Origin of the sequence: Paraburkholderia bryophila, assembly GCF_003269035.1 — a bacterium.
GTDB lineage: Bacteria > Pseudomonadota > Gammaproteobacteria > Burkholderiales > Burkholderiaceae > Paraburkholderia > Paraburkholderia bryophila.
Genome location: NZ_QLTK01000027.1, coordinates 1 through 57671 on the forward strand (window position 1 = coordinate 1; position 57671 = coordinate 57671).

50 protein-coding genes and 1 tRNA gene are annotated in these 57671 nt (G+C 63.4%); 33 read left to right on the forward strand and 18 right to left on the reverse strand.

What is annotated here, in order from left to right; genetic code table 11:
* Positions 1–171 precede the first annotated feature (171 nt).
* From mtgA to mpl, 5 genes are all read right to left on the reverse strand, one after another.
* Positions 172–894, reverse strand: coding sequence for a monofunctional biosynthetic peptidoglycan transglycosylase (gene mtgA / locus BX591_RS28115; protein WP_111934603.1), 723 nt, complete (start codon positions 892–894; stop codon positions 172–174).
* A 48-nt stretch (positions 895–942) separates the two neighbouring features.
* Positions 943–1806, reverse strand: a complete 864-nt coding sequence (gene aroE / locus BX591_RS28120) for a shikimate dehydrogenase (protein ID WP_111934604.1) — start codon at positions 1804–1806, stop codon at positions 943–945.
* Positions 1803–3953, reverse strand: a complete 2151-nt coding sequence (locus BX591_RS28125; protein ID WP_111934605.1) for a ribonuclease catalytic domain-containing protein — start codon at positions 3951–3953, stop codon at positions 1803–1805. Before BX591_RS28125 ends, aroE begins: the two co-directional genes overlap by 4 nt.
* A gap of 305 nt (positions 3954–4258) precedes the next feature.
* Positions 4259–4861, reverse strand: a complete 603-nt coding sequence (locus BX591_RS28130) for a YqiA/YcfP family alpha/beta fold hydrolase (protein WP_111934606.1) — start codon at positions 4859–4861, stop codon at positions 4259–4261.
* A complete protein-coding gene (gene mpl, locus BX591_RS28135; protein WP_111934607.1) occupies positions 4858–6252 on the reverse strand; it encodes a UDP-N-acetylmuramate:L-alanyl-gamma-D-glutamyl-meso-diaminopimelate ligase in 1395 nt (464 codons plus the stop codon). Before mpl ends, BX591_RS28130 begins: the two co-directional genes overlap by 4 nt.
* A gap of 207 nt (positions 6253–6459) precedes the next feature.
* On the opposite strand from mpl, the gene BX591_RS28145 reads away from it, so the two are divergent.
* From BX591_RS28145 to BX591_RS28190, 10 genes are all read left to right on the forward strand, one after another.
* Positions 6460–7113, forward strand: a complete 654-nt coding sequence (locus BX591_RS28145) for a UDP-N-acetylmuramate--alanine ligase (protein ID WP_111934609.1) — start codon at positions 6460–6462, stop codon at positions 7111–7113.
* A 9-nt stretch (positions 7114–7122) separates the two neighbouring features.
* Entirely contained in the window at positions 7123–7671 is a 549-nt protein-coding gene (locus BX591_RS28150; protein ID WP_111934610.1) for a TlpA family protein disulfide reductase, read from the forward strand.
* Between the two features lie 194 nt (positions 7672–7865).
* Positions 7866–8321, forward strand: a complete 456-nt coding sequence (gene aroQ / locus BX591_RS28155; RefSeq protein WP_006051861.1) for a type II 3-dehydroquinate dehydratase — start codon at positions 7866–7868, stop codon at positions 8319–8321.
* Between the two features lie 69 nt (positions 8322–8390).
* Positions 8391–8867, forward strand: a complete 477-nt coding sequence (gene accB / locus BX591_RS28160; protein WP_111934611.1) for an acetyl-CoA carboxylase biotin carboxyl carrier protein — start codon at positions 8391–8393, stop codon at positions 8865–8867.
* A 127-nt stretch (positions 8868–8994) separates the two neighbouring features.
* Positions 8995–10362, forward strand: coding sequence for an acetyl-CoA carboxylase biotin carboxylase subunit (accC, locus tag BX591_RS28165; RefSeq protein WP_111934612.1), 1368 nt, complete (start codon positions 8995–8997; stop codon positions 10360–10362).
* Positions 10363–10365: 3 nt separating this feature from the next.
* Positions 10366–11268, forward strand: coding sequence for a 50S ribosomal protein L11 methyltransferase (prmA, locus tag BX591_RS28170; protein ID WP_111934613.1), 903 nt, complete (start codon positions 10366–10368; stop codon positions 11266–11268).
* A 48-nt stretch (positions 11269–11316) separates the two neighbouring features.
* Positions 11317–12657 (forward strand): zinc-ribbon and DUF3426 domain-containing protein, encoded by a 1341-nt coding sequence (locus BX591_RS28175; protein WP_111934614.1) that lies wholly within the window; start codon positions 11317–11319, stop codon positions 12655–12657.
* Between the two features lie 82 nt (positions 12658–12739).
* Positions 12740–13240, forward strand: a complete 501-nt coding sequence (tpx, locus tag BX591_RS28180) for a thiol peroxidase (RefSeq protein WP_035548722.1) — start codon at positions 12740–12742, stop codon at positions 13238–13240.
* Positions 13241–13332: 92 nt separating this feature from the next.
* Entirely contained in the window at positions 13333–14271 is a 939-nt protein-coding gene (locus BX591_RS28185; protein WP_111934615.1) for a carbohydrate kinase family protein, read from the forward strand.
* Positions 14272–14296: 25 nt separating this feature from the next.
* On the forward strand, positions 14297–14773 hold the full coding sequence (locus tag BX591_RS28190; protein ID WP_035548728.1) for an outer membrane lipoprotein: 477 nt from the start codon (positions 14297–14299) through the stop codon (positions 14771–14773).
* 320 nt (positions 14774–15093) lie between these two features.
* On the opposite strand, the gene BX591_RS28195 is transcribed toward BX591_RS28190, so the two are convergent.
* From BX591_RS28195 to BX591_RS28225, 7 genes are all read right to left on the reverse strand, one after another.
* Positions 15094–15777, reverse strand: coding sequence for a histone H1-like repetitive region-containing protein (locus BX591_RS28195; protein WP_111934616.1), 684 nt, complete (start codon positions 15775–15777; stop codon positions 15094–15096).
* Positions 15778–15807: 30 nt separating this feature from the next.
* Positions 15808–16134, reverse strand: coding sequence for a hypothetical protein (locus BX591_RS28200; protein ID WP_111934617.1), 327 nt, complete (start codon positions 16132–16134; stop codon positions 15808–15810).
* Positions 16135–16220: 86 nt separating this feature from the next.
* The gene (locus BX591_RS28205) at positions 16221–17453 is read right to left on the reverse strand and encodes a ribonucleotide-diphosphate reductase subunit beta (protein WP_111934618.1); all 1233 of its coding nucleotides are present in this window, start codon (positions 17451–17453) and stop codon (positions 16221–16223) included.
* Between the two features lie 786 nt (positions 17454–18239).
* On the reverse strand, positions 18240–21236 hold the full coding sequence (locus tag BX591_RS28210; RefSeq protein WP_111934619.1) for a ribonucleoside-diphosphate reductase subunit alpha: 2997 nt from the start codon (positions 21234–21236) through the stop codon (positions 18240–18242).
* Positions 21237–21764: 528 nt separating this feature from the next.
* Positions 21765–22361: a 1,6-anhydro-N-acetylmuramyl-L-alanine amidase AmpD gene (gene ampD / locus BX591_RS28215; protein ID WP_111934620.1), complete on the reverse strand. Its 597-nt coding sequence runs from the start codon at positions 22359–22361 to the stop codon at positions 21765–21767.
* Positions 22358–22693, reverse strand: a complete 336-nt coding sequence (locus BX591_RS28220; protein WP_111934621.1) for a PP0621 family protein — start codon at positions 22691–22693, stop codon at positions 22358–22360. The genes ampD and BX591_RS28220 overlap by 4 nt, the downstream gene beginning before the upstream one ends.
* Positions 22694–22702: 9 nt before the next feature.
* The gene (locus BX591_RS28225; protein WP_111934622.1) at positions 22703–23626 is read right to left on the reverse strand and encodes a cytochrome C assembly family protein; all 924 of its coding nucleotides are present in this window, start codon (positions 23624–23626) and stop codon (positions 22703–22705) included.
* Positions 23627–23707: 81 nt separating this feature from the next.
* Here BX591_RS28225 and ffh point away from each other — a divergent pair, with 81 nt between their 5' ends.
* Positions 23708–25075 carry a signal recognition particle protein gene (gene ffh / locus BX591_RS28230; RefSeq protein ID WP_111934623.1) on the forward strand — a complete coding sequence of 456 codons (1368 nt, stop codon included), beginning with the start codon at positions 23708–23710 and terminating at the stop codon, positions 25073–25075.
* 140 nt (positions 25076–25215) lie between these two features.
* Positions 25216–25767 (forward strand): hypoxanthine-guanine phosphoribosyltransferase, encoded by a 552-nt coding sequence (locus BX591_RS28235; RefSeq protein ID WP_035548752.1) that lies wholly within the window; start codon positions 25216–25218, stop codon positions 25765–25767.
* Between the two features lie 122 nt (positions 25768–25889).
* Here BX591_RS28235 and BX591_RS28240 read toward each other — a convergent pair whose 3' ends face one another.
* Positions 25890–26489 (reverse strand): MarC family protein, encoded by a 600-nt coding sequence (locus BX591_RS28240; protein WP_035548754.1) that lies wholly within the window; start codon positions 26487–26489, stop codon positions 25890–25892.
* Positions 26490–26500: 11 nt separating this feature from the next.
* Positions 26501–28237 carry a proline--tRNA ligase gene (locus BX591_RS28245; protein ID WP_111934624.1) on the reverse strand — a complete coding sequence of 579 codons (1737 nt, stop codon included), beginning with the start codon at positions 28235–28237 and terminating at the stop codon, positions 26501–26503.
* A 344-nt stretch (positions 28238–28581) separates the two neighbouring features.
* On the opposite strand from BX591_RS28245, the gene BX591_RS28250 reads away from it, so the two are divergent.
* Together BX591_RS28250 and BX591_RS28255 are read left to right on the forward strand one after the other, a co-directional pair.
* Positions 28582–29328, forward strand: coding sequence for an RNA pyrophosphohydrolase (locus tag BX591_RS28250; protein WP_111934625.1), 747 nt, complete (start codon positions 28582–28584; stop codon positions 29326–29328).
* 76 nt (positions 29329–29404) lie between these two features.
* Positions 29405–29962 (forward strand): CNP1-like family protein, encoded by a 558-nt coding sequence (locus tag BX591_RS28255; protein WP_111934626.1) that lies wholly within the window; start codon positions 29405–29407, stop codon positions 29960–29962.
* Between the two features lie 138 nt (positions 29963–30100).
* Here BX591_RS28255 and proB read toward each other — a convergent pair whose 3' ends face one another.
* From proB to rplU, 4 genes are all read right to left on the reverse strand, one after another.
* Positions 30101–31219, reverse strand: coding sequence for a glutamate 5-kinase (proB, locus tag BX591_RS28260; protein WP_111934627.1), 1119 nt, complete (start codon positions 31217–31219; stop codon positions 30101–30103).
* Positions 31220–31291: 72 nt separating this feature from the next.
* Complete coding sequence (gene cgtA, locus BX591_RS28265; RefSeq protein WP_111934628.1) at positions 31292–32413, reverse strand: Obg family GTPase CgtA; 1122 nt, start codon at positions 32411–32413, stop codon at positions 31292–31294.
* Positions 32414–32655: 242 nt separating this feature from the next.
* Complete coding sequence (rpmA, locus tag BX591_RS28270) at positions 32656–32919, reverse strand: 50S ribosomal protein L27 (protein ID WP_007180330.1); 264 nt, start codon at positions 32917–32919, stop codon at positions 32656–32658.
* 25 nt (positions 32920–32944) lie between these two features.
* On the reverse strand, positions 32945–33256 hold the full coding sequence (rplU, locus tag BX591_RS28275; protein ID WP_007747161.1) for a 50S ribosomal protein L21: 312 nt from the start codon (positions 33254–33256) through the stop codon (positions 32945–32947).
* Positions 33257–33493: 237 nt separating this feature from the next.
* On the opposite strand from rplU, the gene BX591_RS28280 reads away from it, so the two are divergent.
* The 19 genes from BX591_RS28280 (at position 33494) to BX591_RS28370 (ending at position 57584) form a co-directional block, all read left to right on the forward strand.
* Entirely contained in the window at positions 33494–34486 is a 993-nt protein-coding gene (locus tag BX591_RS28280; RefSeq protein WP_105509497.1) for a polyprenyl synthetase family protein, read from the forward strand.
* A 39-nt stretch (positions 34487–34525) separates the two neighbouring features.
* Positions 34526–34602: transfer RNA gene (locus BX591_RS28285), tRNA-Pro, on the forward strand.
* 744 nt (positions 34603–35346) lie between these two features.
* Complete coding sequence (gene tssA, locus BX591_RS28290) at positions 35347–36546, forward strand: type VI secretion system protein TssA (protein WP_111934629.1); 1200 nt, start codon at positions 35347–35349, stop codon at positions 36544–36546.
* A gap of 51 nt (positions 36547–36597) precedes the next feature.
* Entirely contained in the window at positions 36598–37143 is a 546-nt protein-coding gene (tssB, locus tag BX591_RS28295) for a type VI secretion system contractile sheath small subunit (protein WP_111934630.1), read from the forward strand.
* A 70-nt stretch (positions 37144–37213) separates the two neighbouring features.
* Positions 37214–38728 (forward strand): type VI secretion system contractile sheath large subunit, encoded by a 1515-nt coding sequence (tssC, locus tag BX591_RS28300; RefSeq protein ID WP_111934631.1) that lies wholly within the window; start codon positions 37214–37216, stop codon positions 38726–38728.
* Between the two features lie 43 nt (positions 38729–38771).
* Positions 38772–39254 carry an Hcp family type VI secretion system effector gene (locus tag BX591_RS28305; RefSeq protein WP_111934632.1) on the forward strand — a complete coding sequence of 161 codons (483 nt, stop codon included), beginning with the start codon at positions 38772–38774 and terminating at the stop codon, positions 39252–39254.
* An 83-nt stretch (positions 39255–39337) separates the two neighbouring features.
* A complete protein-coding gene (locus BX591_RS28310) occupies positions 39338–39901 on the forward strand; it encodes a type VI secretion system baseplate subunit TssE (RefSeq protein ID WP_167444633.1) in 564 nt (187 codons plus the stop codon).
* Positions 39901–41781: a type VI secretion system baseplate subunit TssF gene (tssF, locus tag BX591_RS28315; protein ID WP_111934634.1), complete on the forward strand. Its 1881-nt coding sequence runs from the start codon at positions 39901–39903 to the stop codon at positions 41779–41781. Before BX591_RS28310 ends, tssF begins: the two co-directional genes overlap by 1 nt.
* Positions 41778–42890 (forward strand): type VI secretion system baseplate subunit TssG, encoded by a 1113-nt coding sequence (gene tssG / locus BX591_RS28320; protein WP_111934673.1) that lies wholly within the window; start codon positions 41778–41780, stop codon positions 42888–42890. Before tssF ends, tssG begins: the two co-directional genes overlap by 4 nt.
* 61 nt (positions 42891–42951) lie before the next feature.
* Positions 42952–44865: a type VI secretion system Vgr family protein gene (locus BX591_RS28325; RefSeq protein ID WP_167444634.1), complete on the forward strand. Its 1914-nt coding sequence runs from the start codon at positions 42952–42954 to the stop codon at positions 44863–44865.
* A 25-nt stretch (positions 44866–44890) separates the two neighbouring features.
* Complete coding sequence (locus BX591_RS28330) at positions 44891–47479, forward strand: DUF2169 family type VI secretion system accessory protein (protein WP_111934636.1); 2589 nt, start codon at positions 44891–44893, stop codon at positions 47477–47479.
* Positions 47476–48645: a pentapeptide repeat-containing protein gene (locus BX591_RS28335; protein ID WP_111934637.1), complete on the forward strand. Its 1170-nt coding sequence runs from the start codon at positions 47476–47478 to the stop codon at positions 48643–48645. Before BX591_RS28330 ends, BX591_RS28335 begins: the two co-directional genes overlap by 4 nt.
* A complete protein-coding gene (locus BX591_RS28340; RefSeq protein WP_244147145.1) occupies positions 48642–49316 on the forward strand; it encodes a DUF3540 domain-containing protein in 675 nt (224 codons plus the stop codon). The genes BX591_RS28335 and BX591_RS28340 overlap by 4 nt, the downstream gene beginning before the upstream one ends.
* 8 nt (positions 49317–49324) lie before the next feature.
* Complete coding sequence (locus BX591_RS28345; protein ID WP_111934638.1) at positions 49325–49714, forward strand: DUF4150 domain-containing protein; 390 nt, start codon at positions 49325–49327, stop codon at positions 49712–49714.
* A 7-nt stretch (positions 49715–49721) separates the two neighbouring features.
* Complete coding sequence (gene tssJ / locus BX591_RS28350) at positions 49722–50309, forward strand: type VI secretion system lipoprotein TssJ (RefSeq protein ID WP_167444635.1); 588 nt, start codon at positions 49722–49724, stop codon at positions 50307–50309.
* Positions 50306–51685 (forward strand): type VI secretion system baseplate subunit TssK, encoded by a 1380-nt coding sequence (gene tssK, locus BX591_RS28355; protein ID WP_111934640.1) that lies wholly within the window; start codon positions 50306–50308, stop codon positions 51683–51685. Before tssJ ends, tssK begins: the two co-directional genes overlap by 4 nt.
* On the forward strand, positions 51664–52881 hold the full coding sequence (gene tssL, locus BX591_RS28360; RefSeq protein ID WP_111934641.1) for a type VI secretion system protein TssL, long form: 1218 nt from the start codon (positions 51664–51666) through the stop codon (positions 52879–52881). The genes tssK and tssL overlap by 22 nt, the downstream gene beginning before the upstream one ends.
* Positions 52878–56540 carry a type VI secretion system membrane subunit TssM gene (gene tssM / locus BX591_RS28365; RefSeq protein ID WP_111934642.1) on the forward strand — a complete coding sequence of 1221 codons (3663 nt, stop codon included), beginning with the start codon at positions 52878–52880 and terminating at the stop codon, positions 56538–56540. The genes tssL and tssM overlap by 4 nt, the downstream gene beginning before the upstream one ends.
* Before the next feature lie 33 nt (positions 56541–56573).
* Complete coding sequence (locus BX591_RS28370) at positions 56574–57584, forward strand: FHA domain-containing protein (RefSeq protein ID WP_111934643.1); 1011 nt, start codon at positions 56574–56576, stop codon at positions 57582–57584.
* The last annotated feature ends 87 nt before the right edge of the window (positions 57585–57671 follow it).

Sequence of the window (57671 nt, forward strand, 5' to 3'; positions counted from 1 at the left end):
AAAGCCAAACCGCACTTCCATCTCGCGTACAAACTCGCTTGATGCGGTGGGGCTTAGGCTTAAGTTGAGAGCATTGCCCCGCACAGGGGCAACGCTAATAGACCACCAAGAAAGCAAGGAAAGGCCAACCCCACAAAACCACCACCCAAGCGCCGCCAGGCACCACCCCGCCTAATCCGGCAACTCAGCCGCCCCCATCCGTCGCGCAATAACCCTCGACCTCTGCGCCAAATACCCCGACCCCCGATGCTCATCAAAATACTTAGGCTGCGGCAACATAACCGCCAACCTGGCCGACTGCCCAGCAGTCAACTTACTGGCTGAAGTTTTATAATAATAATGAGCCGCAGCTTCAGCCCCATAAACCCCATTCCCCCACTCAACGGAGTTGAGATAGATCTCAAATATGCGCTGCTTATCCATCAAGGTCTCGAGCATCCAGGTAATAATAAGCTCCTGCGCTTTCCGGATATAACTCTTCTCCCGCGACAAAAACAGATTTCGCGCTAACTGCTGGGTAATAGTAGAACCACCGCGAACAATCTTACCCTTGGCCTTATTCCGCTCCCAAGCCTGCAAAATCGCATCGGTTTCATACCCGTTATTATTAACAAAATTCGCATCTTCAGAAGCAATAATCGCCCGCTTCAGATTATGCGAAATCTGCTCATACGGCACCCACGTATGCTGCAATGCGAGATCCGGCCGATCCTGCGACAACCGCCACGCATCCGACCGCATAAAAGCCGTCGAGGAAGGATTAACCGAGTTCCACACCGCAATCTGTGCGAAATAAAACGCCTGCGTCGCGAGCCACGCAATCGCCACGACCGCGCCCAGATAAAACATCCATCGCACCGGACCTGGCCGGCCTACGCGCCGCGTCGCTGTCATCGTGTTCCGTCCTTGCATCGGTGAAATCGACAAGATGAAACGCCCGCCCTAGGCGTGCGAGGGCGCACTCAGCAGCGCCCGCAATTCGGCCAGCACCGGCGCGCCGTCTGGCCGCACACCGCGCCACACGTAAAACGATTCGGCCGCCTGCTCGACCAGCATGCCCAAGCCGTCCGCGCCGCGCGCGCCCAGCTTGCGCGCGTGCTCCATGAACACCGTCGGCTGCGCGCCGTACATCATGTCGTAAGCCAACGTGCTGCCGCCAAACGCGCGGTCGTCGCACTCCGGTAATGAGGCGTCCAGGCTGCCCGCCGTCGCGTTGACGATCACGTCGTAAGCACCCGCCTCGATCGCTCGCGCGCTGCCGCCACTCAGACCGCACGCGGCCTCGCGCGCGGCCTGCGCGAACTGGTCGACTAGCGCCTCAGCCTTGGCCGCCGTGCGGTTGACGATGGTCAGCGTATGCGGCGCGCGGTCCAGCATCGGCAGCACCACGCCGCGCGCGGCGCCGCCCGCGCCCAATAACAGAATGCGCGCGCCCTTCAACGGCACGCCGAGATTCACTTCGATATCACGCACGAGGCCGAAGCCGTCCGTGTTGTCGCCATACACGCCGTTTGCGTCGAAACGCAAGGTGTTCACCGCGCCCGCAGCGGCCGCGCGCGGCGACAACGTGTCGGCGAAGGCGTGCGCGTCGAGCTTGAACGGCACGGTCACGTTCAGACCGCGTCCGCCCGCTTCGACAAACGCGCGCACGTGCGGCACGAACGCGTCCACCGGCGCGAGCAGGTGACCGTACTCGACCGGCTCGCCGGTCTGCGCGGCAAAACGCCCGTGGATGAACGGCGACTTGCTGTGGCCGACCGGATTGCCGATCACCGCGTAACGATCGAGCGAATCTGTTGCGCTCATCGTCCCGGCTCCGCGATGTGCTGGTCGGCGGCGTCGGTTGCTGCGGTTGCGGCGGTTGAATCGGTCGTGCTGGCGCCGTCCGCGTCGCCTTTGCCCCCGGCGCTCGCCTCGGTGCCGTCGAACTCCGCTTCGGCCTGAGCCTCGGCTTCGCCTTCGGCGCTCTCGTCCGGCGCGTCGACGATCTCTTCTTCGCTCTCGTCGGCTTCCTCGGCTTCTTCAGCCTCGCTGCCGCTGGTCACGGCCGGCGCGTCGAGCACATGCAGCAGACGCACGGACGCTTCGACAGTCAGTTCGTCGAGCGACATGACTTCCATCTGCAGACGCGTGCCGCGTGCATGCACGCCGAGCCCCGGCACGTGCAGCAACAACGGAATCTCTTCGAGACGCACCAGATCGCCCTTCACCACCGACGCCACCACCTGCTTGCGATTCTCCTGCTTCAGCCAGCGCAGGCACCAGAAGTACTCCATGCGACGCTGGTAATCGGCGTACGCGCTGTAGGTGTCGTCGAAACCTTGCACGACGGCGAACAGATCGGCGTCTTTCGGCTTGAACGGCGCGGCCAGCTTGGCGGTCACGCCATGCTGCACACAGGCGATCAATTGCCACTGATTCACCAGGTCGACGTAACGGCGCAGCGGCGACGTGCTCCACGCGTATTGCGTGACGCCGAGACCCTCATGCGGTGCGGCGTTGGTCTGCATACGGGTGCGCTTCGGGCCGGTCGGCGCGCCGAACGCGCGCTGCGTGCGATAGATGCCCGGCACGCCGTGGTCGTGCAGGAACGCGCCCCACGACGAGTTGGCGAGAATCGCCAGCTCGGCGACGATCGTGTCGAGCGGCGAACCGCGCCGACGCGGCGTGATCGTGATGTGCTCGCCTTCCACGTAGAAGTTGAAGTCGGTATTGCGTTGCACCTCGCGACGCAGACCGTAACCGGCGCGCGCGGCTTGGCGCTTTTCGAATAAGGCCTGCGCGAACGGCCACAGCACGGCGATGTCTTCCTTGTGCGGATACTCGCCGGTGCCGGCGGCGAGCGCCTCTTCGGTAACGAGCTCGTCGAGCGTGTTGTGGCGCAAGTTGTTCTTGACGAACACGCGCTCGGCGCGCGTTTCGCTCGCGACGATTTCTTGCGTTTCGCGATTGACGATCACATACAGCGACAGCGCCGGACGCAGGCCGCCCTCGGCCAGCGTGAACGCTTCGACGACGCTGTCGGGCAGCATGGTGATCTTGTCGCCCGGCATATAGACGGTGGACAGGCGCGTGCGCGCGATCTCGTCGACCTCGTCGCCCCGCTGAATGCCGAGCGCCGGCGCGGCGATGTGCACGCCGATCCGCAAACGGCCGTCGCCCAGATGCTCGACCGAGAACGCGTCGTCGATTTCAGTGGTGGTGATGTCGTCGATCGAGAAGGCTTGCACGTCGGCTTCCGGCAGATCTTCCGGCAAGCTGCCGACCGTGACCGGCGGGAATCCCGTGCCGTGCGGGAAAAATTCCGACAGGAATTTCGCCTCGTGCAGCGCGCGCGCGGACGGAATCGCGCCATTGTCGAGCATCAGACGCGCCTGCGAAATACCGCGCGCCGCAGCGGCGGCTTCGAGCGCCTTGTATTCGATCGTGTTCTTGTCGGGCTTGGTGAGCAGCCCCAGCGCCTTGCTGCCGGTGAAACCTTCCGGCAGACGGCCAGCCTTCAGCTCGTCTTCGTAGCCCGCTTGCACCAGCGCCTGCTGGCGCTTGCGCTCGAGGCCGGCCAGCGCCATCTTCAGTTGTTCCTGCGGCGCGCGCTGATACATGCCGCGGCCCTTGCGCCGGAAGTACACCGGCGAACCATGCAGGCGCAGCACCAGGGCGGCACGCTCGGTCGCACCGAAGCCTTCGCCGAAGTATTCCGCGCCCAATGCGGCGAACGGGAATTCGTCTTCAGGCGCGCACTCCCACAGGAAGTCGAGATCGATCTCCTGCGCGGCCGTGTCGGCTTGCTGCATCAGCTCGGCTGCACCCGGTTTTTCGAATTCGATCAACACGTCTTTGGCGCGCACCTTGGCGCGCCGGCCGCCCGGCAGCTCGACCTGAAAAGCATCGCCCTGGCGCGACAGCACGCTGCCCGCCTTGAAACTGCCCGATTCCTCGAAGAAAACGTTCACTCAATACTCTCGTTCTGACTTGCATCTGCCGGCGCGTCCGACCCGGTTCGGCGATCGGTCACTTGCGTGCGCGGCACGGCAACGTGTTCGTGGTAGTGGATCCGCGGCGCGATGCGCGCGCCGGCGGGTTGAAGCTGGGTTGAATCCTGGTTGAAACTGTTTGTGCAACGCGGCAGGCGGCTTACTGTCGCACGCCGGTTCGCCGGTTCGCCGGTTCGCCGGTTCGCCGGTTCGCCGGTTCGCCGGTTCGCCGGTTCGCCGGTTCGCCGGTTCGCCGGTTCGCCGGTTCGCCGGACCGCCCAGACTCAGGCGGCCTCGCGCGGCGCCGGCGGTTCGACGTCTTCCGCGTCGCAAAAGGCCAGCACCTCGTCGACGTATTGCGCGAACTCGCTGATCGCGTGGTCGCTCCCTTCGATCAGCGTAGTGCGTGCGCCCGGATAGTGCGCGAGCATTTCGCGGTAGTCGAGCACTTCGTCGCCGGTGGCAGCCATCAAATAATAGCGTTCGGGCTGCGTGATCGACGCGACGCCAAGCGCGCGCAGTTCGTCCAGATGATGCGGCTCGACCACGATACTGCCGCCGCCGTGCCACAACGGCTGCTCGCCGAGATAAGCGCTCAGGTCGCGCTGCGGCACCACCGCCGGGTTCAACAATACCGCCGGCCAGCCGTGTTTTTCCGCCAGATACGTGGCGAAATAACCGCCAAGCGAACTGCCGATCACCGTGACGCGCTGCGTACCGGCCGCGGCCACCAGCGATTCGACCAGCGCCACCGTCTCGAACGGCGACACCGGCAGCATCGGGCAGCACCATTCCTCGCTGCGGCCCAGTTCGACCAGACGCGCCGCCAGCACGCGCGCCTTGAACGAATTGGGCGAGGAACGGAAACCGTGCAGATAAAGAATCACGAAGCGCCTCGCGCGGAAAGGGCGTCGAGCAGCTTCTGATGCACGCCGCCGAAGCCGCCGTTACTCATCACCAGAATCTGGTCGCCGGGGCGCGCGGCGTGAACCACGGCTTTGACCAGCGCGTCCAGATTGTCGAAAGCCTGCGCGTTGCCGCCGAGCGGCGCGAGCGCTTCGCCGAGGTTCCAGCCGAGCGCGTCGCGACCGGCGGCCGCGCCGTAGCCGAATACGAGGTCGGCGTCGGCGAGGCTGGCCGGCAATTGCGCCTTCATCACGCCCAGCTTCATGGTATTCGAGCGCGGCTCCAGCACGGCCAGAATCCGCGTGTTGGCGCGGCCGACGCGTGCGCGCAAGCCGGCCACGGTCGTGCCGATCGCGGTGGGATGATGCGCGAAGTCGTCGTACACGGTCACACCATCGACGCTGCCGCGCACTTCCATGCGCCGCTTCACATTGCGAAAGCTCGCCAGCGACCGCGCCGCCTGCGCCGGCGGCACGCCGACATGGCGCGCGGCGGCGATCGCGGCTAGCGCATTCATGCGGTTGTGTTCGCCCTGCACCTGCCACTCGACCTCGCCAACGCGTGCGCCGTTGTGATACACGGCGAAACGCTCGTCGACCGGTACGCCGTTTTCCGCCGGCAGCGTTTCCCAGCCGCCTTGCACACCGAAACGCTCCACCTCGCTCCAGCAACCGCGCGTCAGCACACGCTCCAACGCATCTTCACGGCCGTTCGTCACGACCCGGCCGATGCCGGGCACCGTGCGGATCAGGTGATGGAACTGGGTTTCGATCGCGGCGAGATCCGGGAAGATGTCGGCGTGATCGAATTCCAGGTTGTTCAGCACCGCAGTCTTGGGACGGTAATGGACGAACTTCGAGCGTTTGTCGAAGAAGGCAGTGTCGTACTCGTCGGCCTCGATCACGAAGAAGCTCGAATCGGTCAGCCGCGCCGACACGCCGAAATTCAACGGCACGCCGCCGATCAGGAAGCCCGGATTGAGGCTGGCATCTTCCAGCAGCCAGGTCAGCATGGAGCTGGTGGTGGTCTTGCCGTGCGTGCCGGCCACCGCCAGTACCCATTTGCCATTCAGCACGTGCTCGCCGAGCCACTGCGGACCGGAGACATACGCCAGGCCGCGGTCGAGAATCGCTTCCATCAGCGGGTTGCCGCGCGACACCACGTTGCCGATCACGAACAGGTCCGCGTTCAGGCCGTTCAATTGATCAGCGTCGTAACCCTCGATCAGGCCGATGCCCTGAGCCTCGAGCTGCGTGCTCATGGGCGGATAGACGCCGGCGTCGCAGCCCGTCACGGTATGACCCGCTCCGCGTGCGAGGACCGCGAGACCGCCCATGAACGTGCCGCAGATACCGAGGATGTGGATGTGCATAAGCCTGTCGTGCCGCGCGGGCGTTTTTTGCGTGGGATGGGAGTGCAGAAGAACGGCCGGAACGATGCCGAAGCGGCCGTCTGCGAAGGACGCTATTGTAACCGACGGCTCCCGATCGCCCTACGCGGGGCCGGCCGTTCGGCCAGCATCGCGGCGCGGCGCCCGGTGGCGGAAAGTCGCGCCATCAATCTCTAGTATGATTGCCGGATGGTCCGCAAATCACATTTCGATCCCCAGCGCGTGCGCGAAGAAATCGCAATCGCGGCTGCCCGGATGATCGCCGAAGACGGTCTCGACTACGCCACGGCCAAGCGCAAAGCGGCCCGGCAGGTAGTCGGCGAAAGCCGTGTTGCCGGCGAATGGCTACCCGATAACGACCAGATCGAAGAAGAAATCCGTGAATACCAGTCGCTCTTTCAGGGCGACAGCCAGCCGTTGCTGCTGCGGCGCCTGCGCCGTGTCGCGATCGACTGGATGGAGCGGCTCGCGCCGTTCAATCCGTATCTGACCGGCGCGGTGCTCGGCGGCACGGCAGGCGAGCATTCGGACGTTCACCTGCAGGTGTTCTGCGACAACCCGAAAGAAGTCGCGATCTACTTCCTGAACGCCAACATTCAGTACGACGTCTCCGAAACACGGCATTTCGCTGGACGCGACTATGTCGAAACGTTGAGCTTCCTGTGGCGCCCGGCAAATGAAGGGCGCGAGGCGGAGCCGGTCGGCATCCACGTCGCGCTCTACGAAACCGACGACCTGCGCGGCGCGGTACGCGCCGACGCGCGCGGCCGCACGGCCCGGGCGAATCTGCAGGCGGTTCAAACGCTGCTCGATAGCAGTGAAGCCACCCCTTCTACTAATTAGACTGACATTATGAATACGAGACGGATTCTGGCAGGTGCGCTTGTCGCGATCGTGGCCGCCTGCGGCGGCGTGCTGGCCAACCACTGGTTCAGCGGCGGCAGCGAAGTCGCCCACGCGGCACAAGCCGCGGCCGCGCCGAGTGCGGTTGAACAACTGTGGGCCGCGCCGGTCACCACCGTCGAAGGCAAGCCACAGTCGCTAAGTTTGCTGAAAGGGCACCCAATCGTCGTCAACTTCTGGGCGTCGTGGTGCGGCCCCTGCGTCGAGGAAATGCCGGCGCTGTCGCAACTTCAGCGCGATTACGCGAAGAAAGGGATCCAGTTCGTCGGACTTGGCGTCGATTCGGAGAAAAACGTCCAGGCCTTCCTGCAAAAGGTGAAGGTGGCGTATCCGATCTACATTACCGGCTTCGGCGGCGCCGACCTGGCGCGGGCCTTCGGCAACAATGCGGGCGGCCTGCCGTTCACCGTCGTGATCGACGCCAACGGCAACGTCCGCTCGACAAAATTAGGCCAAATCAACCCGGAAGCCCTCCGGCAGACCCTCGACGCGCTTTAAATTTCACATTCTTTTAACGCTCGATTCCTGCCGGTACGCGCAAAAATAGGCACAAATCGCGTGAATTTGAGAGAAGATGGGCGCCCAGCGTGTTGGCGAATTTACGTCAGCGTCGCTCTTTACGTGCGGGAAACTAGACAAGTTTCTCTAATCAGCGCTAAAGTGCGCCCAATTCCACGGAAAAAGAAGCGACCATGACGCGACTGCTGGTACTGCACGGACCCAACCTCAACCTTCTCGGTACCCGGGAACCCGAGGTCTACGGTCGCGTGACCTTGCCGCAGATCGATCAGGCGCTGGCGGACCGCGCTGCGGACGCAGGCGTCGAACTGGCGTCGTTCCAGAGCAACCATGAAGGCGCTCTGGTGGATCGCATCCAATCCGCCCGGACAGAAAAAACCGATTTCATACTGATCAATCCCGCCGCGTACACGCACACCAGCGTGGCTATTCGGGACGCACTGGCGGGGGTCGGCATCCCGTTCGTCGAGATTCATCTGTCGAACGTGCATCGTCGCGAACCGTTCCGGCATCACTCGTATTTCTCCGACCAGGCTGAAGGCGTGATTTGCGGCCTCGGCTGGAAGGGATATCTGTACGCGCTCGAATTCGCGCTCGACCGGCTCGCCGCCGGTTCGTCGCGCGGCTGATTCCATACACGTCTAATTTGCGCCGGCTGCGTATGCGCCGGCACTTTACGCATTGAAAGGGGCTTCCTGATGGATCTACGTAAACTGAAAACTCTGATCGACCTCGTCTCGGAGTCCGGTATCTCCGAACTCGAAGTGACCGAGGGCGAAGGCAAGGTGCGCATCGTCAAGAACGCGCCGCCGGTTTACGTGCAACCGTCCGCCTCGTATGCGCCGCAATACGCGCAGCCGGCTCCGGCTCAGGGCGGCGAAGCGCCGGCCGCGGCTGCAGCGGCGGGCGCCCCGGCTACGCCGGCGCCGGTCGTCCCGCAAGGTCACGTGGTGACGTCGCCGATGGTCGGCACGTTCTACCTCGCGCCGTCGCCGGGCGCCGAGCCGTTCGTTCAGGTGGGCGACACGGTCAAGGAAGGCCAGACGATCTGCATCATCGAAGCGATGAAGCTGCTCAACGAGATCGAGTCGGACAAAGCCGGCGTGGTGAAGGAAATCCTCGTCGATAACGGCCAGGCGGTCGAGTATGGCCAACCGCTGTTCGTGGTCGGCTAACGCGGCACGCTTTGCGCTTTTTGCGCCCGCCGCCCGCGCGTCCGCCCTCCCGGGGCGCGCGACCGATCCTCTGAGGCAGCCTGCACCGTGACCGGCCGGGCGCCCATTGATGAGTCGAAAAACCGCTATGTTTGAAAAAATCCTCATTGCCAATCGTGGCGAGATCGCGCTTCGCATTCAGCGCGCGTGCCGCGAGCTTGGCGTCAAGACCGTCGTCGTCTATTCGGAAGCCGACAAGGAAGCCAAATACGTGAAGCTCGCCGACGAGGCGGTCTGTATCGGCCCGGCGCCTTCGAATCTGAGCTACCTGAACATGCCGGCGCTGATCAGCGCGGCTGAAGTGACGGACGCCGAAGCGATCCACCCGGGCTACGGCTTCCTGTCGGAAAACGCCGACTTCGCCGAGCGCGTCGAACAGTCCGGCTTCACCTTCATCGGCCCGCGCCCGGAAACGATCCGGATGATGGGCGACAAGGTCACGGCCAAGCAGACCATGATCAAGACCGGCGTGCCGTGCGTGCCGGGCTCGGAAGGCGCGTTGCCGGACGATCCGAAAGAGATCGTGAAGATTGCCCGCCAGGTCGGCTATCCGGTCATCATCAAGGCCGCCGGCGGCGGTGGTGGCCGCGGCATGCGCGTGGTCCACACCGAAGCGGCGCTGGTCAACGCGGTCAACATGACGCGCGAAGAAGCCGGCCGCGCGTTCGGCAATCCGCAGGTCTACATGGAGAAATTCCTGGAGAACCCGCGGCACATCGAAATTCAGGTTCTCGCCGACTCGTTCAAGAACGCGGTGTGGCTCGGCGAGCGTGACTGCTCGATGCAGCGCCGTCACCAGAAAGTGATCGAAGAAGCGCCGGCGCCGGGTATCGCGCGCCGCCTGATCGAACGGATCGGCGATCGTTGCGCGGACGCCTGCAAGAAGATGGGCTATCTGGGCGCGGGCACGTTCGAGTTCCTGTACGAAAACGGCGAGTTCTACTTCATTGAAATGAACACGCGCGTGCAGGTCGAACACCCGGTGACCGAACTGATCACGGGCGTCGACATCGTGCAGGAACAGATCCGCATCGCGGCCGGCGAGAAGCTCGCCTTCCGTCAGCGCGACATCGTGTTCAAGGGTCATGCGATCGAATGCCGGATCAACGCGGAAGATCCGTTCAAGTTCACGCCGTCGCCGGGTCGTTTGACCTCGTGGCATATGCCGGGCGGCCCCGGCATTCGCGTCGATTCGCACGCCTACAACGGCTATTTCGTTCCGCCGAACTACGATTCGATGATCGGCAAGCTGATCGCTTATGGCGCGACGCGCGAACAGGCAATCAACCGGATGCGGATCGCGCTGTCGGAAATGGTCGTGGAAGGCATTCAGACCAACATCCCGTTGCACCGCGAACTGATGCTGGACGCCAAGTTCGTCGAAGGCGGCACGAGCATTCACTACCTCGAAAACCGGTTGGCCGCGAAGCAGCAGGCCGCACCGGAAGAAGCGTAAGTCATGAGCTACCGGGAACTGATCGCCGAGCTGCCACGCGAGCACGCGGAAGAATTTTCCGACGCGCTGCTCGAGTTGGGCGCGTTGTCCGTGTCGGTGGAAGATGCGGACGCCGACACCCCCGACGAGCAGCCGCTGTTCGGCGAGCCCGGTCTCACGCCGGATCGCAGCGCGTGGCAACGTTCGCGCGTGATCGCGCTGCTGGCGCCCGAGCACGACCCGGCGCTGCTGCTGACCGCCGCGGCCAATGAAATCGGCCTCGCGACCGCGCCGTCGTTCACGGTGCGGGAAGTCGAAGACCAGGATTGGGTGCGGCTCACGCAGTCGCAGTTCGATCCGATCAAGATCGGCGAGCGCATCTGGGTCGTGCCGTCGTGGCATGACGCGCCGGACCCCGAAGCGCTGGTACTGGAGCTGGACCCGGGCCTCGCGTTCGGTACCGGCAGCCATCCCACCACGCGTTTGTGCATGGAATGGCTCGAGCAATCGGTGCAGGCCGGGCAGTCCGTACTCGACTACGGTTGCGGCTCCGGTATTCTCGCGATCCTCGCGCAGAAGTGCGGCGCGCATCCGGTGTTCGGCATCGACATCGATCCGCAAGCGGTCGAGTCGGCGCGCCAGAACAGCGAGCGCAACCGCGCGGACGTGACGTACGGTTTGCCGGACGCCTGCCCGAGCGGCGAGTTCGACATCGTGGTCGCCAACATTCTGTCCAACCCGCTCAAGCTGATGGCGTCGATGCTGGCGTCGAAGGTCAAGCCGGGCGGCAAGATCGCGTTGTCCGGCATTCTGGCGCGCCAGGCGGACGAAGTCGCGCAGGTCTACGCACAGTGGATCGATATCGGGGTATGGCGCGAACACGAAGGTTGGGTATGTCTGTCGGGAACGCGCCGCGAAAGCCATTAGAATAGGGCGTATTGTCCAACCAACGGCCTTGCGGCTTATCGGCTCAATATGCTCCTGGCAACGCGTTGCCCTTTCTGCGAAACCGTCTTCCGCCTGCAACCGGCGCAGCTCGCGTTGCGCCGCGGCCTCGTGCGCTGCGGGCATTGCCATGAAGTATTCGACGCTTCGAGCAGTCTGTTCGACGTCACCGAAGGCGGCGACTTCTCCACCGCCAAACCGGTCGAAGCCGCCGCCGCGATCGAAGCGCTATCCGGCGTTCGCGCCAAGGCCCCTGATTTCAGCGCCGAAGCGTGGGATCCGTGGGCGCCGACGCCAGACGCCGCGGTCGACAATCGCCTGCTGCACGACACCCACAACGTGCCACTCTCGCCGGTTTCCACCGGCGCGGGCGTAGCGGCCACGCCGCATCACGCGCCCGAACCCGATCTTCCACCGAACACCGCCAGCACGCCGGTTCCGCCTGACGAGGAACCGGTGCTCGCCGACGCGCCGCTCGAACCGTTCGCCTACCACACCGAGCCGCCGGCTGAAGACGCGCCGCGGGTTTGGCACAAGACCGATCGGTCTTCCGAACCTTCGTTGGACGAACCCGTTCTGCCCGAGTCGGCCAGTCTGCATGGCATTCCGGACAACGAGCCGCGTTTTAACGCGGCCAGTTTTGTCGCAGGGGCTGGTGTAGGCGCGGCAGCCGGCGCCGCGACCATCGAGGCTGAGGCCGAGGCCGGCCGCGGCACGACGGCGCGCTTCGGCGCCTCGAGCGCCCACCCCTCCGCCTCGTCAACCGACGACCCAACGGCCTTCTCCGGCGCTGCGGCCGCCTCCAGTGGCGAGCCGTTCTCTGTCCACCCGGTGAACGACGGCGTCGATCCGTTCCCGGTCGTGCGCGAAACTCGCCCGGTCGAGCCCCGGCGCCTGGGCTGGATCATCGCCGGTTCGGTGGTCGCCGTGCTGCTGGTGCTGGCGCTGCTCGCGCAACTTGCCTGGTGGCAGCGCGAAACCGTGCTGGTCTACTTCCCGAGCACGCAAACCCTTTACGCGAAAGCCTGCGCGCAACTCGGCTGCCTCGTCACGCCGCCGCACGACATCGACGGCTTGCAGGTCGAACCGTCCGATCTGCGGCAGATCGACGGCCCGCACAAGCTCGAACTGAAGATGCCGCTGCGCAACCGCTTCAATGTGGCGCTGGCCTACCCCGCCATCGAACTCACGCTGCTCGACGACCAGAACAATGTCGCCGTGCGCCGCGTGCTGTGGCCGCAAGACTACGTCCCGCCCGGCACGCCGATCGCGGCCGGCCTGCCGGCCCGCAGCACGCAGACGATGATCGTGCATCTCGACACCGGCAATGCGGTCGCCTCCAATTTCCGCGTACAGATTTTTTATCCGTAACGCATCCTCGCGCGCCCGGCCACGATCGGGCGCATTCACCGTCGTATAGATCGTCAACACTGACGAATTTCCGGAGCACAACATGAGTCAAGTCACGCTGGGTGGCAACCCGATCGATGTAGCCGGCACGTTCCCGTCGGTGGGCCAGAACGCCCCCGCTTTTTCGCTGGTCGGTAAGGATCTGAAGTCGCTGTCGCTCGCCGATTTCGCCGGCAAGCGCAAAGTGCTGAACATCGTCCCGAGCCTCGACACGCCGACCTGCGCAACGTCGACCCGCAAGTTCAACGAAGCCGCTGCGAAGCTGACCAACACAGCCGTGATCGTCGTGTCGGGCGACCTGCCGTTCGCTGCGTCGCGTTTCTGCACGACCGAAGGTATCGAGAACGTCGTCACGGCGTCCACGTTCCGCGGCCACGAGTTCGCGCAAGCGTACGGTGTCGACGTGACGAGCGGCCCGCTGACGGGCCTGACGGCGCGCGCCGTGGTGGTGCTCGACGAGCACGACAAGGTCGTGCACGCGGAGCTGGTCGGTGAGATCAAGGACGAGCCGAACTACGACGCAGCCCTCGCCGCGCTGAAGTAAAACCTTCGCGCACGAACCCCGGCGCCGCGCTTCATGCGCGGCGCTGTCGTATCGTCGCGCGTTTCTTTATTGTTTTCACAGGAATCCTCGCCTTGGCTACGCTGATTTGCGGCTCGCTCGCCTACGACAACATCATGACTTTCGAAGGCCGCTTCCGGGAGCACATCCTGCCGGAGCAGGTCCATATTCTGAACGTGAGTTTCCTGGTGCCGACCATGCGCCGCGAGTTCGGCGGCTGCGCGGGCAATATGGCTTACTCGCTGCATCTGCTGGGCGGCGACGCGCGCATCATGGGCACGCTCGGCGCGGTCGACGCGCAGTTGTACATGGACCGCTTCAAGGCGCTCGGCCTGTCGACGGAAAACGTGCTGGTGGTGCCGGACACGCATTCCGCCCAGGCGATGATCACCACCGACCTCGAGAACAACCAGATCGCCGCGTTCCATCCGGGTGCGATGATGCAGTCGCATCTGAACCGCGCCGACGAAGCAAAAGGCATCACGCTGGCGATCGTCGGGCCCGACGGCTTCGACGGCATGGTCCAGCATTCGGAGCACCTCGCCGCTGCGGGCGTGCCGTTCGTCTTCGATCCGGGTCAAGGTTTGCCGCTGTTCGACGGCGCGACACTGCGGCGCATGATTGAACTTGCTACTTACGTAGCTGTCAACGATTACGAAGCCAAGCTGGTGAGCAACAAAACGGGTTGGTCGATCGAAGAGATCGCCGGCAAGGTCGAAGCGCTGATCGTTACGCTCGGCGAGCAGGGTTCGCAGATCCATCATGTGGGCGGCATCGAAGACATTCCGCCGGTAAAGGCACAGCAGGTCCTCGATCCGACAGGCTGCGGCGACGCGTTTCGCGGCGGCTTGCTGTACGGCATCGAGAACAAGCTCGGCTGGGCGACCACGGGGCGTCTCGCGAGCCTGATGGGCGCGCTGAAGATCGAATGCCAAGGCCCGCAAAACTACGCGCCCACGCGGGCGGAGATCAACGAACGGTTCAAGCAGGCGTTCGGATACGACCTGCCGTAATACCGAAAGCTATTGGAGTTAGGGAATGAGAACAACGAGTCGCCTGGTCGTGGCCGCCTTGATCGCCGGTTCACTGGCCATGTCGGGGTGTGCGTATAACAGCAGTTCCGCCGACGTCTATACGGCGTCGCAAGCGCAGCGCGAAGAAACGGTCCGCATGGGTACGGTCGACAGCGTGCGCGCCGTCAAGATCAGTTCGAACAACGGTCAGCCGAGCGGCCTCGGCGCAATCGGCGGCGGCGCATTGGGTGCGGTGGCCGGCAGTGCGCTGGGCGGCGGACGCGGTTCGATCGTCACGGGCATCATCGGCGGCCTCGCGGGTGCCGTGGCCGGCAATGCGGTCGAGAACGGCGTCGCGGTGCATGACGGCCTGGAGATTACCGTGCGACTCGATAACGGCGATATGCGCGCCATCACGCAAAGCGCTACCGGCGAAATCTTCCGCGCCGGCGACCGCGTACGGCTCCTGTCGAGCGGCGGCGTGACGCGCGTCACGCACTAAAAGTTTCCCCTCTCGCGCGGCAAGGCTCAGGCCACCGCCGCGGCGACCTCACACGCATGCCCTCCCCTGTGCATGCGTTTTTTTTCGCCTGCGGGTTTTGCTTCGGACCGCGACGTTGAGCAAACGCAGCGCGCCGGGCACCCGGCTAACGGTCGACGCCGACGCTCGAGGCCGACGCTCCAGGCAAAAAAAAATCCCGTCGCCGGAAACCAGCAACGGGACCCTGACCGAGTAGCGCTCTCAACACAAGCTTAAGCGCTACTCGATCACCAGACACATCGCGCGATGTGTCGAAGTACTTCTCAAGCTCAAGCCACCGCTTACGGACGGCTGCCCGTCGGGAACGGCCATGCTGCTGCCGGGTTCAGCGCGGTCTTCACCGTCGCTGCCGGTGCTGCGCTCGTGACGGACGTCGCTGCGGGTGCGGGTGCAGCCTTCTTGGCGACAGCCTTCTTCGCAGGAGCAGCCTTCTTCGCGGGAGCGGCAGCCTTCTTCGCCGGTGCAGCCTTCTTCGCCGGTGCAGCCTTCTTCGCGGGAGCGGCCTTCTTGGCAGCCGGCGCAGCCTTCTTGGCAACAGCCTTCTTCGCAGCAGGCGCAGCCTTCTTCGCGGCAGCCTTCTTGGCGGGCGCAGCCTTCTTCGCAGCAGCCTTCTTAGCCGGTGCAGCCTTCTTCGCTGCGGCCTTCTTCGCCGGTGCTGCCTTCTTCGCTGCAACCTTCTTCACTGCGACTTTCTTTGCCGGTGCTGCTTTCTTCGCCGGCGCTGCCTTCTTTGCTGCAACCTTCTTCACTGCAACTTTCTTGGCAGCAACCTTCTTGGCCGGAGCAGCTTTCTTCGCTGCAACCTTCTTCGCCGGTGCTGCCTTCTTCGCTGCAACCTTCTTCACTGCGACTTTCTTGGCAGCGACTTTCTTCGCCGGAGCAGCCTTCTTAGCCGGCGCAGCCTTCTTTGCTACAACCTTCTTGGCTGCGGGTTTCTTAGCGACTGCTTTCTTGATAGTTGCCATCATTTTCTCCTTCAGGTTTTCAGATGAGAGTCAGTTCAAACACCACCCTTCGTCAAAACCCGCTTCCCGCGGACGCTTCTCAGGGCGCGCGCTACGAAGCGAGCTATTCATCGGCGTACGCAGGTGCTGCGCGCTTACGCTAATGAATGCGGTAAGGCGCGCCGTGCCGAAAGGCACCGCGCGCCAAATCTGTTCGGCGTTGAAACCCAACGCCGGCAATTGCTTGATCGGGCCGCCGGCGATTACGCCGACGGCTTTTTCCGGGGGGAAGTTTGCCCATCCCACTGAAGGGTTCGCAAAGTGCCAGTCATGTTTGTGGGCCGCGAAGGCACGCGGCGCACCGGGCAAGCTTTGCATCAGGCGGTTCTGCTCCTAACCAAAATTGCCGCGGCGAAGGCCTGCGGCATCCCCATCAATGAATGCATCTGCGGCACGAACCCGGATCACTCCCAGGTCAGCGCGCCGCCAGTCTGATATTCGATCACTCGCGTCTCGAAGAAGTTGCGTTCCTTCTTCAGGTCGATCATTTCGCTCATCCACGGGAACGGGTTTTCCTCGTTCGGGTACAGCGGATCGAGACCGATCTGCTGGCAACGGCGGTTGCAGATGAAGCGCAGATAGCTCTTGAACATCGACGCGTTGAGGCCGAGCACCCCGCGCGGCATCGTGTCTTCCGCGTAGCGATATTCGAGTTCGACCGCTTGCTGGAAAATCTCGCGGATTTCCGCGCGGAACTCCGCCGTCCAGAGTTGCGGGTTTTCGAGTTTGATCTGGTTGATCAGGTCGATGCCGAAGTTGCAGTGCATCGACTCGTCGCGCAGGATGTATTGGTACTGTTCCGCCGCGCCGGTCATCTTGTTCTGACGGCCGAGCGCCAGGATTTGCGTAAAGCCGACGTAGAAAAACAGGCCTTCCATCACACAGGCGAACACGATCAGCGAGCGCAGCAGCGTCTGGTCTGTCTCGAGCGTGCCGGTCTTGAAGCCCGGATCGGTCAGCACGTTGATGTACGGAATCAGGAATTCGTCTTTCGCGCGGATCGAGCCGACTTCGTGATACGCGTTGAAGATTTCGCCTTCGTCGAGGCCCAGCGATTCGACGATGTACTGGTAAGCGTGCGTGTGGATCGCCTCTTCGAACGCCTGGCGCAGCAGGAACTGGCGGCATTCGGGCGCCGTGATGTGGCGGTAGGTGCCCAGCACGATGTTATTGGCGGCCAGTGAATCGGCCGTCACGAAGAAGCCCAGGTTGCGCTTGACGATGCGGCGCTCGTCTTCGGTCAGACCGTTCGGGTCTTTCCACAAGGCGATGTCGCGCGACATGTTCACTTCTTGCGGCATCCAGTGGTTGGCGCAGCCCGCCAGGTATTTTTCCCAGGCCCACTTGTATTTGAACGGCACCAGTTGATTGACGTCGGTCTGGCCGTTGATGATGCGCTTGTCGGCGACGTTGACCCGCGCTTCCGAAACGGCAGCCGTTCCAGCAGCATGAGCCGCGGCGATACCGCTTTCGAAAACATCTTGAGGAGCGAAGACGTTTCGATCCGAGGGAGCATGAGGAGCGGAACGCATTCCGACTTGCGAACCGACAGCCGATCCCGCAGCGCTGCGCAACACATCTTGTTGCGCGCCGCTCGAGGGAGGTACGGCAGTGATCTCGTCATCCCAGTTAAGCATAAATGTCACCATCAATTTAGAACGGTTTGTACCATCTTTTCACGAGCGATAAAAGAGTTCGCTGATGAAAAATCCTGTTTTCGATTCGCGTTGCTACGTTCATACAACACTTTGTTCAACAGACTCTGTGAGTCGCCTCGCGTGAAGCGTGTTGAACGTGTGTCGTCGAGGTGCTTCGCGAGCTCGAAGAGCAACGTGTCGATGCGACGTTTCGCTGCTCTATCTATCTGTATCGCGGAGTGCGTTCGCAGCATTTCGCGGTTACGTTTTGCTGTGTCGCGTTGCTCGTTGTGTTGCGCTTCGCGTTGCTTCGCAGAGGTCTCGCGTTGCTGCCGCGACTCTCTGCTACACGTCTGCATTGCTTGCGTTCGTCTGTCTCTGCTTGCGTCCGCGCCCACGCCTTTCGGTTCGTCAGCGCAAGCGAAGTGAAGTTCAATGTCGTGTCGAGCGATGCATCGGGCCGGCTGCGTTGATCGGCCCATCGATCGAAGCGTTTGCTCAAGCACGCTGTGCCGCGCGCTTCGTCGGGTGTTGCCGACTGCTGACTACTGACTGCTGATCTACCACTCGGGTGTCGCCGAGTTTCCATCGACCCGGCGCCTCGCGACTTCAGTCGCCGGTCCTACTTCACTGTTCGTCGACGAGCGGCGCGGCTTCGACTTCCTCAACCGCGCCGCTCGTCGACTTCACTACTGCTTCATCGCATTCGGGTCACTACCTACGACCCGTCAGCAAGCAACGATCCCGCTAACTGCTTCGCGCTCACCAGCAGCGCTGATGCACCGCTTATTGGCAAGCTTCGCACTCGTCGAAACCTGCGTCGCCCGGACGCATCATGCAGACCGGACCATCCGCTTCCGGCGCTGCTTCGACGACTGCTGCCGTGGCCGCTGCAGCCTGAAAGCCGCCCGGCGTCGCGCCGCCTCCGTTCGCGCCGAAGCCACCCGCTGCGCCGCCAGCCGCGCCACCCGAACCTTCGCCGCCACCCGAACTCACCGCGTTCAGTTGACCGTGCGCCACCGTCGACTTCTCGACGTGCGTCGCCGCCATCGTGCGGAGGTAGTAGGTCGTCTTCAGACCACGCACCCAGGCGAGCTTGTAAATCTCGTCGAGCTTCTTACCCGACGCGCCGCCCATGTAAATGTTCAGCGACTGCGCCTGGTCGATCCACTTCTGGCGACGCGAGGCCGCTTCAACCAGCCACACCGGATCGAGTTCGAACGCGGTCGCGTAGATCGCGCGCAGGTCCGCCGGAATCCGGTCGATGCGCGACAGCGTGCCGTCGAAGTACTTCAGGTCGGCGACCATCACTTCGTCCCACAGACCGCGCGCCTTCAGGTCGCGCACCAGGTAGTCGTTGACCACCGTGAATTCGCCCGACAGATTCGACTTCACATACAGGTTCTGGAACGTCGGTTCGATGCAAGCCGACACGCCGATGATGTTCGAGATCGTCGCCGTCGGCGCGATCGCGACGCAGTTCGAGTTGCGCATGCCGTACTGGGCGATCCGCGAACGCAGCTCGGTCCAGTCCATCGACTCGCTCGAATCGACTTCCACGTAACCGCCGCGTGCGTCGGCCAGCAGCTTCACCGAGTCTTGCGGCAGGATGCCGCGATCCCACAGCGAGCCGCGGTAGCTCGAGTAACGGCCGCGCTCTTGCGCCAGTTCGGTCGACGCGTAGTAAGCGTAGTAGCAGACCGCTTCCATCGACGTGTCGGCGAACGCGACCGCCTCTTGCGACGCGTACGGGGTGCGCAGCAGATGCAGACAGTCCTGGAAGCCCATGATGCCGAGACCGACCGGACGGTGCTTCAGGTTCGAGTTACGCGCCTTGGCGACCGCGTAGTAGTTGATGTCGATCACGTTGTCGAGCATGCGCATCGCGACGCTGATGGTGCGCTTGAGCTTGTCGTGGTCGAGCACGAGCGTGCCGTCGGCCTGCTCCTTCAGGTGGGCGACGAGGTTCACCGAGCCCAGGTTGCAGACGGCGATTTCGGCGTCGCTGGTGTTCAGCGTGATTTCCGTGCACAGGTTCGACGAGTGGACGACACCGACGTGCTGTTGCGGCGAGCGCACATTGCACGGATCCTTGAACGTGATCCACGGGTGGCCGGTTTCGAACAGCATGCCCAGCATCTTGCGCCACAGTTGCGCCGCCGGCAGCTTCTTGAACAGCTTGATTTCGCCGCGCGCGACTTTCTCTTCGTAAGCCGTGTAAGCCGTTTCGAATTCAGCGCCGAACAGATCGTGCAGGTCCGGGCAGGTGGACGGCGAGAACAGCGTCCAGTCGCCGCCTTCCATCACGCGCTTCATGAACAGGTCGGGAATCCAGTTCGCCGTGTTCATGTCGTGCGTGCGACGACGGTCGTCGCCGGTGTTCTTACGCAGCTCGAGGAATTCCTCGATGTCCAGGTGCCACGTTTCCAGGTACGCGCAGACCGCGCCCTTGCGCTTGCCGCCCTGGTTCACGGCCACGGCCGTGTCGTTGACGACCTTCAGGAACGGCACGACGCCTTGCGACTTGCCGTTGGTGCCCTTGATGTGGGAACCAAGCGCACGCACGCGCGTCCAGTCGTTGCCCAGGCCGCCGGCGAACTTCGACAGCAGCGCGTTTTCCTTCAGCGCTTCGTAGATGCCGTCGAGGTCGTCGTCGACCGTGGTCAGGTAGCACGACGACAGCTGCGAGCGATGCGTGCCCGAGTTGAACAACGTCGGCGTGGACGACATGAAGTCGAAGCTCGACAGGATGTTGTAGAACTCGATGGCGCGCGCTTCGCGGTCGATCTCGTTCAGCGACAGACCCATCGCGACACGCATAAAGAATGCCTGCGGCATTTCGATGCGCACGCCGTCGTGATGCAGGAAGTAACGGTCATACAGCGTTTGCAGACCGAGGTAGCCGAATTGCAGGTCGCGGCTGTTGTCGAGCGCGGCGCCCAGGCGCTTCAGGTCGAACTGCTGGAGCTTGTCGTCGAGCAGGCCAGCGCCGATGCCGCGCTTGATGAACTGCGGGAAGTACTCGGCGTAGCGGTTAGCCATTTCGCCTTGCGTGACTTCTTCTTCGAGGATCTCGCGGCGGATCGTGTGCAGCAGGATGCGCGCGGTGACCTGGCTGTACGCCGGGTCTTTTTCGATCATGGTACGGGCAGCCAGGATCGCCGAGTCGTAGACCTGGCTCATTGGCACGCCGTCGTACAGATTCTTGACCGTTTCCGCGATGATCGGGTCGGCGCTCACGGCGTCGCCCAGGTTCGCGCAAGCGGATTCGATGATGCCGCGCAGCGCAGCCATGTCCAGCGGACGCGTGACGCCGTTGTCGGTCACGTTCAGGCCCGGCGTGCTGGCAACGATCTGCTCGTCGTGACCGCGCGCCTGGGTGCGCTTCTCGCGATACAGCACGTAAGCACGCGCGACGTTGTGCTCGCCGCCGCGCATCAGCGCGAGTTCGACCTGATCCTGAATGTCTTCGATATGGAACGTGCCGCCGTTCGGGCGGCTGCGCACCAGCGCGCGCACCACGTTCTGCGTGAGTTGCTCGACCAGTTCGCGCACGCGCGCCGAGGCCGCGCCTTGACCACCGTTGACGGCCAGGAATGCCTTCGTCACGGCGATAGCGATTTTCGACGGCTCGAACGACACGACGCCGCCGTTGCGGCGGATCACCTTGTAGTCGGCGAGAGTCGCTTGCGGCGCGAGCGCCTGTGCGCCTTGTGCCTGGCCGAAGGCCTGGCCGGTCGGTGAACCCTCGTAGCGGGTCGTCGCGTTGTCGGTGGTTTGCATGTGCAAAGCTCCTGGTCCTGGAAATGGTGCGGTGATTGCCGCGGATTAAAACGAACGCTGCGCCGCCGCGTGCGCAAGCGATGGGGTGCAGGAAAGGGGCTGGCTGAGCCGCTTGGCGGGATGCGACGGTGACGAAGCCTGATTCGAATTGAAAACGGTCTTCGTCGTATGCGTCGCGATCACTGGCCAGGCCCCTTCCCTGAATGCTTCTGGATGCCGCCGGTTGGTCTTGACCGGCCGCGCCACAGGAATTTTTTCACTGCCCGGAATGCTTGCGGCGCCGTGCTCGGAGAGCGGGGCGCCGCTGATTTATGCACTCGGTTATCCACACAGTTATACACAGCCAACACAAGATGTGGTGTGAAACCGAATTTCTGGCACCAAGTATAGTGGAGATTCGAGACAGGTCAAATCGTTTTATTTGCTTTGAATGGGTTGACTTTTGGATAGCGCGGCGCGCCGCCGCTCCCCGGAGAACAAGGCTGCGCCTTGCTCTGCTCGCATCGCGCGACGTTGTGCAAAGGGGCGTTACGAGTTCGCGGAAAACTTGAGATAGGGGAAATACTGAGCGTCGAGCGCGGTGTCGCGCTGCAGACGTTGCCACTCGAAATGCGGACCCGGATCGGTCTTGCGACCGGGGGCGATGTCCGAGTGACCGGCGAGCGCCGCGACCGGATAGCGGGCCTTCAGTGCGCTCACGAGGGCGCCGAGCGTGCGGTATTGCGCCGCTTCGAAAGCCGTGGTGTCACTGCCCTCCAACTCGATGCCGATCGAGAAATCATTGCAGCGCTCGCGACCGAAAAAATTCGACGGCCCCGCGTGCCACGCGCGCTCGTTGCACGACACGAATTGCTCGAGCGCGCCGTCGCGATGAATCACGAAATGCGCGGAGACCCGCACGCCGCGCAGATGCGTGTCGTAGTAAGGGTGCGCGTCGCAGTCGAGCGTGTTCAGGAACAGCTCGGCGATCGCCGTGCCGCCGAACTCGTTCGGCGGCAGGCTGATGTTATGAACGACGATCAGCGTCGGCTCGGCGCCGTTGGGCCGCGCCTCGAAATTCGGCGAAGGCAGTTGGCTGGCGGCGGCGACCCAACCGTCGGCGTCGACGGTGAACGCGTCGCTCATCGAGCGTCACGCCCCGACGGACGCGCGCCATGGCGCTGCGCGTGCGCGGCGCTGCAGAACGGCTGCCCCGCCACCACCACGGAATCGCTCTTCGGCGCATGCACGCCGCACTCGGCGCAACGGATCATCGGCTCGGCGAGTTGCGGCCGCGGTTGCGCTTGACCCGCCGGACGCGCGGCGCCATGGGCACCGGCTTGCTGGCCTGCCGCGCCGTTCGCGCCCGCACCGGCGCCGCCGGTGCGCTGCCCGGTTTGCGCGTCATGACGACGCAGCGCCTTGATCAGCCATTGGCCCACGACGAACAACAGGATCAGCAGAAATATTTGTCGCATGGAATACGCTCACACTACAGCACGGTGCAACAGCACCTCGAAGACGAAACGGCTGCCGACGTACGCCAGCAACAGCGCGACGAACGACGCCAGCACCCAGCGCAGGGCCGCGCGACCGCGCCAACCCGACACCTTGCGCGCGGTCAGCAGCGCGCCGAACATCAGCCACGAAAGAATCGCAAACACGGTCTTGTGATCGAGCCGCAACGCGCGGTCGACCAGTTGCTCGCTAAACAGAATGCCCGACAACAAGGTCAGCGTGAGCAGCACGAAGCCCGCGCCAATCAGACGGAACAACAGTTTTTCCAACGTCAGAAGCGGCGGCAGCGTGTCGAGCCAGCTCGACAGCCAGCCATTGCCGGCCGCGGCCGTATGCCGCTGCGCCATGCCGCCACCGCCGCGCATGGCATGCAAACGCCGTTCGACCAGCAGCATCAGAATGGCGTGCAGCGCCGCGATCGCAAACAGACCATACGCGATGTTGGCAATCAGAAAGTGCAGCTTGAACAACGGCGCGGCCGAATACGACAGCACGCGCACGCCGCCGAAGGCCAGCGGCATCAACGAAGCGACGCAGGCAAGCGGCAACACCAGCAGACGCAGTCCGTCGAGCGGAAAGAAAAAGCTCTCTATCCAGTAGATGCCGGCGCCGAGCCAGAACATGGCCGACAGCGCGAACGCGAAGCCGAACACCATCGCGTTCTGCGGGAAGATGGTGGTGTGCAGCAGCACGCCGTGGGCGGCCAGCGCCACGCCGAGCAGCGCGCGGCCGGCCGAGCTCATGCCCGAGGCGGCCGGCGCGCTGGCCGCGGCAGGCACCGGCGGCACGCTCTGGAGCATGGGGCGCACGGCGGCGTGCCGGTGCGAGCGCCAGCCGGCCACGGCTAAACCGCCGTAGAGGAGCGCAGTGAGGGCATACAGTACAATATCCATATTCGAAGTTTACACTAGGCCCCTACTCCGCGACGTCTTCCACTTCGCGCGCTGCCCGGGCCGCACTGTTCATCGCTCCCCATGCTCGACAATCTGACTCAACGGATGGCGCGCGTCGTCAAGACGCTGCGCGGCGAAGCCCGGCTCACCGAGGCGAACACCCAGGAAATGCTGCGCGAAGTGCGCTTGGCGCTGCTCGAGGCCGACGTGGCGCTGCCCGTCGTGCGCGAGTTCATCGCCAAGGTGAAGGAGAAGGCGCTCGGCGAAGAAGTCATCAGCAGTCTGTCGCCGGGTCAGGCGCTGGTCGGCGTGGTGCAGCGCGAGCTGACCGCGATCATCGGCGGCGACTACGAAGGCAAGGCGGTCGAACTCAATCTCGCCGTCACGCCGCCGGCCATCATCCTGATGGCGGGTCTGCAGGGCGCGGGTAAGACCACCACGGTCGGCAAGCTCGCCAAGCTGCTGCGCGAAAAGTACAAGAAGAAGGTCCTCACCGTTTCGTGCGACGTCTACCGTCCCGCTGCTATCGCGCAGTTGAAGATGGTGACCGAGCAGGTCGGCGCGGACTTTTTCCCGTCGGAGCCGGATCAGAAGCCGGTGGATATCGCGCGCGCCGCGGTGGACTGGGCCAAGCGTCACTACCATGACGTGCTGCTCGTCGACACGGCCGGCCGTCTCGGTATCGACGAAGCCATGATGGCGGAAATCACCGCCCTTCACACCGAGCTGAAACCGGCGGAAACGCTGTTCGTGGTCGACGCGATGCTGGGCCAGGACGCGGTCAACACCGCGAAGGCCTTTAGCGACGCATTGCCGCTCACCGGCGTGGTGCTCACCAAGCTCGACGGCGACTCGCGCGGTGGCGCGGCGCTGTCCGTGCGTCACGTGACCGGCAAGCCGATCAAGTTCGTCGGCGTCGCCGAAAAGCTCGACGGCCTCGAAGTGTTCTACCCGGACCGCATGGCGAACCGGATTCTCGGCATGGGCGACATTCTCGCCCTCGTCGAGGAAGCGCAGAAGGGCGTGGATGTTCAAGCCGCGCAGAAGCTCGCCGACAAGGTCAAGAAAGGCGGCGACTTCGACCTCAACGATTTCCGCGCGCAGCTCACGCAAATGAAGAGCATGGGCGGTCTGTCGTCGCTGATGGACAAGCTGCCCGCGCAATTCCAGCAGGCGGCGGCCGGCGCCAACATGGGCATGGCCGAATCGCAGATGCGCCGCATGGAAGGCATCATCAATTCGATGACACCGCTCGAACGCGCCAAGCCGGAACTCATCAAGGCCACCCGCAAGCGGCGCATCGCCGCGGGCGCGGGCGTGCAGGTGCAGGAAGTCAACCGCATGCTGAACCAGTACGACCAGATGCGCACCATGATGAAGAAGCTCAAGGGTGGCAATCTGCAAAAGATGATGCGCGGCATGAAGGGCATGTTGCCCGGCATGCGCTAAGCTTGTTCAGGAAGGCGGCCGCGTGCTTTTGGCGCGCGAACGTCGGAAAGCGCTGACTTCCGATGTGTGCGGGTTTATTCTGTACCGCGCGCCGTCGATCTCACCCACACTATGTATACAGTTATTGCCCGTCAGACGTCATGAACCGCGAAGAAGCTCTGCACATTTTTAGCCACTCCGAAGAAATCGTTTCGGCCAACGACGTCAACGCGTCGATCAGCGGCATGGCGGACGCCATCCGCAGCGAGATGAGCGAGGACTTCCCGCTCGTGCTGTCGGTCATGGGCGGCGCGGCGGTGTTCACCGGCATGCTGCTGCCGCACCTCGATTTTCCGCTCGAGTTCGACTACATCCACCTGACCCGCTATCGCAACACCACCAAGGGCGGCAACGAGATGCAGTGGCGCGTGGCGCCGGCCGAGTCGGTGAAGGATCGTGTGGTGCTGGTGCTCGACGACATTCTCGACGAAGGCGAAACGATGGCCGCGATCCGCGACCGCATCCTCGCCATGGGCGCGAAGCGTTTCCTGAGCGCGGTGCTGTGCGAAAAGATCATTCCGAAGGCTAAACCGCTGCGCCCGGATTACTGCGGGTTCGAAGTACCGGACCGCTATGTGTTCGGCTGCGGAATGGACGCGAAGGGTTACTGGCGCAACCTGCCGACCATTCGTGCGCTGACCGAAGGGGCTTGACGCTCCAGTTCTTCCGACTACGCCGTGATCACGCGGCGTACCGGCGAAAAAAAAGCGACCCACGGGGTCGCTTTTTTTGGTCGCCGCTCGTCGAGTCGAGGGGACTTGAGCGGAGCCGCGCGTCAAAGCTGATGCACGAACGACCGGATCCCGCCCAACATCATCTCGACCGAAATCGCCACCAGCACCAAACCCATCAAGCGTTCGAACGCCATCATGGCGCGCTCGCCAAGCCAGGCCTGAATGCGCTCGGCCAGCATCAGCACGATCGCGCAGACGATCATCGTGACAGTGAGCGCGCCGATCCACTCGAACATCTTGCCCGGCGCCTGCGACGTCAGCAGCATGACCGTGGCCAACGCCGACGGCCCCGCCAGCGCCGGAATCGCGAGCGGCACGATCAGCGGTTCGCCGCCGCGCGTGTCGCCGCCGAACGGTCCGTCCGGATGCGGAAACACCATTCTGAGCGCGATCAGGAACAACACGATGCCGCCGCCGATCCGCAACGACTGATCGGTCAGGCTCATCATGCGCAGAAAACCCTGCCCGACCACCATGAAGACCAGCAGGATCGCAAACGCGATCGCCACTTCACGGAGAATCACGACCGTGCGCCGCTGCGGCGACACTCCGCGTAGACAACTAATAAAGAGCGGAATGTTGCCGAGCGGATCGGTAATCAGAATCAGCAGGATGGTCGCGGACAGGAAGGTGTATTCCACGCCCGCTCCGCTTAGCTCGCCAACGCGGCGCGAATCTTCGCGATCACCGTTTGCGCGGCCTCTTCGACCGGCAGCAGCGTCGCTTCGGCGTCACGGCGGCCCTGGTATTCGAGCTTGCCTTCTTTCAGGCCACGGTCGCCGATCACCAGACGATGCGGCACGCCGATCAGTTCCCAGTCGGCGAACATCACGCCCGGGCGCTCGCCACGGTCGTCGAGAATGACGTCGATGCCCGCTTCGACCAGTGCCGCGTACAGCTTGTCGGCCTGCTCGCGCACGGCGTCGCTGCGGTCATAGCCCATCGGGCACAGCACGACTTCGAACGGCGCGATCGATTCCGGCCAGATGATGCCTTTGTCGTCGAAATTCTGTTCGATCGCGGCGCCGAGGATACGCGTGACGCCGATCCCGTAGCAGCCCATTTCCATCGGCTGCGGCTTGCCGTTTTCGTCGAGGCAGGTGGCGTTCATGGCTTCCGAATACTTCTTGCCGAGCTGGAACACGTGGCCCACTTCGATCCCCCGGCAGATGTCGATCACGCCCTTGCCGTCCGGCGACGGATCGCCCTTCTTCACGTTGCGAATATCGGCGACGACCGGCTCCGGCAGATCGCGGCCCCAGTTCACACCGGCAATGTGGTAATCCACCTCGTTCGCGCCGACCACGAAGTCGCTCATGTTCGCGACCGTGCGATCCGCGACGACCTTGACCGGCTTCTTCGTGTTGATCGGACCGAGGTAGCCCGGCGGCGTGCCGAAGGTCTCGACGATCTCGGCTTCCGTTGCCATGCGGAATTCGGCCAGGCCCGGCAGCTTGCTCGCCTTGATTTCGTTCAGGTCGTGATCGCCGCGCAGCATCAGCAACCAGATGGTCGGCTCGGCGCCCTCGTTTTCGGTCGCAAGAATGATCGACTTGATGGTGCGTTCGAGCGGAATGTTCAGCAGCTCGGCGACGGCCTCGCACTTCGCCTTGCCCGGCGTGGCGGTTTTCGTCAGCGCTTCGGCCGGCGCCGCGCGTTCCGCGTACAGCGGCAGCGCTTCGGCCGCTTCGACGTTCGCTGCGAACTCGGAGGTCGGGCAGTAAGCGATCGCATCTTCACCGGTGTCGGCGATCACGTGGAATTCGTGCGAACCGCTGCCGCCGATCGAACCGTTGTCCGCCGCCACGGCGCGGAAGTCGAGACCGAGGCGCGTGAAGATGCGCACGTACGCGTCGTACATCTTGCGATACGACTCGCGCAGACCTTCCGCGTCTTTGTCGAACGAGTACGCGTCTTTCATGATGAATTCGCGACCGCGCATCACGCCGAAACGCGGACGGATCTCGTCGCGGAACTTCGTCTGGATCTGGTAGAAATTCACCGGCAACTGACGGTAGCTCTTGATCTGATTACGCGCGATGTCCGTGACGACTTCTTCGTGGGTCGGTCCGATCACGAAATCGGTTTGCTTGCGATCTTTGAAACGCAGCAGCTCGGGACCGTACTTTTCCCAGCGGCCGGATTCCTGCCACAACTCGGCCGGCTGCACGGCCGGCATCAGCAGCTCGATCCCGCCGGCCCGGTTCATTTCTTCACGCACGATGGCTTCTACCTTGCGGATCGAGCGCAGGCCGACCGGCAGGTAGTTATAGATACCGCCGGCCACGCGACGGATCATGCCGGCGCGCACCATGAGCTTGTGGCTGACGATCTCGGCGTCGGCGGGCGCTTCTTTGAGCGTGCCGATAAAGAAACGGGAAGCTTTCATTCAGATTTTCCAAAAGCGGCGGCTCCGGAAGGACCGCCCGAAAGGTGAAAACGGTGGGGAATCGACACAGACCCGGCGCTTTGTCAGCCCGGTTCGCCCGACGCCTGGCACAGCGCTGCGCGCTTACGTCTCAGCGCGCTTTTGTGCGCTTCGGCACGCTTTTGCGCGCCGCCGAAGCCGCCGCGCAAAGCCTTCACACACGGGATAAGGCACGGAAAGACTGACAGGCTACCCCAAACGCGGGGCCTTTTGCGGCGAATCGTTCCAATCTGGTGCGAATCGGTGCGTCGGGTCCGTTATCTGTTTATAATCAAAGCAATTTTAAAGGATTCGAAGGTGGTTGTATGCTGGATCGTGAAGGCTTTCGCCCGAACGTCGGCATCATCCTCTTGAACGCGCACAACGAGGTGTTTTGGGGCAAACGGCTCCGTGAACATTCCTGGCAGTTTCCGCAAGGGGGCATCAAGTACGGAGAGACCCCCGTGCAAGCGATGTATCGGGAGTTACACGAAGAAACCGGGCTGCTTCCTGAGCACGTCAAGGTGATCGGTCGCACGCGCGACTGGTTGCGTTACGAGGTGCCTGACAAGTTCATCAAGCGCGAAGTACGCGGTCACTACCGCGGCCAGAAACAAATCTGGTTTTTGCTCCGGATGGTTGGACGCGATTGCGACATCTGCTTGCGCGCCACCGACCATCCTGAGTTCGATGCGTGGCGCTGGAACGAGTACTGGGTGCCCCTCGACTGTGTGATCGAGTTCAAGCGGGATGTGTATCAGTTGGCGCTGACGGAGCTATCCCGCTTCATGCGCCGGGCTGTGCCGCGTGCGGAAAAACCTGTCGGGCACCATGTGCCGCGCTATCCAAGGATAGCGTCGTCAATGGAAAGCCCGCCGGATTCCACGATAATGACGGTGACCACGGTGACATCTGTCAGCATCGAAACATCGGTTCACACCACGATCGCGTCCGATTGCGGTTCGGGTTCCGGATCGGAGCCCGAGGTGGGCGCCGCGTCGGAGCATGAGGACGAGGGCGAATCCGCTCGCGAAACCGCCGGTTCGCTATTCCGCCCGGGCGCGCGCAATTAACAACGCTGTGCGGCTGTCCTGGCCGCCTCAACCGGCGCGGCTCACTGAGCCGCGCCGGTGTTTCGAGGAAATCATATTGAAAGCACTTGCTCTCGTCGTGGCGTGCGTCGCCACCGGCGCCCTGCTGGCTGGTTGCTCGAGCGCCGGCAAACCCACCAATAAAGACGACAGCGCGTTCGTCTACCTGCTGGACCGCCAGGGTAGCTGGGTCGAAAACAAGGTGGACACGTTGCCGCCGCTGCCGCAAGACGCGAATCTGCTGCCGTTTGCTGTTTCGGGCAATACCCCGCTGCAGTTCGCGGTCGACAAGAATTCGCTGACTGTCGGTACCGACGGCGTGGTTCGCCTCACCGTCGTCGTGACGAGCCCGAGCGGCGCGCGTAACGTGATCTACGAAGGGATTCGCTGCGACACGTATGAATGGCGCCAGTACGCGAGCCTGAATGCGGATCACGATGGTTGGGACACCACGGTCGCGAACGGTTTCACGCGCATCGAAGACGGTGCGTTGAACGCGTATCAGTCGGCGCTGTACCAGGACTATCTGTGCGCCAGCAAGATGCCGACGGGCAACGCTCAACGGATTCTCGAGAACATTCGCTACAAGCGCACCGCGGCTTCGTTGATCCGTTGAGGGTGGTTGTTCCTGAGCGAGTTGTTCGAGGTCGCAGCGGGTCATGGATGTGAAAAAAGCCGTTTCAGCTTGTGCTGAAACGGCTTTTTTGTCTGTGCCGCGCGCCGGCTCCGGATCTGCTGCGAACCGGCGTCAGGTTCAGACCAGGACCAGATTGTCGCGATGAATCAACTCGGGCTCGAGCATGTAGCCCAACACGGATTCGATCTCGCCACTCGGGCGACGCTGAATCAGCTTGGTTTCCGCGCTGCTGTAGTTCGTCAACCCACGCGCCACTTCGCGCCCCGCCGCGTTCAGGCAAGCAATCACCTCGCCGCGCGCGAACGCACCCTGCACGCCGACAATGCCGATGGGCAGCAAGCTCTTGCCGCCGTCAGTCAGCTTTTCGACCGCACCGTCGTCGATTACGACATGGCCGCGCACTTGCAGGTGGTCCGCCATCCATTGCTTGCGGGCCGCCATGCGCGCGGTGCGTGCAATAAGCTGCGTGCCGATCGCTTCACCCGACGCCAGCCGTGACAGCACGTCCGCCTCGCGGCCGCTTGCGATCACCGTATCGGCGCCGCTGTGTGCCGCGCGCTTGGCGGCGAGAATCTTGGTCAGCATGCCGCCGCGCCCGAGGCTGGAGCCGGCGCCGCCCGCCATTGCCTCGAGTTCTGGTGCGCCGGCATCGGCTTGCTGGACGAGCGTGGCGTTCGGATCCTTGCGCGGATCCGCAGTGAACAGCCCTTGCTGATCGGTCAGAATAATGAGCGCGTCGCCCTCGATCAGATTCGCGACCAGCGCGCCGAGCGTGTCGTTGTCGCCGAACTTGATTTCGTCGGTGACGACCGTGTCGTTCTCGTTGATGATCGGCACCACGCCAAGGCGCAACAGCGTCAGCAGCGTGGAACGCGCGTTCAGATAGCGCTCGCGATCGGCCAGGTCGGCGTGTGTCAGCAGAATCTGCGCGGTTTGAATCGAATGCTCGGCAAAGCGGCTTTCGTAGACCTGCGCGAGACCCATCTGACCCACGGCCGCAGCGGCCTGTAGTTCGTCGATTTCACGCGGACGTTTGGTCCAGCCGAGCCGCTGCATACCTTCGGCAATCGCACCGGAACTGACCAGCACGACCTCTTTGCCTTGCGCGCGAAGCGCCGCGATCTGCGCCGCCCAGCGGCCGATCGCGGCATGGTCGAGGCCGCGCCCGTCATTCGTAACAAGGCTCGAACCGACTTTCACTACCAATCGCCGTGAATCTGCGATGACGGAACGCATTGTGCGCTGTCTCCAAGTTGACGCGTGATGCAAGCCGGCAACCCGCCCAGGCGCGCCGGCGCTCGTGCTTTCTTATTCTTGCGGGTCGACGCTGGATTCGTCCGCGGCCGCCGGCGCTGCCGGTTTTTCGCGGAAACGTACGTCGGCGGCGAGATCTTCGGCTTCGGCCGCACGCTGCGCGTCCGAGTGCGAGGCGATGTGATCGAACACCGCATAGCAAAGGTTCTCGCAACCTTGACCGGTCAGCGCCGAGATTTCGAACACTGGGCCGTCCCAACCGAAGCCTTCGAGGAACGCCGAAACGCGCGCTTCGCGTTCGTCTTCGGGCACCATGTCGAGCTTGTTGAGGACCAGCCAGCGCTTCTTCTCGTACAGCAACTCGTCGTACTTGCGCAGTTCGTTGACGATTGCCTTGGCTTCCGCGACCGGGTCGACCGCTTCGTCGAACGGCGCGAGGTCGACGATATGCAGCAACAGGCCGGTGCGCTGAAGGTGACGCAGGAACTGGTGACCGAGGCCGGCGCCTTCCGCCGCGCCTTCGATCAGACCGGGAATGTCCGCAATCACGAAACTGCGACTCGGCCCGACACGCACCACGCCCAGGTTCGGCGCGAGCGTGGTGAACGGGTAGTCGGCGATCTTCGGCCGCGCGTTCGACACCGACGAAATGAAGGTCGACTTGCCGGCGTTCGGCATACCGAGCAGACCGACGTCGGCCAGCACCTTCAATTCAAGGCGCACCATGCGGCGCTCGCCCGGCTTGCCGTCGGTCTTCTGACGCGGCGCGCGGTTCGTACTGGATTTGAAATGCAGGTTACCGAGACCACCCGCACCGCCTTGGGCGATTTGCACGCTCTGGTTGTGTTCGGTCAGATCGGCGATCAGCTCACCCGTTTCCATATCGGAAATGGTCGTGCCGACCGGCATGCGCAGCGTGATGTCGTCGCCGCCCTTGCCGTAGCAGTCGGCGCCGCGGCCGTTTTCGCCGTTGCGCGCCAGATGTTTTTTCGCGTAGCGGTAGTCGATCAGCGTGTTGATGTTACGGTCCGCGACCGCAATCACGCTGCCGCCCCGGCCCCCGTCGCCGCCATCCGGGCCGCCGAACGGAACGAATTTCTCGCGGCGCATCGACGCGCTGCCATCCCCTCCGTCGCCGGCGATGACTTCAATCCTCGCTTCGTCAATGAACTTCATGCGTAACTCCGTCCCGTGGTGTGCTGCCAGATGGTGCTGCCAGATTGAATGCTACTGGATGTATTCGTTGCTGCTATTTTGCCGCGCCAGCCACGTGCCGATCAATCGATCGAACGGCATAGGACTGACGGCATGAGCGGCGCATTCACGCCCATTCGTCCGGCAAAAGCCGGCGGAATAAAAAAAGCCCCGCTAACTTCGCGGGGCCTTTTACCGGTCCTGAAGCCCGTGCCTGAGTAAGCTCAGACTGCTGCCGGGACGACGTTGACCATGTGCTTCTTCGCTGCGCCTTTCGTCGAAAAATTGACGTGGCCGTCCGTCAGCGCAAACAAGGTGTGATCCTTGCCGATACCGACGTTTTCGCCCGGGTGCATACGCGTGCCACGTTGACGAACAATGATGCCGCCAGCGTTGATAGCCTGACCGCCGTAAACCTTCACGCCGAGGCGCTTCGATTCGGAGTCGCGGCCGTTGCGGGATGATCCGCCTGCCTTTTTGTGTGCCATTTGATTTGCTCCTTAACCGTTGCGCTTACGCGTTGATCGCGTCGATGCGCAGTTCGGTATAGTTCTGGCGGTGGCCGCCATGCTTCTGGTAGTGCTTCCGGCGACGCATCTTGAAGATGGTCACTTTCTTGTGACGACCTTGCGACACGACGGTAGCCTTGACGGAAGCCCCACTGACCAGCGGCGTACCGAACTTAATCGATTCGCCTTCGCCCACTGCGAGAACCTGGTCGAGCGTGATTTCAGCGTCAATGTCTGCCGGTATCTGTTCTACTTTAAGTTTTTCGCCGACGGCAACTTTATACTGCTTGCCACCGGTTTTTATGACCGCGTACATTGAGAACCTCACTCTGTGTTCATTTTTTCCACGCACCGCGCGCGGAAACCCGTGATTATACATAGAGTTAGCTACGCGGTCAAAACTCATTGAGAGACACCGTGCAAGGTGCCTGGCGCCTCGCGGCCGCGCCCCAGCGCACGGCCCAGCCACCGCCGAGCGCTCCCTACGGCAGCCCGCGACACGGAACTGCCGCGATTCGCCTTATAATTCGCGGCACTACCCAATTCAGCCATCATGTCGTCGACTGCCACCCCCTCCTCCAACGCCGCCAGCCTGCTCGCTCCGATCGCCGAAGACATGCAGCAGGTCAACCGCGTCATCAGGCACCGTCTAGCGTCGGACGTGATGCTGATCAACCAGATCTCCGAGTACATCATCAGTGCCGGCGGCAAGCGTCTGCGGCCCGCGCTGTTGCTGCTGGTGGCCGGCGCGCTGGGTGAAACCACGGGGCACCGGCATGAACTGGCGGCGGTCGTCGAGTTCATCCACACTGCCACGCTGCTACACGACGACGTGGTGGACGAATCCGATCTGCGGCGCGGCCGCCAGACCGCCAACGCGCTGTTCGGCAATGCCGCGAGCGTGCTGGTCGGCGATTTCCTCTACTCGCGCTCGTTCCAGATGATGGTCGGCGTTGGCAAGATGCGCGTCATGGAGATTCTGTCGGAGGCGACCAACATCATCTCCGAAGGCGAAGTGCTGCAATTGCTGAACATGCACGACGCGGACGTGGACGAAGCGCGCTACATGCAGGTGATCCGCTACAAAACCGCCAAGCTGTTCGAGGCGGCAGCTCAGCTCGGCGCAGTGCTGGCCGGCTCGGACGCGAAGACTGAAGCCGCCGCGGCGGAATTCGGCCGGCGCATCGGCACCGCGTTCCAGATCATGGACGACTGGCTGGACTACACGGGCACGGCCGAATCGATGGGCAAGAATGCCGGCGACGATCTGCGAGAGGGCAAACCGACCCTCCCTCTGATCTATCTGATCGAACGCGGCACGCCCGAACAATCGGCGCTCGCCCGGGAAGCGATCGAGCAGGGCGGGACCGCCCGATTCGACACGATCTTCGAAGCGATCACGCGCTCCGGCGCGCTGGATCACACGCTCGAATGCGCGAAACAGGAAGCGCAGGCCGCAGCAGCAGCAATTTCTTCATTTCCCGATTCCATTTTCAAAGATAGCCTGCTAGAATTATGTTCTTACTCGACGGCAAGACAGTCTTGAACGAGACTGAAACACCGTAAGAGTCCAGCAGTACCAAATCGGGGTGTAGCTTAGCCTGGTAGAGCGCTACGTTCGGGACGTAGAGGCCGGAGGTTCGAATCCTCTCACCCCGACCAAATTTGCCTTGATGTTGAAGGCTCGAAAAACCGCCCAGCTTGCTTGGCGGTTTTTTGTTTTGGATCGGCGGTTTGTGGGCTAGCCCAATGAGCGCTGCGCAGATCGCGCAATCTTTGTCGCCGACTACGGCATCCCTATCGAATCAGCCCACCGAACTCGGTCGGCGCACGCGAGACATCAGCGAATCTCGCTATCTTTCATCCGACGACGCCCCACCTCGGCGAGTTCACAACGCCCGCCAAGATAAATCCTGGCAGCAGGCTTCCGCGCTGTCGCCGCGCAAAATGACGACACCCGTCGCTCTAATAAGTCGATGCAATCCGATCAATATCTGCGCCGAGCGATTATTTATCTCGCCGCCACTCAGCCATCTCATCTTAATAATAAGAAGAAATTCAAACCATTAAAAGATAGGCAAAGAAGCTTGCGCTATGAATAAACCCGGAATAATATTGAATCCAACCAAACGCCTGCCGGATATATTTCGGCATGCAAATCAAACTCAATCAGTAGCCTTGCGATGAGAGCCAGCCCAGCAGGCGGTTCGGTACGGCTACGCCGTCCCACCGTGCGTTGCAGTCCGCGAGACGGATTTAACCAGGAAATTTAGTTTAATACTTTGAGCTTTAAACCAATCTGATAAGGCTTCGCGACTTTCCAAGAAATTCCTATTAACAGCTTCGCAAATTAAGACTCACATTCAATTCAGCTCATCTGAACAAGATCTACGCTTTACTCGGCCAATGCATCCCATCAAGCTCGCCCCCGCCTATGCGATTAATCCCATCAATTTCGAGCACCCTTGTGGCGCCGATCTGGAATACGACGCTGAATTCATCGCGTTGCAGCAGATTGCAGCGGGCAGTCGCGAGCAACAATTTGGCGACACGCTGATTCCAGCCATCGCGCCGGACTGGCGGCGCGTGGCGGCGTTGGCGATCGCGTTGCTCGAAAGATCGATCGACGTGCGCCTCTTCGCACTATTGACGCTGGCCTGGACCGCCATTGAGGGCCTTGAAGGCTACGCGAAAGGCATTTCGCTAACGGCAGACGCGCTCGACCAATTTTGGGGGCCTATTCATCCTCAGCTTCAGGCGGCCGGTGAGTTCGATCCACTTCCGCGGCTGAACGCATTGGCCGCATTCACGGATCGCGAGACGCTTGGCCACGCGGCACGCGGGGCCACGTTGCTGCACTGGCGGCTGGGCCCGTTATCCCTGCGGGACGCGGCGGCCATTCTCGAAGGAAAGCCGGCTTTGGCTGCAAACACGGCTTCCTTGTCCAACGCCGAGCTGCAGGCGGAGTTGCGCTCGGTGCTGCGTGGCGCGTCCGGCGAACTCGCCGTTGTACGGCAAGTGCTCGATGCCATTGAACGCATCTCCGGGCACGTCTCGGTGAATCTGAACGACACGTGGGTGCCGGATTCCAGCGCCGTTGAACATCCACTGCGCTTAGTCTCGCAAGCGGCCCACAACCCGGAGGGCGCGAACCTGCTGTCGGTCACCGACCATCATCAATTCCGGCGAGCTACGAATATCCGATCCGAACAAGGTGAAGAGGCGTATTTACGTCAGGGGCCCGTCCAGGACGAGCGTTCCACTCGGTCGACCGTCGCAACCGGGCGGATTCAGCACTGCGATCCCGAACCTGCGTCGGCATCGGCATCGCTATCCGCACACGACGTCGACGGCCTCCTCGAACCCTCCACCGGCCCCATCGTGCTCCGTTCACGCCACGACGCCCTGCTCGCACTCGACAGTGTATGTCGCTACCTGGAGCGCACGGAGCCCGGCCATCCCGCGCCTCTGCTACTACGCCGCGCGCAGCGTCTGATGCACATGAACTTCTACGAAATCGTGCGCGACATGGCGCCTGCCGCGTTGCCACAACTCGACGCTCTCGCGGGTGAGACGCAGCGACCCACCGCTAATCCAGGCAACTGACCCAACCCACGAGCTGCGACCAGCCGAAACCACGAGGGAGCACAAGTCAACATGATCCATTCGAACGCATCGAAAGCAAAAGCCACCGGGCAGAAATTCATCGCGAGAAATCGGGCGCCGCGCGTGCAGATCGAATACGACGTCGAGGTGTACGGCAGCGAGCGCAAAGTGGAAATTCCCTTCGTGGTGGGCGTCATCGCCGACCTTGCCGGCAAATCCACCCGGCCTCTGCCCGGTCTCGAAGAGCGCAAATTCATGGAAATCGACGTCGACAACTTCGACGACCGGCTCAAGTCGGTCCAGCCGCGTGTCGCGCTTCAGGTCTCGAACGACATTGCCGGCCACGGCATGCTCGCTGCTGAACTCACCTTCGAGTGCATGGCTGATTTCTCGCCCGCCAGGATCGCGCGCCAGGTGCCCGCGCTCGACCAGTTGCTGCAGGCGCGCGCGCAATTGTCGAATCTGCTCTCCTACATGGACGGCAAAAGCGGCGCGGAAGCGTTGCTCACCGAGGCGTTGAAAAACCCAACGTTACTGAAAGCGCTCGCCGATCCCGCTGTCCCAGCCGAACCGGAAAGCGACATAGCCACCAGATAGACGGCCGACAAAAAATGCGCGCTGCGCCAGCGTGCACGACCTCGACTCAGCATCGCTTTCGGAGATCACCATGACCCTCGCACAGTTTGTCACCCAGCCGTCGGCCAGTCCCCCGCTCACGGCCGAACATTTTTCAGCCGTACTGATGAGGGAATTCAATCCGCGCACCGAGCAAACTCAACAGGCCATTGACGGCGCGGTCAGAACGCTGGCGCTGCAGGCACTGGAAAACGCAGTCGTCATGTCGGACGACGCGTACCAGACAATCCAGACGGTGATCGCTGAAATCGACCGCAAGTTGTCGCAGCAGATCAACACCATTATTCACCACCCCGATTTCCAGCAACTCGAATCGGCGTGGCGCGGCCTGCACTATCTGGTCAACCACAGCGAAACAGACGAGTTGCTGAAGATTCGCTGCATGCCGATCAGCAAGACGGAACTGAGCCGTATGCTGAAACGCCACAAGGGCGTTGCGTGGGATCAAAGCCCCCTGTTCAAGAAGGTCTACGAGGAAGAGTACGGTCAGTTCGGCGGCGAACCGCTCGGCTGCCTCGTCGGCGACTACTACTTCGACCACAGCCCGCCGGACGTCGAAACGCTCGGCGAAATGGCCAGGATCGCCGCTGCCGCCCATTGCCCGTTCATTACGGGCGCCTCGCCGGCGGTCATGCAAATGGCGTCGTGGCAGGAGCTATCGAATCCGCGCGACCTCGGCAAGATTTTTCAGAACAGCGAGTACGCCGCGTGGCGCCATTTGCGTGAGTCAGACGATTCCCGCTATCTCGGCCTGACCATGCCGCGATTTCTCGCACGCCTGCCGTATGGCGCGCGCGAGAATCCGGTCGACGCATTCGACTTCGAGGAAGACACGGAGGGCGCCAATCACGAGCGCTACACATGGATCAACTCCGCGTACGCAATGGCGGCCAACATCAATCGCTCGTTCAAGTATTACGGCTGGTGCACGTCGATTCGCGGCGTCGAATCCGGCGGCACGGTGCAGGATCTGCCCACCCACACGTTTCCCACGGACGACGGCGGTGTCGATATCAAATGTCCGACTGAAATCGCCATCAGCGACCGGCGCGAGGCGGAACTCGCCAAAAACGGCTTCATGCCCTTCGTGCATCGCAAGAACTCCAATTGCGCGACGTTCATCGGTGCGCAATCGCTGCAGCGGCCGGCCGAATACCACGACGCCACCGCAACCGACAACGCGCAACTGGCCGCGCGTCTGCCCTATCTGTTCGCGTGCTGCCGCTTTGCTCATTACCTGAAGTGCATCGTGCGCGACAAGATCGGTTCGTTCAGGGAACGCAGCGACATGGAAGCCTGGCTGAACAACTGGATCATGAATTACGTCGACGGCGACCCGATCAACTCGTCGCAGGACACCAAGGCAAGAAAACCGTTGGCAGCAGCACAAATCGTTGTCGAAGACCTGGAGGACAACCCTGGCTACTACAGCGCCAAATTCTTCTTGCGTCCGCACTTTCAGCTGGAAGGGCTCACCGTCTCATTGCGGCTGGTTTCGAAGTTGCCCGCGCTGAAAGACAGCGCGGCATCGCCGCAACAGTTCTGAACATCGGGTCACCACATTCGCTTCATCGAAAAGGGAACAAAAAATGTCAGTGGATATGTACTTGCGGGTAGACGGCGTCACCGGCGAATCGAAAGACGCCAGCCATAAAGGGTGGATCGACATCCAGTCCTATTCGTGGGGCGCGGCGCAGCCCGGCAATATGGCAACAGGTAGCGGCGGTGGCATCGGCAAAGCCAGTTTCCACGATCTGACAGTCGAAACCTTCATGGACAAAGCCGCGCCGGCGATCCTCAAGTACTGCGCCAACGGCAGACACTTGCCACAGGTCGAGGTCTCGGTGTGTAAAGCGGGCGGCTCGCAGATCGAGTATCTGCGCATCACGCTGTCAGAGGTGCTGGTCACGTCCGTCCTGCAGAGCGCCGCGAAAACATCCGAGGCGGTGCAAGTCACCTACGCGTTCCAGGCAGCCAAGGTGAAGAAACAGTATTGGGAGCAGACCGACCAGGGCAATCGAGGCGGCGAAAGCGTGCTCGCCTGGGACGTCAAGCAGAACCGCGAAGTTTAAGCGCGCTTCCCTTCTTCAGCGAGTGGCAGGGCAATCAATCAAATGCCACTGCCCGTATGGCTCTCCTGCGAGCGAGACTATCTGTGACCGAGCCTTTTTTCTTGCGCGAGCCGCTGGATTCCGCGGCACCGCGCCGTGGACCGCGTTTCGACGCTCAGCCGATGTTGCTGGATCGCCTGACAGCCCAACGTTCTCCCGCATCGAGCGGGCCGGCCGAACGCTGCGCGCCGCCACATACCGCGTTGCGCACGGCATTGCGTGAATCGATTCTGCGCGATCTCGGCTGGCTCATGAACAGTGTCCCGCTCGGCGCCATCGACAATCTCGACGCCCATCCGCACGTGCGTCGCTCGGTGGTCAATTTCGGCATGAACACGTTGTCCGGCTCGTGCGTTCCGGCCAACGGCTGGAGCCAGATCGAAGGCGCGATTCGCGACGCGATCACGCTGTTCGAGCCGCGCATTCTGGCCGACAGCATCGAGGTGCGTTGCCCCGCCGGGCCAAACGCGGCTCGACCGGGCAACACGCTGCCGCTGGAGATCAGCGGGCAGTTGTGGGCGGGCGACGTGCCGCAGGCGTTTGTGCTGCGATCGCAAGTCGAGCTCGAGAACGGCCGCATCACGTTGCACTCGCAGGGTATCGCGTAATGGATGCACGCCTGCTCGACTACTACAACCGCGAACTCGCCTATCTGCGAGAACTCGGCGCCGAGTTCGCCGAAGCGTTTCCGAACGCCGCCGGCCATCTCGGCATGCACGGCACGCGCGTGCAGGACCCGTATGTCGAGCGGCTACTGGAAGGTTTCAGCTTTCTGACCGCGCGTATTCAGTTAAAGATGGACGCCGAATTTCCGCGCTTTTCGCAGCGGCTGCTGGAGGTCGTCTACCCGAACTATCTGGCGCCGTTGCCGTCCATGGCGATCGTCGCCGTGCAGCCCAATCTGCGTGAAGGCAGTCTGCACGACGGCTACACGTTGCCGGCCGGTACCCCGCTACGCGCGCACCTCAGCGAGGGCGAGCAGACCGCCTGCGAATTTCGCACCGCTCATGCGCTGACCCTTTGGCCGCTACGCATGGCGGAGGTCAGGCTGCGCGGCGCGCCTACCGAGTTACCGCTGGCACGACTCAACGTTCAAGGTGAGGTACGCGCCGCGTTGACCATACGGTTTGAAGTCTGCGGCGCCGACAATCTGAGCCAGATGCCGCTCGACGCTTTGACGTTTTTCCTCGGCGGCGCGGAAAACCAGGCGCTGCCCTTGCTGGAACTGGTGCTCGCACACTGCGTCGGCGTGGTCTGCAGTGACGGCGCGCAGACCGCAGACCGTTGCTCGCTGCTCGACGACGGGGCCGTCCATCACGAAGGATTCGACGCGGCTCAGGCGTTGCTGCCTTACGGCACGCGCTCGTTCCAGGGCTATCGGCTGCTGCACGAGTACTTTGCGTTCCCGGCACGCTTCCTGTTCTTTAGCATCAGGCATCTGCGCCGGGCGTTACGCCAGATCGGCGGCACGACGTTTTCGCTGACCCTTCTGCTCGACAAGGCGGCGCCCGAACTCGAGCGCTCGGTCGACACCCGTAGTCTTGCGCTGTTCTGTACGCCGGTCATCAATCTGTTTCCGAAACGCACGGACCGCATCGCGATCACCCTGCAGCGTCACGAACATCATCTGGTGGTGGACCGTACAAGGCCGCTCGACCACGAGATCCATACCGTCGAGAAAGTGACCGGGCACCCGCAGTCGGCCGGCAGTCACTGCGAGTTTCGGCCGCTCTACGGCACGATTTCAGGCGACGCGCCAAGCGGCCACGGGCGCTATTTTTCGGTCCGTCGCGAACCTCGTATCGGTAACGCCGCGCGCGGGCAGCGACGCGGTAACGCGCCGGCCGCCTATAGCGGCAGCGAAGTGTTCCTGTCGCTGGTCGACCAGTATGACGCGCCGTTTTCGGACGATCTAAGTCAGTTGTCGGTGGAAGCCCTCTGCACCAATCGCGACCTCGCGCCGCTGATCCCGCTTACCGACAGCAGCGATTTCAGCTTGCGTATTTCCGCCCCCGTCAGCGCCGTCAAGGTGCTGCGCGGACCCACGCCGCCGCGCCCGGCGCTGGCCGATAGCAACATCACCTGGCGGCTGATCAGTCACCTTGGTCTGAACTATCTGACGCTAACCGATCTCGACGGCGGCGAAGGCGCACACGTGCTGCGCGAGTTGCTCGAACTTTATGCGGGCGCCGCGCAAGCCGACGTGACGCCGCAGATCCACGGGCTGCGCAGCGTTCAGGTTCAACCCGTGTACCGTCAGTTGCCGCAGCCGGGCCCGCTGATGTTCGGCCGCGGCGTAGCCGTTTCGCTGATGCTCGACGAACTGGCGTTCGCCGGCGCCAGTCCCTATCTGTTCGGCGCGGTGCTGGAGCAATTCTTCGCCCGCCATGTGTCGCTGAACAGCTTTAGCGAGCTCGCCGTGGCAACGTTGCAGCGCGGTGAAATCAGCCGGTGGGCGCCGCGTGCCGGCTGCCGTCCAATCGCATGAACCGCGCCGCTCATCCGTCGCTGCCACGCTTCTGGCAACAGGTCGCCAACGCGCCACACGCGTACGACCTCTACGCGCTGTTGCGCTGGCTCGACGCCCGCGCCGGCGCGCCGGCGCGTCTTGGACACGCAACTCATCCGGGCGACGAACCGCTGCGCATCGGCCAGCAGCCGTCGCTTGTGTTCGCACCCGCCGCGCTGGCGAGCGCAACGCCGCCGAAAGAAGGTGTACCACCGCGCTTGTCGATACACGGCTTTGGCCTGTTCGGCCCCAACGGTCCGTTACCGCTACATTTGACCGAGTACGCCCGCGACCGGGCGCGCAATCACGACGACCCTGCACTGATGGCATTCGCCGATCTGTTTCATCACCGGCTGGCGCTGCTGTTCTACCGCGCCTGGGCCGACGCGCAAGCCACCGTGAGCCTCGATCGTGGCGCGGGTGCGCGCTTCGACGCTTATGTCGCGAGCCTGATTCATCTGGGGCTGCCGTCGCAGACTCGGCGCGGCGACCTGCCGCCTCACGCCTGCCATTTCATGGCCGGCCATCTGGTGCGGCAAATCCGCAATCCGGCTGGACTTCAACAGATCCTGGAAGCGTATCTCGGCGTGCCGGTGACGATCGTCGAGTTCGTCCCGCACTGGATTCCAGTCGAAGCGTCGCAATGCACCCGGCTGCGCGGCAGCATGGCGACCCGCAGGCTTGGCAGCGGCGCGCTACTCGGCGTCGCCGTACGCGACGTGCAGTCGAAGTTCGAGATCAGGCTCGGCCCGTTAACGCGCGCCCAGTTTTTTGCCCTCTTGCCGCGCACGAAGCAGGCGCGCCAACTGGTGCAATGGGTGCGTCTGTACGCGGGCGTCGAATGGGCGTGGGATCTGCGGCTGATTCTTGCCGCTGACCAGGCGAGTGGCGCCAAGTTGGGCAGTAACAGCCCGCCATTGGGCTGGGGCAGTTGGCTTGGCACTTGCGCTTACGTCAGCGCCGATGCTAACGCCCCTACCAATACCAACTTCACCGCCAACACCACCGATTTCGTCTACCAGCCCGAACTATACGAAGACGAATACGAATACGAGCACGAGCACGAACCCGAAACCGAAGCCGCCTGAGCCTCTCCCGAAACCGACCTCCCCGCGCGCCCGTTACTCACGAGACTTCACGAAACCTGTCATGAACCACATCGTCACCGCACGCACCCCGCTCGATCCGGCCATGCTCGCTTTCCGTTCCCTGACCGGCGTGGAAACGCTGTCGTCGCTGTATGAGTTTCAGGTGGAACTGGTGAGCCCTTCCCCATCGCTCGATATGAACGCGCTTCTCGGCAAACCGCTCTCGCTGGATATCGTCACGAGTTCGGGCGCGCTGCGCCATCTTGGCGGCCAGATCGCGCGCTGCGCATTTACCGGCCGCGAAACCAGCACGGTGCGCAGCTATGTCTACGCTGTCACGCTGCGTCCGTGGCTTTGGTATCTCACGCTGAACAGCGACTGCCGCAGCTTCCAGAACCTGTCGGTCGTGGAGATTCTGCGGCAAGTGCTCGGCAAATACAGCTTCCAGGTCGACGAACGTCTGCTGTCCACGTATCGCAGTTGGGACTACTGCGTGCAGTACGAGGAGAGCGATTTTGCTTTCGTCAGCAGGTTGATGGAACAGGACGGCATCTACTACTTTTTCCGTCATGAAGCGGACCAGCAAGTGCTGGTGCTGGCCGACGACCTCAGCGCACACGACCCGCTGCCAGGCGAGGCGACATTATCCTGGCTCGCCTCCGACCGCCTCGCGCTGCCCACGGAAGAAGGCGTCGAGGCCTGGCATCCGGCGGTCGAACTGAGCTCCGGCGCCTACAGCGTCGACGACTACGACTTCCGCAAACCGCAAGCCGATCTGTCGCAGGTGCGCGCCCGGCCATTAAGCGCCGAGCACGGCCGATACGCGAAATACCAATGGCGAGGCGGCTATATCGAAGCCGATCAGGGCGAACACTACGCACGCGTGCGTCTCGAAGCGGAACAGGCCAGGCACGCGCGCGTTCAGGCGCATACGCGTTCGCGCACGATCGCACCAGGCTACCTGTTCACGTTGCAGAACTGTCCACGGCAGGTGGAGAACCGTGCCTGTCTGATATTCGGCGTGAGCTATCGACTGCAGGAAGGCGGCTACGCAACCGGCAGCGGCAACGCGCGCTACGAATTCGATTTCATCGCGCAACCCGCATCGCTGCCGTATCGCGCGCCGAGCGTGACAGCCGTGCCGAAGGCGACCGGTCCACAAACCGCCGTGGTCGTCGGCCCCGCCGGCCACGAGCTTTGGACCGATCAATACGGCCGCGTGAAATTGCAGTTTCGCTGGGACCGTTACGGCACGCGCGACGAAAACAGTTCGTGCTGGGTGCGCGTGTCGAGCGCATGGGCCGGCGCCCAATTCGGCGGCATTCATGTGCCGCGAATCGGTCAGGAGGTCGTGGTCGACTTTTTGAATGGCGAACTCGACCGGCCGCTCGTCACCGGCCGCGTCTACAACGCCGATCAGATGCCGCCGTTCAGCCTGCCGGAAGCCGCGACGCAAAGCGGCTTCGTCACGCGCACACCCGGCGGCACGCGCGCGAACGCCAACATGCTGAGTTTCGAAGACAAGCGAGGTGGGGAAAAAGTCAGCCTGCACGCGGAGCGCGACTACGCGCTGTCGGTGGAAAACGACGCGACGCACGACGTCGGCGGCGACAAAAGCGAAGCGGTGGCGAACAACACGTCGACCACGGTCGGCGGCAGTTCATCCGTCTCGATCAAGGGCGACTCGACCTCGATCACACTCGGAACCTCCCGTTCGTTTACGGCGCATCAGATTAGCGTACTCGGCACGGGCCTCAGCATGACGGGAGCGAATGCGGGCGTGACCGGGTCAGCGATGTCCGCAAACGGCTCCTGGGTCGGCGCGAATGGATCGAGCGTCACCACGACGGGGTCGTCGGTTTCCTCGACCGGTTCATCGGTTTCCTCGACCGGCTCTTCGGTCAGCAGCACCGGTTCGAGTGTGAGTGCGACCGGCGTGTCGTATAGCACCGTCGGCCTGTCGGTCACGTTCTGAAAGCGGCCATACAAACCCAGTCGCCATGAAAATCATCAAGCCCGCGCCACTCGGCATCCTGACGCGCCCCTACCGCGCGCACGGCCGCGAGCACCTCGGTATCGCGATCCCAGTCATGGCGACGCTCGGCGCGACGCCGCGAATCGTGAGCGAATCCGAGTTGTGGAACACGGTCGGCGAGGAACTGGCAGGCTACACGCTCGACGCGGCATTGCCCAAGTCGCACGCCGAGTTTCTGGTGTCCGCGAATGCCTACGGCGAGTACTGCAACCGCGGCAACGACAGCAACGACAGCAACCACGCTAACTGCTGCCACGTCGGCATCCGCTTCGCGGGTGTGGAGAAACGGTTGCGCGTGTCCGGCGAGCGGCACTGGCACGGCGACTTAGCCACGGCGGCCGAGCCGTTCGAGTCGCTACGAATCGACTGGCCGCATGCCTATGGCGGTGCCGGTTATGCGGACAACCCCGTCGGCCGGGGATTCAGCAGTTCAATCGGCGACCACCGGGACACCCCGACGCCCCTGCCCAATATCGAATATGCGGCGAATGTGCTCATGCAACGCGGGCAACATACGGCGCCCGCCGCCTTTACGCCGATCGCGCCGAGTTGGCCGCAACGCAACGCACTCTTTGGCCGGTTAGACGAGGCATGGCATGAGCAGGATCGCCCCGGCTTTCCCCGCACGATGGACCGCCGCTATTTCAATGTCGCGCCGCTGGACCAGCAATTGCCGGCACACACCGCGCTGCCGGATGGCGCGGTCTATGAAATCACGCGCCTGCATCCCGAGCGCGAAACGATCGCGGGCGTCTTGCCGGGGTTGCGCGCTCGCAGCTTTATTCAGCGCCGTCAGTCCGACGTGCTGACCGAGATCGCGATGCGTCTGACGACCGCATGGTTCATTCCTCATCGCGAGCGCGTGGTGATGATTTTTCACGGTGCTGCGGAAATCGAAGCGTTCGACGCTCATGACGTCGCCTGCTTGTTGATCGCCGCCGAGGCAAGCCAACAAGTCCGATCGGCCGAGCACTACCAGCGCGTTTTCGAATTGCGCATGGACCGCCAGTACGGTGCGTTGCACGCGTTGCGCGATAGCGATCTCATGCCCGCGTCGACAACCGGGTCGACGTGTCACGATGACCGCACGCCTGACGATCCATCGCAAGGAGCATGGCAGCGCAACCTGTTGAACCGCGTTCGCGCGCTGGCCGACGAAGCCACCTTGTCCGCACAGCACGCAGACATCCCGCTCCCCGCCGATGCGTTCGCCGATGCGCTCACCCCGGCGCACCCACCGCAACCCGGCGACCTGGCCGAGTTCGTGCAGCGTCAGGAACAACTGGCGAGCGAACAGCGCGCCGCGCTCGCCCAGGCGCGAAAGCGTATCGAACACGATCACGCCGCCCACTGTCCACCCGCAGCGCCAAGGCGCGGGCCGCCCACGCTGCCTCACGACAACACGCCGCCGCTTCATGCCGGGCAAGCCGAGATGGCCGAGATGGCGCGCGAAGCGACCCTCAAACTCCGTCAGGCTTACCGCCATACCGCGCACTATCAGGAGGCCGCGCCGCGCCTCGGCGCGAACACCGCTGCGGCCGAGGCAATACGTGAGCGCGTCACGGCCCTGCATGCCGCCGGCGAATCGCTGAGCGGCCTCGACCTGACCGGCGCCGATCTAAGCGGCCTGAGTTTGCGCGGCGCGCTGCTGGCCGGCGCGCTGCTCGAAAACGCCGACCTGAGCGGTGCGGATCTCACCGGCGCCACGTTGAGCGACGCAGTGCTGGTTCGCACCACGCTCACCGGCGCCACATTACGCGGCGCGAATCTGACTAGCGCCAACCTCTCGCTGGCGCATTGCGACGACACTGATTTCAGCGACTCGACGCTCGACGGCGCGCTGTTCGAACGCACCCAGTTTCATCAGTGCAAGCTGCGCCGCGCATCGGTCGAACGAGCCCGCTTCAGCCAGTGTCGTTTCGATTCGGTCGATTTCAGCGAAGCCACGCTGAGCGATCTGGCGTTCGTCGAACAGGCCTTTCAGCACGTCGACTTCAGCCAGGCGCGAATCCGCAAGCTGGCGTTGATCCAGTGCACGGCCAACCACGTCAGTTTTGCCGGGGCCGATATCCAGGGTATGGCATGCATCGAAACCTCCGCTGCCGGTATCCGCTTCGATCGCGCCACGTTGCGCCAGGCCTGTTTCGTGAAAGACAGCGTGCTGGATCGCGCCGACTTCTCGCATGCCACGCTCAGCGAAGTGAACTTGCGTCAGGCCAGCGCAAAGGGCGCCAATTTCAGTCATGCGCGGATCGATGGGTCCGACTTCTCCGACGCCTGCCTGAACGGCGCCAATCTGCAAGGCGCGCGGGTCGAGAACGGCTACATGGTGCGCACCGATCTACGCGACGCGAGGCTGGCAGGCGTCGACCTGATCGGCGGTTATCTGCGGGGCGCCGATCTGCGCGGCGCGAGCCTGCACGAAGCGAATCTGTTTCGCGCCAATCTCGCCGAAGTTTTACTGGATGACGTTTCACGGCGCGGCGAACGCGGGCAATTCGACGGCGCTTATCTGGAGCAGGCCGTGTTCCACCCGTTGGCGGATCGCGCATGAGTCTCACACGCAAACAGCTTCAGGAGACGATCCGTCGAGGTGAAGTCGTCGAGCGGCAAACGGTGGGACCGCTCGACCTGACGCAATGCGATCTGTCGGGCGGCATCTTCGCCAACGTCACGTTCAGCGGCACGCACCTCGCTCACGCACGCCTCAGCGAATGCGTGTTCAACGAGTGCAGCTTCGCGGAAGTCGATCTGACTTGCGCCGACCTGTCGAAGAGCGTCTTCCTGAAAGGCGAATGGGCGCGCACGAACCTCACCAACACCACGCTCGACGATTGCCGCTTCACCGGTACGCGAGCGAGCGGCACACGCTTCACGCGTGTGCGCGCCGCTCGTGCCGCCTTTCTTCAATGCGACCTGAACGGCTGCCAGTTCGACTCGGCGCAATTCGACTTCGCCTGTTTCGACCAGACGCCAATGGCCGGCGCGGACTGGTCGGCCGCCTCGATTGGTCAGAGCCTGTTCTACCGGCTGGATTTGCGCGACGTGCGTTTCGCGCAGAGCCGCTTCGAGCGCGTTGTTTTCAGCGAATCGAATCTGGCGGAACAAACGTTTCGCGGACAGACGTTCGACCGATGCCAGTTCATTCGCGCAGAACTTCGCCATGTCGACTTCACCTCGGCGCGGCTGCCGTACTGCAATTTTCAGGGTGCCGGACTCGACCACGCAGTGCTGGACGACGTGAATGCGCCCTTCGCCAATTTCTTCGAGGCGCGGGCGAGCCGCACGCAGTGGCGTAACGCGCGCTTGCCGAACAGTATCTGGGTCGACGCGCGGACGGCACGCGCGGACTTCAGCGGTGCGGATTTGTCCGGCGCGGTGTTTCATCGCACCGATGCGAGCGGCGCGCGCTTTGTGAAGACGCGACTCGACGGTGCGGATTTTTCGTCGGCGCTACTGCAAGGCGCGGACTTTCACGAGGCGTTGCTGGCGCGAACGCGCTTCGATGGCGCGCGCGTGCGTGCTGAGCGCGAGCGCGTTCAGGCGGACAGCACCCATGCCGGCAGCGACCGCATCCCCGCCGAGCGCGACCCGCCGCCGATCGCCCTGCAAGACCGCCCCGGCGTAGCCGCCAGCGACACCGCACTGGAAGCCGCGCGCGTCTGGTCGGCACGTCGGAACGAGCGCGCAGCACTGTCCTCCACTTCGGAATCTCCATGACATCGACCGTCGCCGAATTAAGACCGCCACTGGCCATGGCCGCCGAAACCGGCGAAACCAGCGAAAGCGCCGGCACCGTGCTCGCGCTTCTGCACGACGATCTGCTGCTGGTGGCCTGCGCAAGCGCCCGAATAACTTGCCGGCGCGCATTCAGTTGTCTGGTCGCGCCAGAGATCGGCGACCGCGTCGTGGTGAGCCACATCGAACCGCAGCGCCCCCATGTGCTCGCGATCCTCGACCGGCCTCACGGGCGCGGCGCATGCATTCGTGTCGATGGCGATCTGGTGCTCGAATCGTCGAATCATCTCCATTTTCGCGCCGGACAAAACCTTCAACTGCACGCGGGCGACCATCTGGCGTTGCACGGCAAGCGCCTCGCCCTCGAAGCGGACGAAGCGGCGCTCGTCGCGCGTAAAGCCTCGCTCGACTGCGCGGAATTCGAAGGGCATGCCGGTGCGCTACGGCTCATCGGTAAAAGCCTGGAGAGCGTCTTCGAGCGAGTCGTGCACATCGCGAAAGCAAGCTTTCGCACGGTCGAGACGGTCGATCACCTGCGTTGCGCCCATCTCGACTATGCCGCTGCGGAAGCCGCGCGCCTGCATGGCAAGCACACGCTGCTGACCGCCGAGCGCCTCGCGAAGCTCGACGCTCAACAAATCCACCTCGGCTAGGAGCATCCATGGTCATGGTCAACTCAAGCGCCGCCGGCGCCAACGACGCCATCAGCGTCAACAAAACGCCGCCGCTGGGCGTGCCGGTGGCTTACGACAACAACGCCCAACGCGTGCAGGCGATCCCGAACGTCAGCAACATCCTGGTCGCCTGCGCGCCCGCCCACAACCTTACAACCATCATTCCAGTCACTAGCGGAGACGCACCTGGCGCGATGGGCGGCGTCAGTTCCGGCACCGTCTGCGCGAGCTCACGCCATATCAACGGCGCCACCACGGTACTGCTGCACGGCATGCCAACTACCCGGATGACCGATCCCACGCAACAGAATGCAACCAATGCGGTGGGCACGGGCACATCGCCCAGTCAGACACACATTCTTAACCTGGCGAGTTGATCCACGCATGCTCATCCCGATGCAATGGCGGGCGCGGTTTGCGGTAAAGGCGTTTCTGCCGACGCTACCGACTTTGCCGTGGTTGCTATTCCCGCTGGCTCTGCAAACACTCGTGACGGGCTGCGCAACAACGCGCCCGCCTGCGGACACTTTCGTCACGCTTTCTCTCGACGCCAGTGCCACCGTCAACCCCGACAGCCTCGGACGACCCGCGCCGATTCTCGTCGGTATCTACGACCTGAAAACGACCGCGGCTTTCAACGCGAGCGGCTTCGCACCGTTGCAGGACCACGCGAAGGCAAGTCTCGGCGACAACCTCGTCGCGTTCGAACAACTCATTCTGCGACCGGGTGAACAACGCACGCTCGAACGAACACTCGAACGGACCGGCGACGCGCGGGCGCGCTCGCTGGGCGTCGTCGCCGGCTACCGCGAATTGAACCGTCACGTCTGGCGGGTCGCGATCCCGTTGCCCGCCGCCGCCGAGCCCAGCCTTCTGACGCTCTGGCCATCCGAGCCGCAACGGCTCGTCGTGCATGTGAAACTGGACGACAGCGGCATCGTCGTCCGAACCCTGAATCGGAACCCTCGATGAAGCATTCCACCGCGCCGCTGAATTTACCGTTGAAGGACTCGGGCAGCTCCCGCAGCAAGGTTGTCTGGTCCGAAGGCATGTATCTGCGGCCGCAACATTTCCAGCAGTTCGAACGCTATATCGAAAGCTATGTGCAATTGCGTTGCCGCGGATTGCAGCGCGCGTTCTGGGGTTTCACGAGTCTCGAGATCGATCATGACGCGCTGGCTCTCGGAAAAGTGTCGCTGACCATGGCGCAAGGCGTATTTCCGGACGGCACCCCCTTTCTGCTCACCGGTCCCGACGAACTGCCCGCCCCGCTCGACATTCCCGCCGACGCAAAAGATCAGCTCGTGCTGCTCGCGTTGCCGCTCAGACGGCCGGGCGGCGAAGACACGATCTTCGAGGAACGCACCGATTCGCTCGCGCGCTATAGCGCCTACGTCCGCGAAATCGTGGACGGCAACGCGGTCGCGTTGGGACCCGCCAGCGTGCAGATCGCCCGCGCGCGGTTGCGTCTCGTGCCGGCGTCCGAACTGGGCAGCGAATGGCAGGCCATCGGCCTGCTGCGCGTGACGCAGCGGCGTAGCGACAACCATCTGCTGCTCGACAAACACTACATTCCGCCGATGCTGATTGCTGGCCAGCATCCGTTGCTCGCCGGCTATATCCGCGAGTTGCACGGCCTGCTCGAACAGCGCGGCGATGCGCTGGCGAGCCGGCTGTCGCGGCCGGGACGCGGCGGCGTCGCGGAAGTCGCGGACTTTCTGCTGCTCGCGCTGATCAATCGCGCGCAGGCCGACACTTCGCACGAACACGAATTCGGCGAAGTGCATCCCGAAGCGCTGTTTCAGCAGTGGTTGCGGCTCGCGTTCGACCTCGCCACCTACACGAACCAGGAACGCCGGCCGACGGTTCGTCCAGCGTACCGGCACGACGATCTGCAAGGTAGTTTCTCGCCGTTGATGGCCGAGTTGCGGCGCGCGTTGTCGACTGTTCTCGAACAGAACGCGGTCGCGATCGAACTGCAGGAACGCGCGCACCGCGTCTGGGTGGCGCGGATTCCGAGTCCCGAGTTGCTGCATAGCGCCGGCTTCGTGCTCGCCGTGCACGCCGATCTGCCCGCCGAGACCGTGCGCTCGCGCTTTCCCGCACAGGTCAAGATCGGGCCGGCCGAGCGGCTCGCCGATCTGGTGAATCTGCATTTGCCCGGCATTGCGTTGCGCATGCTGCCGGTCGCACCTCGGCAGATTCCGTATCACGCGAGCTATCACTACTTCGAACTGGATACCGGCGCCGAGCTTTGGAAGCATCTGGAAAAATCCAGTGGGCTCGCGCTGCACGTCGCGGGCGATCTGCCGGGTCTGGCGATGGAATGCTGGGCGATTCGCGGATGACGCAGCATCGATCAGGTGCCCACAATGCGCTCGTCGCCGCCGCCGACCCGCTGCTCGACCTGCTGGTGCCGATCCGCACCGGCACGGACCTCGCGCCTCAGCGGCTGCGCGAATATCTGCTCGATCAGATCGGGCAGTTTCAGGCGCGGGCGCAACGTGCGGCCATTCCCGTCGAGACTATCGTCGCCGCGCGCTATTGCCTGTGCACCGCGCTCGACGAAGCGGCCGCGCTCGCGCCGTGGGGCGGTGGCGGCGCGTGGTCGACCCACAGTCTGCTGGTTGCCTTGCACAACGAGACATGGGGCGGCGAAAAATTCTTCCAGTTGCTGGCGCGCCTGTCGGTGAGCGCGCACGCGCATCGCGACATGATCGAACTGCAGTACTTCTGCCTGACGCTCGGTTTTCAGGGACGCTACCGCGTGATCGATAACGGCGCCGCGCAACGCGAGACGCTGATACGTCGGCTGCACAAACTACTGCATGAAACCGGTGGCGGATACGCACAGCCGTTGTCGCCGGAGTGGCGCGCCGCGGACCGCACGCCGGTGCGACGGCTGCGTGGCGGGCTGCCGTTGTGGGCGTGGTTGCTGCTGGCCGGGGTGAGCGGCAGCGCGAGTTTCGGCGCTTTTCTGTGGGCCACCAACGCCCATGCGGATCGCGTCTATGCGGCGATCGAGACGCTTCGTCTGCCTGAGCTGGATGTCCACGCGAACCACCCGCCGCCGCCGAACGGGCTGCGGCAGGCGCTCGACGCGGATCTGCGAAGCGGCGTGCTCGCGCTGCGCGAAGAGACGGACCGCAGCGTGATCGCCATGCGTGGCGACGGCCTGTTCGACTCCGGCTCGGCCGCTGCGAATCCGGCGTATCTGCCGCTACTCGCGCATCTGGCCGACGCGCTGAACCGGGTCGGCGGCGATCTCGTCATCACCGGTCATACGGACAATCAGCCGATCCGCGATCAGCGCTTCGAGTCGAATCTCGCGCTGTCGCACGCGCGTGCCGGCGCGGTCAGGCAATGGCTGCTGGCAGCAGGTCTTGCCCCGAACCGAAGTATCACCGTGACGGGCCGCGGCGACGAACAACCAGTGGATACCAACCAGACAGCCGATGGCCGCGCCCACAACCGGCGCGTGGAGATCGTATTGTTCCCGCGTCCCGCGGACAGACCAGGCATTTCGCAGGCGACCGATCGATGAAGTTCGTAACACGGGTAGTGCAGCTGATGGTGTCCCGAACCTGGTGGCTGTGTGTCTGGCTATGCGTCGAGATCGCGCTGGTCGTCGCGTTGATCTGGAGCGCGGGGCCGCTGCTGGCGATCGGCGCGACGCGTCCACTGGAGAGTGCGACGGTGCGAGCGTGGCTGATTGCGCTCGTGCTGCTGGCCGGGTGCATGCGGCTCGTCTGGCGCATGCGCGGTAGCGATGCGGGTGCGGGTGCGGGTGCGAGCCTGTTCGAGCGTTGGCGTGAACACCGGATGAGCGTGAGCAACGCGCAGACTTCGGATGCCCCCCACACAGTTATTAGCGCCGACGACCGCGCCAAAGTTGCCGAACTGCGCGCCCGTTTTCACAACACGCTCTCTCTCCTGCGTCGCGCAAACCCGGCGGCAGGCAAGCTCGCGGCATGGCACGATGCCGTCACCGGTCGGTACGCGTATCGATTACCGTGGTATCTCGTGGTCGGCAGCGACGGCTCGGGCAAGACTGCTGTACTCGTCCACGGCGGGCTCGATCTGTCGACGGTCGAGCAGGCGGCGCAAGCTGCTGCCGGCCACATCGAAGCGACCGGGCAATGCGCCTGGTGGTTCAGCAACCACGCGGTGCTCATCGATACGCCCGGCCACTATCTGGAAGCCGCCGACGACACCCAGCGGCGCGGCGCCGAGTGGCGCGCCTTGCTCGCGCTGCTTCGCAAACACCGGCCGCGCCAACCGCTGAACGGCGTACTACTGACGGTCGCGATCGACACGCTGCTCGCGCTGAACCAGGCTGAACGTGCGGCGTACGCGACGCGTCTGCGCAAGCCGCTGCTATCGATGCGGGAGTCGTTCGACATGCAGGTCCCGATCTACTTATGTTTCACCCGCATGGATCGCCTTGGCGGCTTCGTCGAGTACTTTTCCGCGCTAAGCCGCGAAGGCCGCGAGCAGGTTTGGGGCGCCACCTTCCCGCTCGACGAAACTGCCGCGCCGTCCAACCGCGCCGCCACGGCATTCACCGACGCATTCGACAAGCTCGCGCAGCGCCTGACCGAAGGCTTGCGCGACGTGCTGAGCACCGATCCCGATCTCGATAGCCGAGCGCTCGCCTATCTGTTCCCGCAGCAGTTCGCGAGTCTGCGCGATGTGCTCGACGGTTTTTGCTCCGCGCTGTTTCGGGCGTCGCAACTGGAACCCAATCTGGTCGCGCGCGGCATCTACTTCGCCAGCGCCTTGCAAAGCGGGCCGGCAATCGACCGGGTACTGGCGCCCGTCAGACAACACTTGCACAGCGCAATGCCGTCGCCTTCGCCTGCGCCCGCAACAAATCGCGTCAGCCAAAGCTACTTTCTCAAGCAACTGTTGCACGAAGCGGTTTTTGCGGATGCTGGCCTCGCCGGCACGAGCCGCGCGTCGCTGCGGCGACGTCTGATCGCGCACACGACGCTCGCAGTGGCAAGCGTCGCCCTCCTGCTGATACTGCTAACCGGCTGGGCGGTCAGCTATTCCAACAACCGTGCCTATCTCGACGAAGTCGGCGCGCACGTTGCCGCGATCAATCGGCACGCGCGCGAGCCGATCACGTTAGCCGCCGGTGCATTGGCGCCGCTCGCGCCGCTGCTCGACACCGTGCGAAGTCTGCCCCGCAGCGAACGTTTCGAGATCGACGCACCGCCGGAATTGCGCTACGGACTCGGTCTTTACCCCGGCGCAAAAATCGGCGAAGCCAGCGAAATGGTCTATCGCCGCGCGCTCGACGACAAGCTGCTGCCGCAGGCCGCCGCGCGTCTCGAAACGCTGCTGTCCAACGCCCCGCCCGACGACCCTGAATATACGTACGACGCGCTCAAGGCCTATCTGATGCTTCACGACGCCACCCACTACGACGGCGGTTTTGTCGCCGCGTGGCTGATCCTCGACACGCAGATGGCCTCGCCGTCCGGCACCACGCTGGATCAACGCGCACGCCTGGAAGCGCACCTTGCGCGGCTCTTCGAAGCGCGCGCGGTCGCCTCGCCGTTTGCGCTCGATGCAGCGCTGGTGAGCCGCGTGCGTGAGCGGCTCGCGCGCGATTCGTTTGCTCAGCGCGCCTACCATCAGTTGCGCCGGGAACTGCTGCGTACGCCACGCGCCGCGCCGCTCACCGTCGTCAGCGCGGGCGGCCCGCAAGCGGCGCTCGTGTTCCAGCGCCTCAGCGGCAAACCGCTCAGCGACGGCATCGACAGTCTGTATACGTACCGAGGCTATTGGGACGTTTTCGACAAACGTGTCGCCGGCGCCGTCGCGCAACTGCGCGGCGAAGAACCCTGGGTGTTGGGTATCGACGCCGCGCCCACCGTCGACACCGCGCGCCTGGCGCTTGAAGTGCGGCGCGCGTACTTCAACGACTACATCGAAGTCTGGGACGCCTACCTCAACGACTTGACGCTGGCGGATAGCAAGTCGATTGCGCAAAGCACGCGAATTGCACGCACGTTGTCGGCGCCGGACTCGCCGCTCAGACAATTCCTGCAGGCCGCCGCGCGCGAGACGAATCTGTCGCGAGCCGCCTCCCCGACCAAGCAGCGGCCCACGGTGGATCGCCTGCAGCAACGCCTCGGCGAAGCGCGCCGATCGCTCGCGGCGATGTTCGGCAACGCCGCGCCCGCCGCGCCGCAAGCGGCTAACGAAGACCGACCCGAAGCCATGGTCGACGCGCATTTCGAACCATTGCGGCGCCTCGTCGCCTCGTCCGAGGGTGGCGCAGCGGGCACGGCACCGTTCGACGGCAACCTGCATGTGGTCGACGAGTTGTACAGCTATCTGACCTCGGCGAGCGCGGCGCTCAACAGCGGCAATTCGCCGCCACCTACCGACGTGTTCGACAAACTGCAGGCCGACGCCGGACGCATGCCGATGCCGTTGCGCAAAATGTTCGGCGATCTGTCGCAAAACGGCTCGGCGCAGGTGGGCGGAGCGCTGCGCGCCAACCTCGCGCAGGACGCGCAGGGCGGCGTAGGCCGACTGTGCCGGCACATCATCGCCGGACGTTATCCGTTTGCGCGCAACTCCAACCGGGACGTCGCCCTCGACGATTTTTCGAAACTGTTCGCGCCGGGCGCGTTGATGGAGAGCTTCTTTCAAAAAAATCTGGCGTCGCAAATCGACGTCAGCGGTAGCCGCTGGCGCTTCAGGCGCGACGCGACCGGCTCCGCCTCGGGTGACGCCCGTCTGGCCGGCTCGTTCCAGAATGCCGACATCATCCGCACGGCGTTTTTCTCCGGCAGCGCCACGATGCCGGCGCTGCAGGTCGAGCTGACGCCGCTCGAGCTGGACCCGGGGATCGCACAGTACACGCTGGACGTCGACGGCCAAACACTGCGCTACGCACACGGGCCGCAACTGCCCACCACGGTGAAATGGCCCAGCCCCACCGGCGGCGGCCAGGTCAGTCTGCAGATCAGCACGCCGGGAGGCACCGACGGCCTGCAAACTCAGGGACCGTGGGCGCTGCACCGCCTGCTCGACAAGGCACGTATCGCGCCGGGCGCGACACCCGAAACCTTTGTCGCCACCTTCGACTTCAACGGCCGCAAGCTATCTTTGCGGGTTATCGCCAACAGCAGCTACAACCCGTTCAGGTTGCCGCAAATGGACGCGTTCTCGTGTCCGTCCTAAAGCCGCTCGCTATCAGATCAGGACGTTTGCTCCATGCCCTCTTTCAGCCTTCAGTTGATGATCGTCGCCTGCCATGGCAAGGCGCTACCGAACGATCCCGGCACGGTCTTCGACGCGGCCGGCGGCTCGATCGGCCGCGCGCCCGACAACACGCTGGTGCTCCCCGACGTCGATGATGGCGGCAGCGCGGTGGCGCAACGCCATGCGTCGATCAGCGCACACGGCGACGGGTGGCAGTTGCGCAATACCAGCGAACATGCGGCGATCGCCGTTAATGGCAAGCTGGTCGAGCCTGGCGGAGAGATCGAGCTGCGCGCGGGCGACATCATCAATATCGGCGCCTATGTGCTGCGGGCCGGCGGTGCCGCTGCCGCTGACTCTGCCAGAAACGGAAACGCAGCACCGAACCCGCTGTACCTGACCACGCCTTCGTCTGGCCTTGCCGATGACGACCGTCCGTTTGGTCCCGGCACATCGAGCTCATTACACGATCTGCTCGATACGCCGCTGGACCCCCTCGCACTGTTCGGCGCGCCAGCGACGAAATGGTCGAACACGCAATGGAGCGACACGAACGTCCCCGACCTGTTCGCGGACCTCGTTGCCGCACCACCCGGCGCGTTCGACGCCTCGCGTACGCACAGCGCGCCCGGTCATGCGATACGCGACCAGGTGGCGGAATTCGACGGCCATCTGCGGCTAAAAATTGCCACGCCACTAGCGGAAAACAGTCAGCATGGCGCCGGCGTTCGACGAGCCGACTACGCCGACGCGTTCAGCCGGTTATACGACGCATCGGCCTGCGTCGTACGCGTGGCCGTGCCGAATTACGGCGGTAAAACTCACGTGCCGATCGATCCATCGCACCCGTCGACGATTGCCGAGGGCGAAGCCACCGGGTCCGTCGCCGCGCTCGCCCAAGCCTTTCTCGACGGCGCCGGCGTTCCCTGCGACGCAACCGCCGAGGCCGGCTTCACCCCAGAATTCATGCACACGCTGGGAACGCTGGTCCGCACCCTCAAACAACATACTGACCGAGACTAACCGCCACCCACTCGATCAGAGGCCGGCGCCGCACCGCCATCAGCAGCACTTGCCCAGCGCAGGCGCCCGTCCGCTCGGCATCCGCAC

Coding starts and splice junctions, on each gene's coding strand:
- mtgA (WP_111934603.1), bottom strand. CDS start 894: ATGACAGCGACGCGGCGCGTAGGCCGGCCAGGTCCGGTGCGATGGATG.
- aroE (WP_111934604.1), bottom strand. CDS start 1,806: ATGAGCGCAACAGATTCGCTCGATCGTTACGCGGTGATCGGCAATCCG.
- mpl (WP_111934607.1), bottom strand. CDS start 6,252: ATGCACATCCACATCCTCGGTATCTGCGGCACGTTCATGGGCGGTCTC.
- BX591_RS28145 (WP_111934609.1), top strand. CDS start 6,460: ATGGTCCGCAAATCACATTTCGATCCCCAGCGCGTGCGCGAAGAAATC.
- BX591_RS28150 (WP_111934610.1), top strand. CDS start 7,123: ATGAATACGAGACGGATTCTGGCAGGTGCGCTTGTCGCGATCGTGGCC.
- aroQ (WP_006051861.1), top strand. CDS start 7,866: ATGACGCGACTGCTGGTACTGCACGGACCCAACCTCAACCTTCTCGGT.
- accB (WP_111934611.1), top strand. CDS start 8,391: ATGGATCTACGTAAACTGAAAACTCTGATCGACCTCGTCTCGGAGTCC.
- accC (WP_111934612.1), top strand. CDS start 8,995: ATGTTTGAAAAAATCCTCATTGCCAATCGTGGCGAGATCGCGCTTCGC.
- prmA (WP_111934613.1), top strand. CDS start 10,366: ATGAGCTACCGGGAACTGATCGCCGAGCTGCCACGCGAGCACGCGGAA.
- BX591_RS28175 (WP_111934614.1), top strand. CDS start 11,317: ATGCTCCTGGCAACGCGTTGCCCTTTCTGCGAAACCGTCTTCCGCCTG.
- tpx (WP_035548722.1), top strand. CDS start 12,740: ATGAGTCAAGTCACGCTGGGTGGCAACCCGATCGATGTAGCCGGCACG.
- BX591_RS28190 (WP_035548728.1), top strand. CDS start 14,297: ATGAGAACAACGAGTCGCCTGGTCGTGGCCGCCTTGATCGCCGGTTCA.
- BX591_RS28195 (WP_111934616.1), bottom strand. CDS start 15,777: ATGGCAACTATCAAGAAAGCAGTCGCTAAGAAACCCGCAGCCAAGAAG.
- BX591_RS28200 (WP_111934617.1), bottom strand. CDS start 16,134: ATGCAAAGCTTGCCCGGTGCGCCGCGTGCCTTCGCGGCCCACAAACAT.
- BX591_RS28205 (WP_111934618.1), bottom strand. CDS start 17,453: ATGCTTAACTGGGATGACGAGATCACTGCCGTACCTCCCTCGAGCGGC.
- BX591_RS28210 (WP_111934619.1), bottom strand. CDS start 21,236: ATGCAAACCACCGACAACGCGACGACCCGCTACGAGGGTTCACCGACC.
- ampD (WP_111934620.1), bottom strand. CDS start 22,361: ATGAGCGACGCGTTCACCGTCGACGCCGACGGTTGGGTCGCCGCCGCC.
- BX591_RS28220 (WP_111934621.1), bottom strand. CDS start 22,693: ATGCGACAAATATTTCTGCTGATCCTGTTGTTCGTCGTGGGCCAATGG.
- BX591_RS28225 (WP_111934622.1), bottom strand. CDS start 23,626: ATGGATATTGTACTGTATGCCCTCACTGCGCTCCTCTACGGCGGTTTA.
- ffh (WP_111934623.1), top strand. CDS start 23,708: ATGCTCGACAATCTGACTCAACGGATGGCGCGCGTCGTCAAGACGCTG.
- BX591_RS28235 (WP_035548752.1), top strand. CDS start 25,216: ATGAACCGCGAAGAAGCTCTGCACATTTTTAGCCACTCCGAAGAAATC.
- BX591_RS28245 (WP_111934624.1), bottom strand. CDS start 28,237: ATGAAAGCTTCCCGTTTCTTTATCGGCACGCTCAAAGAAGCGCCCGCC.
- BX591_RS28250 (WP_111934625.1), top strand. CDS start 28,582: ATGCTGGATCGTGAAGGCTTTCGCCCGAACGTCGGCATCATCCTCTTG.
- proB (WP_111934627.1), bottom strand. CDS start 31,219: ATGCGTTCCGTCATCGCAGATTCACGGCGATTGGTAGTGAAAGTCGGT.
- cgtA (WP_111934628.1), bottom strand. CDS start 32,413: ATGAAGTTCATTGACGAAGCGAGGATTGAAGTCATCGCCGGCGACGGA.
- rpmA (WP_007180330.1), bottom strand. CDS start 32,919: ATGGCACACAAAAAGGCAGGCGGATCATCCCGCAACGGCCGCGACTCC.
- rplU (WP_007747161.1), bottom strand. CDS start 33,256: ATGTACGCGGTCATAAAAACCGGTGGCAAGCAGTATAAAGTTGCCGTC.
- BX591_RS28280 (WP_105509497.1), top strand. CDS start 33,494: ATGTCGTCGACTGCCACCCCCTCCTCCAACGCCGCCAGCCTGCTCGCT.
- tssA (WP_111934629.1), top strand. CDS start 35,347: ATGCATCCCATCAAGCTCGCCCCCGCCTATGCGATTAATCCCATCAAT.
- tssB (WP_111934630.1), top strand. CDS start 36,598: ATGATCCATTCGAACGCATCGAAAGCAAAAGCCACCGGGCAGAAATTC.
- tssC (WP_111934631.1), top strand. CDS start 37,214: ATGACCCTCGCACAGTTTGTCACCCAGCCGTCGGCCAGTCCCCCGCTC.
- BX591_RS28305 (WP_111934632.1), top strand. CDS start 38,772: ATGTCAGTGGATATGTACTTGCGGGTAGACGGCGTCACCGGCGAATCG.
- tssF (WP_111934634.1), top strand. CDS start 39,901: ATGGATGCACGCCTGCTCGACTACTACAACCGCGAACTCGCCTATCTG.
- tssG (WP_111934673.1), top strand. CDS start 41,778: ATGAACCGCGCCGCTCATCCGTCGCTGCCACGCTTCTGGCAACAGGTC.
- BX591_RS28325 (WP_167444634.1), top strand. CDS start 42,952: ATGAACCACATCGTCACCGCACGCACCCCGCTCGATCCGGCCATGCTC.
- BX591_RS28330 (WP_111934636.1), top strand. CDS start 44,891: ATGAAAATCATCAAGCCCGCGCCACTCGGCATCCTGACGCGCCCCTAC.
- BX591_RS28335 (WP_111934637.1), top strand. CDS start 47,476: ATGAGTCTCACACGCAAACAGCTTCAGGAGACGATCCGTCGAGGTGAA.
- BX591_RS28340 (WP_244147145.1), top strand. CDS start 48,642: ATGACATCGACCGTCGCCGAATTAAGACCGCCACTGGCCATGGCCGCC.
- BX591_RS28345 (WP_111934638.1), top strand. CDS start 49,325: ATGGTCATGGTCAACTCAAGCGCCGCCGGCGCCAACGACGCCATCAGC.
- tssJ (WP_167444635.1), top strand. CDS start 49,722: ATGCTCATCCCGATGCAATGGCGGGCGCGGTTTGCGGTAAAGGCGTTT.
- tssK (WP_111934640.1), top strand. CDS start 50,306: ATGAAGCATTCCACCGCGCCGCTGAATTTACCGTTGAAGGACTCGGGC.
- tssL (WP_111934641.1), top strand. CDS start 51,664: ATGCTGGGCGATTCGCGGATGACGCAGCATCGATCAGGTGCCCACAAT.
- tssM (WP_111934642.1), top strand. CDS start 52,878: ATGAAGTTCGTAACACGGGTAGTGCAGCTGATGGTGTCCCGAACCTGG.
- BX591_RS28370 (WP_111934643.1), top strand. CDS start 56,574: ATGCCCTCTTTCAGCCTTCAGTTGATGATCGTCGCCTGCCATGGCAAG.